Source organism: Fictibacillus sp. EA-CB0309, from assembly GCF_055814265.1.
Map to the genome: position 1 here is coordinate 1 of NZ_CP169271.1, position 50000 is coordinate 50000.

General features: G+C 41.3%; 41 protein-coding genes, 4 tRNA genes, 3 rRNA genes, 7 pseudogenes and 2 riboswitches (1 of these 57 running past the window's edge). Of the genes and pseudogenes, 7 read left to right on the forward strand and 48 right to left on the reverse strand.

Features of this window, described 5'->3' with window-relative positions; all coding sequences use genetic code 11:
- Nucleotides 1–4: 4 nt before the first annotated feature.
- From rrf to ACEWFH_RS00160, 32 genes are all read right to left on the reverse strand, one after another.
- Nucleotides 5–119, reverse strand: a 5S ribosomal RNA gene (gene rrf, locus ACEWFH_RS00005).
- Nucleotides 120–209: 90 nt separating this feature from the next.
- A 23S ribosomal RNA gene (locus tag ACEWFH_RS00010) occupies nucleotides 210–3140 on the reverse strand.
- Nucleotides 3141–3273: 133 nt separating this feature from the next.
- Nucleotides 3274–3349: transfer RNA gene (locus ACEWFH_RS00015), tRNA-Ala, on the reverse strand.
- A gap of 24 nt (nucleotides 3350–3373) precedes the next feature.
- A tRNA-Ile gene (locus tag ACEWFH_RS00020) sits at nucleotides 3374–3450 on the reverse strand.
- Nucleotides 3451–3538: 88 nt separating this feature from the next.
- Nucleotides 3539–5087 (reverse strand): 16S ribosomal RNA (locus ACEWFH_RS00025).
- Together the 16S, 23S and 5S rRNA genes with 2 tRNA genes alongside form the textbook arrangement of a ribosomal RNA operon.
- A 310-nt stretch (nucleotides 5088–5397) precedes the next feature.
- On the reverse strand, nucleotides 5398–6831 hold the full coding sequence (locus ACEWFH_RS00030; protein WP_473725691.1) for a nicotinate phosphoribosyltransferase: 1434 nt from the start codon (nucleotides 6829–6831) through the stop codon (nucleotides 5398–5400).
- 104 nt (nucleotides 6832–6935) lie between these two features.
- Nucleotides 6936–8213 carry a VWA domain-containing protein gene (locus tag ACEWFH_RS00035; protein WP_473725692.1) on the reverse strand — a complete coding sequence of 426 codons (1278 nt, stop codon included), beginning with the start codon at nucleotides 8211–8213 and terminating at the stop codon, nucleotides 6936–6938.
- Between the two features lie 87 nt (nucleotides 8214–8300).
- Nucleotides 8301–8504 (reverse strand): hypothetical protein, encoded by a 204-nt coding sequence (locus tag ACEWFH_RS00040; protein ID WP_473725693.1) that lies wholly within the window; start codon nucleotides 8502–8504, stop codon nucleotides 8301–8303.
- An 18-nt stretch (nucleotides 8505–8522) separates the two neighbouring features.
- The gene (locus ACEWFH_RS00045) at nucleotides 8523–9803 is read right to left on the reverse strand and encodes a transglutaminase domain-containing protein (RefSeq protein ID WP_473725694.1); all 1281 of its coding nucleotides are present in this window, start codon (nucleotides 9801–9803) and stop codon (nucleotides 8523–8525) included.
- 138 nt (nucleotides 9804–9941) lie between these two features.
- A complete protein-coding gene (locus ACEWFH_RS00050) occupies nucleotides 9942–10196 on the reverse strand; it encodes a hypothetical protein (RefSeq protein ID WP_473725695.1) in 255 nt (84 codons plus the stop codon).
- 70 nt (nucleotides 10197–10266) lie between these two features.
- Complete coding sequence (locus ACEWFH_RS00055; RefSeq protein WP_473725696.1) at nucleotides 10267–10458, reverse strand: hypothetical protein; 192 nt, start codon at nucleotides 10456–10458, stop codon at nucleotides 10267–10269.
- A 107-nt stretch (nucleotides 10459–10565) separates the two neighbouring features.
- Nucleotides 10566–11570 (reverse strand): VWA domain-containing protein, encoded by a 1005-nt coding sequence (locus tag ACEWFH_RS00060; protein ID WP_473725697.1) that lies wholly within the window; start codon nucleotides 11568–11570, stop codon nucleotides 10566–10568.
- 30 nt (nucleotides 11571–11600) lie between these two features.
- Nucleotides 11601–12008 carry an RDD family protein gene (locus ACEWFH_RS00065; RefSeq protein ID WP_473725698.1) on the reverse strand — a complete coding sequence of 136 codons (408 nt, stop codon included), beginning with the start codon at nucleotides 12006–12008 and terminating at the stop codon, nucleotides 11601–11603.
- Nucleotides 12009–12029: 21 nt separating this feature from the next.
- Nucleotides 12030–12308, reverse strand: a complete 279-nt coding sequence (locus tag ACEWFH_RS00070; RefSeq protein WP_473725699.1) for a hypothetical protein — start codon at nucleotides 12306–12308, stop codon at nucleotides 12030–12032.
- 108 nt (nucleotides 12309–12416) lie between these two features.
- Complete coding sequence (locus tag ACEWFH_RS00075; protein WP_473725700.1) at nucleotides 12417–13241, reverse strand: hypothetical protein; 825 nt, start codon at nucleotides 13239–13241, stop codon at nucleotides 12417–12419.
- A 191-nt stretch (nucleotides 13242–13432) separates the two neighbouring features.
- Nucleotides 13433–13636 carry a hypothetical protein gene (locus ACEWFH_RS00080; RefSeq protein ID WP_473725701.1) on the reverse strand — a complete coding sequence of 68 codons (204 nt, stop codon included), beginning with the start codon at nucleotides 13634–13636 and terminating at the stop codon, nucleotides 13433–13435.
- A gap of 11 nt (nucleotides 13637–13647) precedes the next feature.
- On the reverse strand, nucleotides 13648–14361 hold the full coding sequence (locus ACEWFH_RS00085; RefSeq protein WP_473725702.1) for a pilus assembly protein TadG-related protein: 714 nt from the start codon (nucleotides 14359–14361) through the stop codon (nucleotides 13648–13650).
- Nucleotides 14354–14746 (reverse strand): TadE/TadG family type IV pilus assembly protein, encoded by a 393-nt coding sequence (locus tag ACEWFH_RS00090; protein ID WP_473725703.1) that lies wholly within the window; start codon nucleotides 14744–14746, stop codon nucleotides 14354–14356. Before ACEWFH_RS00090 ends, ACEWFH_RS00085 begins: the two co-directional genes overlap by 8 nt.
- Before the next feature lie 22 nt (nucleotides 14747–14768).
- The gene (locus ACEWFH_RS00095) at nucleotides 14769–14987 is read right to left on the reverse strand and encodes a hypothetical protein (protein ID WP_473725704.1); all 219 of its coding nucleotides are present in this window, start codon (nucleotides 14985–14987) and stop codon (nucleotides 14769–14771) included.
- A 32-nt stretch (nucleotides 14988–15019) separates the two neighbouring features.
- Nucleotides 15020–15772 (reverse strand): type II secretion system F family protein, encoded by a 753-nt coding sequence (locus tag ACEWFH_RS00100; protein ID WP_473725705.1) that lies wholly within the window; start codon nucleotides 15770–15772, stop codon nucleotides 15020–15022.
- Between the two features lie 188 nt (nucleotides 15773–15960).
- Nucleotides 15961–16893: a type II secretion system F family protein gene (locus ACEWFH_RS00105; protein ID WP_473725706.1), complete on the reverse strand. Its 933-nt coding sequence runs from the start codon at nucleotides 16891–16893 to the stop codon at nucleotides 15961–15963.
- Nucleotides 16890–18227: a CpaF family protein gene (locus ACEWFH_RS00110; protein ID WP_473725707.1), complete on the reverse strand. Its 1338-nt coding sequence runs from the start codon at nucleotides 18225–18227 to the stop codon at nucleotides 16890–16892. Before ACEWFH_RS00110 ends, ACEWFH_RS00105 begins: the two co-directional genes overlap by 4 nt.
- A gap of 49 nt (nucleotides 18228–18276) precedes the next feature.
- Complete coding sequence (locus tag ACEWFH_RS00115) at nucleotides 18277–19353, reverse strand: CpaE/TadZ family protein (RefSeq protein ID WP_473725708.1); 1077 nt, start codon at nucleotides 19351–19353, stop codon at nucleotides 18277–18279.
- Nucleotides 19354–19377: 24 nt separating this feature from the next.
- Nucleotides 19378–20130, reverse strand: a complete 753-nt coding sequence (gene cpaB, locus ACEWFH_RS00120) for a Flp pilus assembly protein CpaB (RefSeq protein ID WP_473725709.1) — start codon at nucleotides 20128–20130, stop codon at nucleotides 19378–19380.
- 408 nt (nucleotides 20131–20538) lie between these two features.
- A complete protein-coding gene (locus tag ACEWFH_RS00125) occupies nucleotides 20539–21066 on the reverse strand; it encodes a hypothetical protein (protein WP_473725710.1) in 528 nt (175 codons plus the stop codon).
- A gap of 120 nt (nucleotides 21067–21186) precedes the next feature.
- A complete protein-coding gene (locus ACEWFH_RS00130; RefSeq protein ID WP_473725711.1) occupies nucleotides 21187–21933 on the reverse strand; it encodes a prepilin peptidase in 747 nt (248 codons plus the stop codon).
- Between the two features lie 162 nt (nucleotides 21934–22095).
- Nucleotides 22096–23394, reverse strand: a complete 1299-nt coding sequence (locus tag ACEWFH_RS00135; RefSeq protein WP_473725712.1) for an NCS2 family permease — start codon at nucleotides 23392–23394, stop codon at nucleotides 22096–22098.
- A 120-nt stretch (nucleotides 23395–23514) separates the two neighbouring features.
- A riboswitch (purine riboswitch) is annotated at nucleotides 23515–23616 on the reverse strand.
- Nucleotides 23617–23717: 101 nt separating this feature from the next.
- On the reverse strand, nucleotides 23718–25274 hold the full coding sequence (guaA, locus tag ACEWFH_RS00140) for a glutamine-hydrolyzing GMP synthase (protein ID WP_473725713.1): 1557 nt from the start codon (nucleotides 25272–25274) through the stop codon (nucleotides 23718–23720).
- Nucleotides 25275–25410: 136 nt separating this feature from the next.
- Nucleotides 25411–25512: riboswitch (purine riboswitch) on the reverse strand.
- Nucleotides 25513–25552: 40 nt separating this feature from the next.
- Nucleotides 25553–27754: a DUF4129 domain-containing transglutaminase family protein gene (locus ACEWFH_RS00145; RefSeq protein ID WP_473725714.1), complete on the reverse strand. Its 2202-nt coding sequence runs from the start codon at nucleotides 27752–27754 to the stop codon at nucleotides 25553–25555.
- Nucleotides 27755–27805: 51 nt separating this feature from the next.
- Nucleotides 27806–28939: a DUF58 domain-containing protein gene (locus tag ACEWFH_RS00150; RefSeq protein ID WP_473725715.1), complete on the reverse strand. Its 1134-nt coding sequence runs from the start codon at nucleotides 28937–28939 to the stop codon at nucleotides 27806–27808.
- A 70-nt stretch (nucleotides 28940–29009) separates the two neighbouring features.
- Nucleotides 29010–29984 (reverse strand): AAA family ATPase, encoded by a 975-nt coding sequence (locus ACEWFH_RS00155; RefSeq protein ID WP_473725716.1) that lies wholly within the window; start codon nucleotides 29982–29984, stop codon nucleotides 29010–29012.
- 643 nt (nucleotides 29985–30627) lie between these two features.
- Nucleotides 30628–31335, reverse strand: a complete 708-nt coding sequence (locus ACEWFH_RS00160; protein ID WP_473725717.1) for a hypothetical protein — start codon at nucleotides 31333–31335, stop codon at nucleotides 30628–30630.
- A gap of 336 nt (nucleotides 31336–31671) precedes the next feature.
- On the opposite strand from ACEWFH_RS00160, the pseudogene ACEWFH_RS00165 reads away from it, so the two are divergent.
- The 3 pseudogenes from ACEWFH_RS00165 to arr all read left to right on the forward strand — a co-directional run bounded on the left by ACEWFH_RS00165 (nucleotide 31672) and on the right by arr (nucleotide 34153).
- A pseudogene (locus tag ACEWFH_RS00165) lies at nucleotides 31672–32198 on the forward strand (ECF transporter S component).
- 145 nt (nucleotides 32199–32343) lie between these two features.
- Nucleotides 32344–33524, forward strand: a pseudogene (locus ACEWFH_RS00170) (DUF4317 domain-containing protein).
- A 213-nt stretch (nucleotides 33525–33737) separates the two neighbouring features.
- Nucleotides 33738–34153 (forward strand): annotated as a pseudogene (arr, locus tag ACEWFH_RS00175) (NAD(+)--rifampin ADP-ribosyltransferase).
- A 146-nt stretch (nucleotides 34154–34299) separates the two neighbouring features.
- Here arr and groL read toward each other — a convergent pair.
- Complete coding sequence (gene groL, locus ACEWFH_RS00180; RefSeq protein WP_473725718.1) at nucleotides 34300–35937, reverse strand: chaperonin GroEL; 1638 nt, start codon at nucleotides 35935–35937, stop codon at nucleotides 34300–34302.
- 94 nt (nucleotides 35938–36031) lie between these two features.
- Nucleotides 36032–36316 carry a co-chaperone GroES gene (groES, locus tag ACEWFH_RS00185; RefSeq protein WP_066242572.1) on the reverse strand — a complete coding sequence of 95 codons (285 nt, stop codon included), beginning with the start codon at nucleotides 36314–36316 and terminating at the stop codon, nucleotides 36032–36034.
- 248 nt (nucleotides 36317–36564) lie between these two features.
- On the opposite strand from groES, the pseudogene ACEWFH_RS00190 reads away from it, so the two are divergent.
- Nucleotides 36565–37277, forward strand: a pseudogene (locus ACEWFH_RS00190) (lysostaphin resistance A-like protein).
- Nucleotides 37274–37477, forward strand: a complete 204-nt coding sequence (locus ACEWFH_RS00195; RefSeq protein ID WP_473725719.1) for a YdiK family protein — start codon at nucleotides 37274–37276, stop codon at nucleotides 37475–37477. The pseudogene ACEWFH_RS00190 and the gene ACEWFH_RS00195 overlap by 4 nt, the downstream one beginning before the upstream one ends.
- A 419-nt stretch (nucleotides 37478–37896) precedes the next feature.
- Here ACEWFH_RS00195 and tatC read toward each other — a convergent pair whose 3' ends face one another.
- From tatC to moaC, 4 genes and pseudogenes are all read right to left on the reverse strand, one after another.
- Nucleotides 37897–38661, reverse strand: coding sequence for a twin-arginine translocase subunit TatC (tatC, locus tag ACEWFH_RS00200; protein WP_473725720.1), 765 nt, complete (start codon nucleotides 38659–38661; stop codon nucleotides 37897–37899).
- Nucleotides 38662–38690: 29 nt separating this feature from the next.
- Nucleotides 38691–38873, reverse strand: a complete 183-nt coding sequence (locus tag ACEWFH_RS00205) for a twin-arginine translocase TatA/TatE family subunit (RefSeq protein ID WP_473725721.1) — start codon at nucleotides 38871–38873, stop codon at nucleotides 38691–38693.
- A gap of 18 nt (nucleotides 38874–38891) precedes the next feature.
- Entirely contained in the window at nucleotides 38892–39527 is a 636-nt protein-coding gene (locus tag ACEWFH_RS00210; protein ID WP_473725722.1) for a redox-sensing transcriptional repressor Rex, read from the reverse strand.
- Between the two features lie 45 nt (nucleotides 39528–39572).
- Nucleotides 39573–40075: pseudogene (moaC, locus tag ACEWFH_RS00215) on the reverse strand (cyclic pyranopterin monophosphate synthase MoaC).
- Between the two features lie 387 nt (nucleotides 40076–40462).
- Between moaC and ACEWFH_RS00220 the strand changes: the two are divergent.
- Nucleotides 40463–42402, forward strand: a pseudogene (locus tag ACEWFH_RS00220) (ABC-F family ATP-binding cassette domain-containing protein).
- Nucleotides 42403–42708: 306 nt separating this feature from the next.
- Here the strand turns inward: ACEWFH_RS00220 and tsaD are convergent.
- The 10 genes and pseudogenes from tsaD to ACEWFH_RS00270 all read right to left on the reverse strand — a co-directional run bounded on the left by tsaD (nucleotide 42709) and on the right by ACEWFH_RS00270 (nucleotide 49659).
- Nucleotides 42709–43725 carry a tRNA (adenosine(37)-N6)-threonylcarbamoyltransferase complex transferase subunit TsaD gene (gene tsaD, locus ACEWFH_RS00225; RefSeq protein ID WP_473725723.1) on the reverse strand — a complete coding sequence of 339 codons (1017 nt, stop codon included), beginning with the start codon at nucleotides 43723–43725 and terminating at the stop codon, nucleotides 42709–42711.
- The gene (rimI, locus tag ACEWFH_RS00230) at nucleotides 43722–44171 is read right to left on the reverse strand and encodes a ribosomal protein S18-alanine N-acetyltransferase (protein ID WP_473725724.1); all 450 of its coding nucleotides are present in this window, start codon (nucleotides 44169–44171) and stop codon (nucleotides 43722–43724) included. Before rimI ends, tsaD begins: the two co-directional genes overlap by 4 nt.
- Before the next feature lie 9 nt (nucleotides 44172–44180).
- Nucleotides 44181–44875, reverse strand: a pseudogene (gene tsaB / locus ACEWFH_RS00235) (tRNA (adenosine(37)-N6)-threonylcarbamoyltransferase complex dimerization subunit type 1 TsaB).
- Nucleotides 44875–45327: a tRNA (adenosine(37)-N6)-threonylcarbamoyltransferase complex ATPase subunit type 1 TsaE gene (gene tsaE, locus ACEWFH_RS00240; RefSeq protein WP_473725725.1), complete on the reverse strand. Its 453-nt coding sequence runs from the start codon at nucleotides 45325–45327 to the stop codon at nucleotides 44875–44877. Before tsaE ends, tsaB begins: the two are co-directional and overlap by 1 nt.
- Before the next feature lie 9 nt (nucleotides 45328–45336).
- Nucleotides 45337–46335: a thiamine-phosphate kinase gene (gene thiL / locus ACEWFH_RS00245; RefSeq protein ID WP_473725726.1), complete on the reverse strand. Its 999-nt coding sequence runs from the start codon at nucleotides 46333–46335 to the stop codon at nucleotides 45337–45339.
- Nucleotides 46332–46490, reverse strand: coding sequence for a hypothetical protein (locus ACEWFH_RS00250; RefSeq protein WP_473725727.1), 159 nt, complete (start codon nucleotides 46488–46490; stop codon nucleotides 46332–46334). Before ACEWFH_RS00250 ends, thiL begins: the two co-directional genes overlap by 4 nt.
- A 195-nt stretch (nucleotides 46491–46685) precedes the next feature.
- A tRNA-Asp gene (locus ACEWFH_RS00255) sits at nucleotides 46686–46761 on the reverse strand.
- A 45-nt stretch (nucleotides 46762–46806) separates the two neighbouring features.
- A tRNA-Met gene (locus ACEWFH_RS00260) sits at nucleotides 46807–46883 on the reverse strand.
- A gap of 147 nt (nucleotides 46884–47030) precedes the next feature.
- Nucleotides 47031–48401, reverse strand: a complete 1371-nt coding sequence (locus ACEWFH_RS00265) for an amino acid permease (protein ID WP_473725728.1) — start codon at nucleotides 48399–48401, stop codon at nucleotides 47031–47033.
- A gap of 109 nt (nucleotides 48402–48510) precedes the next feature.
- On the reverse strand, nucleotides 48511–49659 hold the full coding sequence (locus tag ACEWFH_RS00270; RefSeq protein ID WP_473725729.1) for a trans-sulfuration enzyme family protein: 1149 nt from the start codon (nucleotides 49657–49659) through the stop codon (nucleotides 48511–48513).
- A gap of 213 nt (nucleotides 49660–49872) precedes the next feature.
- Here ACEWFH_RS00270 and ACEWFH_RS00275 point away from each other — a divergent pair, with 213 nt between their 5' ends.
- Nucleotides 49873–50000: the 5' portion of a hypothetical protein gene (locus ACEWFH_RS00275; protein ID WP_473725730.1), read on the forward strand. The gene runs 55 nt beyond the window's last position; 128 of the gene's 183 nt are visible here — the first part of the coding sequence; it begins with the start codon at nucleotides 49873–49875; its stop codon lies off the right edge, out of view.

Consider the following 50000-nt stretch of genomic DNA (forward strand, 5'->3'; position numbering starts at 1 on the left):
CTTTGCCTAGCGACGTCCTACTCTAACAGGGGAGACCCCCAACTACCATCGGCGCTGAAGAGCTTAACTTCCGTGTTCGGTATGGGAACGGGTGTGACCTCTTCGCCATCATCACTAGACCTAACCATGACTTTCACCATGATCTTATTAAGTTTGAGAGTATGTTCTCTCAAAACTAGATACGACGTTTCCAAACGTTTATGCATTTTAAGGATAAGCCCTCGACCGATTAGTATCTGTCAGCTCCACGTGTCACCACGCTTCCACACCAGACCTATCAACCTCATCATCTCTAAGGGGTCTTACTCACTTAACGTGATGGGAAATCTCATCTTGAGGGGGCTTCATGCTTAGATGCTTTCAGCACTTATCCCGTCCACACGTAGCTACCCAGCTATGCCCCTGGCGGAACAACTGGTACACCAGCGGTGTGTCCATCCCGGTCCTCTCGTACTAAGGACAGCTCCTCTCAAATTTCCTGCGCCCGCGACGGATAGGGACCGAACTGTCTCACGACGTTCTGAACCCAGCTCGCGTACCGCTTTAATGGGCGAACAGCCCAACCCTTGGGACCTACTTCAGCCCCAGGATGCGATGAGCCGACATCGAGGTGCCAAACCTCCCCGTCGATGTGGACTCTTGGGGGAGATAAGCCTGTTATCCCCAGGGTAGCTTTTATCCGTTGAGCGATGGCCCTTCCATGCGGAACCACCGGATCACTAAGCCCGACTTTCGTCCCTGCTCGACTTGTAGGTCTCGCAGTCAAGCTCCCTTGTGCCTTTACACTCTACGAATGATTTCCAACCATTCTGAGGGAACCTTTGGGCGCCTCCGTTACTGTTTAGGAGGCGACCGCCCCAGTCAAACTGCCCGCCTGACACTGTCTCCGAACCGGATCACGGTTCAAGGTTAGAATTTCAATACAGCCAGGGTAGTATCCCACCGACGCCTCCACCGAAGCTGGCGCTCCGGCTTCTCAGGCTCCTACCTATCCTGTACAAGCTGTACCAAAATCCAATATCAAGCTGCAGTAAAGCTCCATGGGGTCTTTCCGTCCTGTCGCGGGTAACCTGCATCTTCACAGGTACTATAATTTCACCGGGTCTCTCGTTGAGACAGTATCCAAGTCGTTACACCTTTCGTGCGGGTCGGAACTTACCCGACAAGGAATTTCGCTACCTTAGGACCGTTATAGTTACGGCCGCCGTTTACTGGGGCTTCAATTCAGAGCTTCTCCGTAAGGATAACCCCTCCTCTTAACCTTCCAGCACCGGGCAGGTGTCAGCCCCTATACTTCACCTTGCGGTTTCGCAGAGACCTGTGTTTTTGCTAAACAGTCGCTTGGATCTATTCACTGCGGCTCTCTCGGGCGATAAACCCTATCAGAGCACCCCTTCTCCCGAAGTTACGGGGTCATTTTGCCGAGTTCCTTAACGAGAGTTCTCCCGATCATCTTAGGATTCTCTCCTCGCCTACCTGTGTCGGTTTGCGGTACGGGCACCTCTTTCCTCACTAGAGGCTTTTCTTGGCAGTGTAGGATCAGGACTTCGGTACTAAAATTTCCCTCGCCATCACAGCTCAGCCTTCACGTTGGGCGGATTTGCCTACCCAACAGCCTAACTGCTTAGACGCACTATTCCATCAGTGCGCTCACCCTACCTTACTGCGTCCCCCATTGTTCAAACGGAAAGGAGGTGGTACAGGAATATCAACCTGTTATCCATCGCCTACGCTTTTCAGCCTCGGCTTAGGCCCCGACTAACCCTGAGCGGACGAGCCTTCCTCAGGAAACCTTAGGCTTTCGATGGACAAGATTCTCACTTGTCTTTCGCTACTCATACCGGCATTCTCACTTCAAAGCGCTCCACCAGTCCTTCCGGTCTGACTTCGCTGCACTTCGAACGCTCCCCTACCCCTGTACCATACGGTACAAGCCATAGCTTCGGTGATACGTTTAGCCCCGTTACATTTTCGGCGCAGAGTCACTCGACCAGTGAGCTATTACGCACTCTTTAAATGGTGGCTGCTTCTAAGCCAACATCCTGGTTGTCTGGGCAACTCCACATCCTTTGCCACTTAACGTATACTTTGGGACCTTAGCTGATGGTCTGGGCTGTTTCCTTTTGACTACGGATCTTATCACTCGCAGTCTGACTCCCGCGGATAATTCTCTGGCATTCGGAGTTTGACTGAATTCGGTAACCCTGTGGGGGCCCTAGTCCAATCAGTGCTCTACCTCCAGGAATCTTGCCGCGAGGCTAGCCCTAAAGCTATTTCGGGGAGAACCAGCTATCTCCGTGTTCGATTGGCATTTCACCCCTACCCACACCTCATCCCCGCACTTTTCAACGTGCGTGGGTTCGGGCCTCCATTCAGTGTTACCTGAACTTCACCCTGGACATGGGTAGATCACACGGTTTCGGGTCTACGACCACGTACTATGTCGCCCTATTCAGACTCGCTTTCGCTGCGGCTCCGTCTTATCAACTTAACCTTGCACGGATCGTAACTCGCCGGTTCATTCTACAAAAGGCACGCCGTCACCCGTTAATGGGCTCCGACTACTTGTAGGCACACGGTTTCAGGATCTATTTCACTCCCCTTCCGGGGTGCTTTTCACCTTTCCCTCACGGTACTGGTTCACTATCGGTCACTAGGGAGTATTTAGCCTTGGGAGATGGTCCTCCCGGATTCCGACGGGGTTTCACGTGTCCCGCCGTACTCAGGATCCACTCAGGAGAGAACGAAGTTTCAGCTACAGGGCTGTTACCTTCTTTGGCTGGCCTTTCCAGACCGCTTCACCTACTTCGTTCCTTTGTAACTCCATGTAGAGTGTCCTACAACCCCAGAGGGCAAGCCCTCTGGTTTGGGCTGATTCCGTTTCGCTCGCCGCTACTCAGGAAATCGCATTTGCTTTCTCTTCCTCCGGGTACTTAGATGTTTCAGTTCCCCGGGTCTGCCTTCTCATACCCTATGTATTCAGATATGGATACCATCCCATTACGGATGGTGGGTTCCCCCATTCGGAAATCCCCGGATCAATGCTTACTTACAGCTCCCCGAGGCATATCGGTGTTCGTCCCGTCCTTCTTCGGCTCCTAGTGCCAAGGCATCCACCGTGCGCCCTTTCTAGCTTAACCTTATATGATGTTTACACATCAAAGATTCTTGCTTGGCGCAGATAAATATCTATCTGCCTTGCATATTGTTTGGATGTCGATATCTAGTTTTCAAAGAACACAATTTAAAAATGCATCATCGTAAGATGTGCAATGGTGGAGCTTAGCGGGGTCGAACCGCTGACCTCCTGCGTGCAAGGCAGGCGCTCTCCCAGCTGAGCTAAAGCCCCATAATGGGAATTAAATTATGAAAATGGTGGGCCTAAATGGACTCGAACCATCGACCTCACGCTTATCAGGCGTGCGCTCTAACCAGCTGAGCTATAGGCCCCTAAAGGAAGTTAAGTTCCTTCAAAACTGAACAAAAGAAGAATAGGTGTACTTACGAAACAGTCGAAGCTGTTTCATAATCTCCATAGAAAGGAGGTGATCCAGCCGCACCTTCCGATACGGCTACCTTGTTACGACTTCACCCCAATCATCTGTCCCACCTTCGGCGGCTGGCTCCCAAAAGGGTTACCCCACCGACTTCGGGTGTTACAAACTCTCGTGGTGTGACGGGCGGTGTGTACAAGGCCCGGGAACGTATTCACCGCGGCATGCTGATCCGCGATTACTAGCAATTCCGGCTTCATGTAGGCGAGTTGCAGCCTACAATCCGAACTGAGAATGACTTTTTGGGATTGGCTTGGCCTCGCGGCTTCGCAACCCTTTGTATCATCCATTGTAGCACGTGTGTAGCCCAGGTCATAAGGGGCATGATGATTTGACGTCATCCCCACCTTCCTCCGGTTTGTCACCGGCAGTCACCTTAGAGTGCCCAACTGAATGCTGGCAACTAAGGTCAAGGGTTGCGCTCGTTGCGGGACTTAACCCAACATCTCACGACACGAGCTGACGACAACCATGCACCACCTGTCACTTTGTCCCCCGAAGGGGAAAGCTCTATCTCTAGAGTGGTCAAAGGATGTCAAGACCTGGTAAGGTTCTTCGCGTTGCTTCGAATTAAACCACATGCTCCACTGCTTGTGCGGGCCCCCGTCAATTCCTTTGAGTTTCAACCTTGCGGTCGTACTCCCCAGGCGGAGTGCTTAATGTGTTAACTTCAGCACTGAGGGTGGAACCCCCAACACCTAGCACTCATCGTTTACGGCGTGGACTACCAGGGTATCTAATCCTGTTTGCTCCCCACGCTTTCGCGCCTCAGCGTCAGTTACAGGCCAAAAAGCCGCCTTCGCCACTGGTGTTCCTCCACATCTCTACGCATTTCACCGCTACACGTGGAATTCCACTTTTCTCTCCTGCACTCAAGTCTCCCAGTTTCCAATGACCCTCCACGGTTGAGCCGTGGGCTTTCACATCAGACTTAAGAGACCGCCTGCGCGCGCTTTACGCCCAATAATTCCGGATAACGCTTGCCACCTACGTATTACCGCGGCTGCTGGCACGTAGTTAGCCGTGGCTTTCTGGTTAGGTACCGTCAAGGTACGAGCAGTTACTCTCGTACTTGTTCTTCTCTAACAACAGAGCTTTACGACCCGAAGGCCTTCATCGCTCACGCGGCGTTGCTCGGTCAGGCTTTCGCCCATTGCCGAAGATTCCCTACTGCTGCCTCCCGTAGGAGTCTGGGCCGTGTCTCAGTCCCAGTGTGGCCGATCACCCTCTCAGGTCGGCTACGCATCGTCGCCTTGGTGAGCCGTTACCTCACCAACTAGCTAATGCGCCGCGGGCTCATCTGTAAGTGTCAGCCGAAACCGACTTTCAAAAAAGAAACATGCGTTTCTTCTTATTATCCGGTATTAGCCCCGGTTTCCCGGAGTTATCCCCGTCTTACAGGCAGATTACCCACGTGTTACTCACCCGTCCGCCGCTAAATCAGAGAAGCAAGCTCCTCTTCATCCGCTCGACTTGCATGTATTAGGCACGCCGCCAGCGTTCATCCTGAGCCAGGATCAAACTCTCCATAAAAGTGTTTGTCTTGCTCGATTTTAAAACTGACGGAATTAATTTAATTCCTTACCTATTTCTTTTGTTCAGTTTTCAAAGAACTTTTATTACTTTATTGCGTCACTCTCTTAAAGCAGCGACAAAAACTATCTTACCACATATCTTCTTGCGAAGCAACAACTTTTTTTAAAAGTTTATGTTTGTTTTTGACGAACGTTATGTAAGAAAAGCAACAACGTTTATTACTATATCAGCGATAGCGCCTACCGTCAACGCTTTTTTAAAGATTTTATTAAAAAACCGCTTTTCATGTCGAAAAGAGGCTCTTTACCTATAAGGAATACTTCTCTAAAAGGTCGTTTTTCGTCTTCCATACCTCTACTGATAGATCAACAAAATACTCTTGTGGGTTCAATCTCCTTAAATGCTGAGGCCAGAACAATTGAAGCTGCTCTTGATGATAACGACGGATTTCTTCTAGTTTAGGAAGCTTATAAACAAGCTTTCCTTCTATATAAACAGGCTGAAGCAGTTCTTCTGCTGTAAAGGAAGACACGACCTTGCTTTTATAAGTATGCACCGGATCGAAAAGCTTAATATCTTTTTCAGGAAGCACTTCATCATTCATTGCGATGTAATCCGCTTCAGCTTTACCTTTTGCGTTAATGATACGGTATACCTTTTTATAGCCAGGTGTCGTGATTTTCTCTACATTAGATGAAATCTTAATCGTAGGGACATACTCACCATCTTCATATTTTGCTACGACTTTATAAACTCCGCCAAGTGCAGGCTGGTCGGCTGCTGTAATCAGCTGCGTTCCAACTCCCCATGATGTAATTTGAGCACCTTGTGCCTTTAAGTCTGTAATAACATCATCATCTAAGTCATTACTCGCTACGATTACTACATCAGTAAGTCCCGCTTTATCTAACATTTTGCGTGCTTGAATAGATAGGTAGGCTAAATCACCGCTGTCCAATCGGATGCCTTTTAGCGATTTTCCCGCTTCCTTCATCTTTAAGCCGACCTTTATGGCGTTAGGTACTCCGCTTTTTAAAGTATTGTACGTATCCACCAGCAGAATACTTTGATTCGGGAGAGCATCTGCAAAACGCTCAAAAGCTTCCTCTTCAGTATCGTGGTCTTGAACCCAAGCATGCGCATGAGTTCCTTTTGTAGGAATTCCAAAGAGCTTCCCGGCACGCATGTTGGATGTCGCATCAAAGCCAGCAATGTACGCTGCACGTGCACCCCAGATTGCCGCATCTGCTTCCTGCGCACGACGCGTTCCGAATTCCATCAGCTGATCATCGGGAGTAACGTATCGAATGCGGGCCGCTTTCGTAGCAATCAGAGTTTGGTAGTTCATGAAGTTTAGAAGGGCTGTCTCTAAAAGATGAGCTTCAAACACACGGCACTTGATGCGGATTAACGGCTCGTTAGGAAAAACAACCGTTCCTTCCTTTACGGAAAATAACTCTCCTGTAAAGTTGAAGTTTTTTAACTCCTCCAAGAAACCTTCCTCATATTGCTCTTCTTGCGTTCTCAAATAATCAATGTCCTCTTCAGTAAAATGAAGATGCTCCAAATACCGAATGATCCGCTCAAGTCCCGCGAACACGGCATACCCGCTCTTAAATGGATTTTTACGGAAAAAGGCTTCAAATACTCGAATGTTATTATGCGTTCCATTTTTCCAATGGGCGTACATCATATTAATCTGATACTTGTCAGTATGTAATGCTAGATCTTCATAGCTCATGTCTGAATCCCGCCTTTCTCTTGTTTCATTTTTCTCTAATTGTGCAGTTGTTAAACATAATAAAACCCGGCAACTTAATACCGGGCATTTTCACAATTTACTTTCTACTGAGTTCTAGCTTCCTCAGCATAATCTTGAATCAGTTTGACTACACGATCTCTTTCTGCTTTGAGCGCTGCATTTTTTGTATCGTGTTTTTCTTTTGCGTATTCCATAAGCTCTTCATTTCTTTCTCGAATCAGATCATCAAGCTTGTTAATTTCTTCATCTGTAAGTTTTTTCTGATTTCTCAAATTCAACTTAACATCTTGTAAAAGAGACTGTTCATCTTGAACGCAATCAATAACGGTTTTTGTATAAATTTTTCCGAGGTCCATAAATTTACGGGAGCTACTCCAGTTAATATCATTAATATCCATGGAAGAGTCCCAGTTAATTCGTGTATTGTGCATCGCCTTCGACCAGTTCGACTCCACTTCATTAAATAGCTCTTTTTGAGAAGAAACCGATTGGAATTCTCCACCACCTGCTTCTGCTACAGCCTTCAGTTGCTGTTGACCTTCGTTATCTACATCAAATCCAATGATGTTTACTTCTGCTTGAATGTTAGATTCATGCAGTTTTTTCGCCGCTTCTACCGCATTTCCGTCACAAGTCTCGATTCCATCACTCACAATATAAACCACGTTATTTCCTTCTTTGCCTTGAAGGTCTTTTTCTGCAGCTTCAATAGATGCCGCGAGTGGCGTCCAACCTGTTGGCTTGAATTTAGAAAGAGATTGTTGAAACGCTCCTGATTCGTACGCCCCTAATGGGTACATGACCTCTGTACTTTCACATGAAAGCTTCTTATCCTTATCATCATTGCTTCCTTTATGTCCGTAAACACGGAGCATCACGTTTGCGTCCTTTGGCAATCCTTCAGCAAATTTCTTCAGAGCTTCTTTAGCCGCTGTCATCTTGTCCGTTCCTGAAACTTTAGCGGCCATACTTCCGCTTGCATCTAAAAGAATAGCGACGTTAAGCGGACCTTCCTTTGTTTCTTCTTTGCCTTCTACTTTATATTTCTCATATGCTTCTACTTCTTCAAATGTAATATCGAAGTTCTCTAACTCCTGAAAAGCTGGCTGATGATCCGCCGCGAATGCTGCAATGATTCGATTATAGGCATCCTCACTTTTCATATCTTTTGGGAAGTCTTTCGTAAGTTCTTTAATTTGTTTATCTAAAGCATCACCTTCAAGGTTCTTTACCTTTTCGTGATGCGCACCAGCACCTCGAGCAACCATCTCTTCTGGGTCAGTCGGCGCTTTTTCAACTGTCTCTTTTTTAGGCTCTTTTTCTTTGGTTCCGTATCGGATGCTGTTTTTTCGGATGAGCATGCGGTTAATAGAAGAACGACAAATAAAATAAGCGTTAGCATAAAACTTGCAGACCTGTACATTTCTCTCCTTTTCCTCAATGAATGATTAAGCACCCATCTCTTTTTCTCTAATCTTCTGGATATGATTATGCTTCATAGCTGGCAATGCCAGTACGATTGGAATGATAAAGAATGGAAATGATTCTTCTCCTATGAAAAAGAGAAATAGACTTAGCGGCGCGACCAATCCGTAGATTAATAGATATAGAAGTAAATAAACTCGTCTCCATCGCTTTTCTTTATTAGACATTTCATCGCACCTCGTTTTTTAAAACTCAATCTCTTTTTTCGTATGTGTTTTCTGAAACTCAGTTGGCTTTGGATCAAAGTATTCCATCGTGAACTTTGGAACGAACTTGTTGTTCTGCAGGTAACCCGATCCCCATGTTGGGTCCATCGTTAACCAGCGCCCATCCACTTTCACCTCTACCCATGCATGATTTTGACCAGCATATCCCGTAACCATCTGTGCTTCCATCCCACTTGCACGCAGTAGCGCTATCGCTAAGTATGCAAAGTCCTGACAAACGCCTTTTTTCTCGTCCAACGTTTTTATTGCGCTATCGTCAAACTCAAATGTACGATTATTTAACTTATCTACGTCATAGCTCACGTTTTTCGCGACATACTCATACACAGCTAGGGCTTTTTCTTTTTCAGTCTTCTTATTCTCCGTCAGTTGCGCTGCTAAATTCTTGATCTCTGGTGCATCCGATTGAATTCCTCTTGAAGGCAGCCTAAATCGCTGATCCTGTGCATTTGTGTTCTCTACCGTAAATCCAGCAACACCGACAAAATATTGCATATACCCATTTGTCGACATAAAATCAGGAGCCATAACGGAAACCTCATACTCACCAGGTCCAAAACGAAGGAAGAACTCACCTTTGAACTCATTGTTTTTAACCGGAATGGCATACATCGCTTTCAAATCACCCTTTGTGGTTTGTACAAAAACAACATCCGTTTTGTTTGCGTCTTTTCCACTAGGATCGATACTTCCTTTGATCGTATATGTTAGATCTGCCTTTTCACCGCTGACTTCAGGGGTCTCCAGGTTAAATCCTTTTTCTTTATATGCCGATGTGTAATTAATTGGTTGATAGGTATCACTTGATAAATTTTTAACGTACAGATTCGCCGCTTCCGAATAAAAATCTGTCATTCCCTCTTTCGGTGTCATGATTTGAACTTCATGAATACCTTCGCCATAATAGAGAGGGATTTTCTTTGTGAATTTCCCATCCTTAACCGGAATCATAATCTTGGTGGATTCACTTTCTTTTTTGAGCTCCACCATAAGCTGTTCCACACTTGAATCCGCAATCTCACCTACCAACTCGAAAGAACCATCTCTTTCCATATACCCATTTATGGAATTATTTAACACTAATTCATGTTTAAAAGCGTTCTTCGTAAAAGCAATATCTCGCTTGATCTCAGGGTTCACGTTTTCCACATCAAATGAGGCAATATCGTAATAATAGTCTTCAGCCGTATCACTCGGCACACTCACCTTAACGGAGTAATTACCTTTTCCGTTAAACAACTGGACCTTCTGTTCAAACTTACCTTCTTTTATAGGAGCGTAATAACTGAATTCGCCCCATTCGGTCCATCCTCATCACTCCTCAACTTGATCCATACATGGTCAGACTTAAAGCCGCTGTACTTTTTCGCTTTTCCCTTAATGAAGACCGTTGAGTTTGCCGTAAACTCTTTGTATTTGGGGCTGGATAACGACGCCTCCACTTCTTCTGCATACGGGTGTGAGTTCTAGCTTTTCTAACTTTCCCTCTTTGTTTGCTTCTTCAGCCAGCGTTGTATACTTGTCCTTTTTCTCTTCTTGTCCATGTTTGGCAGGAGTATTTTGATCTGCGCTGCACGCGGTTAGTACCGAAACCATGAAGATCAGAAGAAAACTCGTAATCTTGTTTTTCATTTCGTTACTCTCCTATGTTTTTATTCAAAAAGAAAGAGATGGGTTTCCATCTCTAAATTGTTCGTTTAATTTAATCAAGATTACCTTGCTCTTCATTACGTTTGTTTTCAATCGTTTCCTGCAATGCATCTCGGTTATCTTCTATTTCGTTTTGCAGGGTTTTAAATGTGTCGTCGTCATAATCTAAGAGTGTGTTATATCGATCATTAATTAGTTTTTCCACTTCAAAACCGTTTTCAACTTTCTTTAGTTCACTTAACACTCTTACTCCCTTATTAAGCCGCTCTTTTTCTTCAACGATCTTATTAAAAACATCACTATGTTTATTTTGAACTTCTATAAACTTTTCACTGGCAATGTTTTGAGCTTCTATAAAGTTTTCACTACCCCATGTTTGCCATTCCAGCCACAGTTTATTTTTTCTCCAAGCAGATATTTTTCAAAATCAGCTTCAGAGTCAACAGATTGGTACTTGCCACCACCTGCTTGAGCTATTTTTTTCAAAGACTGTTGTCCTTCACCATTAACATCGAATCCAATTACATTAACTTGAGCTTTTTGTGGAGATTCAGCAATTGATTTTGCTGCAGCAGCTGGATTTCCGTCACAAGTCTCTACTCCATCACTCACGACATAAATTAAATTCTCAGCTTTATCACTGCTTTGGCTCTCTAAATCTTTTTGCGCAGCTTGAATTGCACCAGCAATCGGTGTCCATCCTGTAGGTTTAAATTGATCTAAGCTATTTTGGAAATTGCCTTCGTTATATCTATTAAGTTCATATACAACTTCTGTGCTTTCACACGAAACTTTTTTGTCACTGTCAGCATTGCTTCCTTTTTGGCCGTAAACTCGCAACATTACATTAGATCCTTGTGGTAACTTACTTGCATAATTACGAACGGCTTTCTTCGCAATTTCCATTTTGGTTTCCCCACCAATTTCCGCAGCCATACTCCCACTAGAATCTAGTAAAATAGCAACGTTTAAAGTTTTCCCATTACTTGGTTTATCACTCCCAGGGACCTCTATTGTTGTATTAAGATTTTTGTAATAATCATAGTCTTCCTTGTAATCCTCTGCCAAGTAATGAATAACAGCATCATAAGCTTCTTGGGTACTTAGCTTATTAGGAATCTTTTTAAAAGCTTCTTTCATCGCCTCTTCTGAGTAATTGGCATCGGCTAGCTTACCAGGGCCTTCAAGCATCATATCTTCTGGATCTGTTGCCGCTTTAGGAAATTCAGCTTTTTCTTCTTTTTCCTCTTTCTTTTTTGGAGGATCTTCATTCTTCGAAGCAGTTGAATCGGAACATGCTGTTATTAGAAATAAAGATGAAAAAATAATAATCCCTAGTGTAAAGAACCTTTTCATATATGCCTCCTTTTAATGCAGTTTAGAGATTTACGGTTTTTCGGTTGTTACATACGTTCCGGCTACAAAATCATGTATAGCTCTTTTATCTTCTCTAACGATAATCATAAAAATTGTTACAATATATAATGTTAAAAAACTAATCGTATACAGAATTTGAGTAACAGGCATCCGAAGTATAGTGTTTTTAAAGCCGAGTTTTCCTCCATCAACTCGCACGATTCTTATGCCAGCAACCCGCTTTCCAACTGTGTAACCATTCCAATAATAAGGAACAAGAATATAGTAAGCCATTACATACAGCCATATAGCGATTCTGGATAGATTGTCATCATCAAAAATAGGCCCTATAATAAGTCCAATAACAGCCCCTACTGCAGCGTCTATGATAGCTGCACCTAAACGTCTCCAAAATCCAGCAGGTTGGTGTAATTTCATGGTGTCACTTCCCCTTTAGTTTCACTTCAAAATATTTACTAATAAGAATAAAATCGGAATTATAATAACCGTATAGAGAAGTGTTTTTAAAGTAAACTTATTTCCGGTTGCCATTCTCATTCTATAAGCAATTAAGAATACTAATCCTCCACCAAATAATATTGCTAATACAATTACGAATATCATTTTTTGTGATTCAACAGTTACAGGCAGGTGCTGATCTACATAATAAATACCTATTCCTGATATAACCATAGATATAATTGAAAGTTTCAGGAATTTATTCCACACTTTATCCATTAAATATCACCCTTATTTTATTTAGTAATCCAGTTATTTTTTCTTTTGACCAGTTATTTGGATGCGCTTCAGAATTATTCCAATAGATAATATCTTTAATTCTATTATTTATTGGATCTCCAACTTTTGATTCAAATACTCTGGAATATATCCAGGTGCATTATACAAAACCACACCAATAGGAGAAAGTATTGCCGAACCGACACCGCCAATTACAATATTCATAGGATCAAAGTTTTCAAAACCACCTTTCATCCACTCTCCTATTGCGTAGCCAGGTCCGCCAATCATACCGGATATACCTGCCCATTTAGCAAACTGCCCAAAGCTTTTCGTTGTTAAAGCCGCCTTCATTTTCCCCGCGATAGGACCACCAATAGCTGCAAGAGCGCCATTTAATGGAACATTTACTGCCAGTTCACCCCAATTAATACTATCTCCTTGGAGGAGAGCTAGAAAAGTACCATCAAAAAAGGTAACTCCTGCTCCAATACCAAAATTTATAGCAAAGGCTTTCCAGCTAACATAAAAACTTCCTAATACTGTTCTACTTGTAGCACTCGCCCATCGACCAAACCGCATTGCATTTCTTCCAATAAAGCTACCGAATCTTTTGGCTCCTTGCCCTAACCAGCTAGCGAATGTCCGCATTCCTCTCCCAACATAACGCATACCTTGACCTATCCAGCCGCCAAAGGTCCGCATTCCGTTTAAGGCTGCAGTTAAACCTCTAGCCAATCCAACACGTAGCATTCCGGCCATAGCACCAACAGCACCTATGCTGTATAACCAAGCACCCAAGGCACCAAGGGCTGCTCCACCAAATGCCCAAGCTAGAACTCCCCATCCAAACGCATCCGTACCACCATATTTCCAGAAATAAAAAGCACCTGCGACAATGGCTCCGATAATAGCACCTATTAACAATGCCACACCTACAAATGGCAGCAGTACAAACGCTGCAACAGCAACGGCAACAACTGCTAATACGGCAAGTATTGTATAAATGAGGTCTTTTGTCCAATCATCGAGAGAATTCCACCAATCACCAACACTTTCAATTCCTTTTGCTGCCCAGTCGATAGCATCCCCTAGAGCTTTAATAACAGGTTTAAAGAACTTTTCTATTTTTTTAAAGTATCCTTTAATCCATCCCCGAAATCAAACGGCAAGAAATCCCAAAAGCTTCCCGTGTCTTTTGCTTGTATTTCGGTAGGCTTTATTTGACTTTTATCATAATCAAGACCCCCAGCAGAAGCAGGGGAAACACTTACGAATGAGAATAATAAACATAGAATAATAGCAAATAACGATAGTTTCCGGCTCATTTTGTCTCCCCTTAATCACAGCTAATATCAATCCCTTTTGGTGTAGCAATGTTTACTGCGGCTTCTGCTCTTACTTTATTTTCATCACCTGAAAACAAATTCTCGTCAACCGTAACAAATTCGGCCTTTTTCTTTACCTTCACAAAAACTTTAAATTCCCCTTCATACGGAAACTCTACTTCTATGTCATCCTCTGCACCATTAAGTTTTGCATAATGACGTGCTGCCTCTTCAATTTGAGGGAAGGCATCCTCTATAGATCCACAACTAATCTTATTGATCTCATCTTGTTCCAATAAATATTTTAAAGCCTCATTCAAATCAAGAGAATCAAGGTCTACAATACTCCCATTAATCCAATTTTCCACTCCAGGCGGCATCTCTTTTCCAAAGAGAGCATCACCTATACCAGGCAGCGGAGTAGAAATACCTTCATCTTCTGGAGGTTCAGCATCATCGCTTCCTTCTTCTTCAGCTTCTTGTTCGCTTTTAAGCTTCTCTAGGCGATCTTTAATTTGCTTTTTGAGCTCTTTATCATAAATTTGTTTCGCTTCATCAGCCGCAGCAAGTGCAGCGGAGTCAGCTGAAGTTTGACCCACCCTTTTTGCAGCAAATGTAGTAAAGAAATCAAAAAAGATGAAACTGATGAAAATGGCTGCCATAAGCAAACCCATAACTACTAAAAGGGTACTTCCTTTTTCATTTTTTAAGTAGTTATTATTCATCAGTTTCATCCTCCTCCATTGGCATGGTTGCATCGGCTTTCAAGTCATAATCAATCTTTCCTAAAAAGGGAACAGATACAGTTGGAACTTTTGCAACTACTGTAACCGTTACATTTTTTCCATAACTAGAATTTCCAGTCGAACTTGAAACACTTTGAAGATCTAATCCGTAAGCCGAGCTTTCTACAGCTGCTTCAAAATCCCCCTCGACCGATGCCACTCGTGCACCATCTCTAGCTGCTGCTTCTGAAACAACTACGGCATAGGCAACTAAAGCAACTTGCCAAATAAATAACAAAGCGAATATGATCATAGGGAACACAGCTAAAAACTCTATTAGCTGCGACCCTCTTTCATTTTTAATGTATTTTTTTAAATGTCTCATAGTTCATCCCCAGAGACTAGGTTTAACCGCCAATCCCATTAATCAATTTAATTAATTGGTTTTTAACTGCTGAACCTACAGACGTGTCACCCTTAAAAGCAGTAGCAATCGCTGCCATAATGGCTAGCACTAACATACCTAGTGCAATCCACTCTAACGCTTGTGCACCTCTTTCATTTTGAACTCTTCCTGTAACGTTCTCCCATGCACTAACTGTTTTTACGTATAATTTTGTAAACATTTAAATCTCTCCCTATTTGTATTTTTTATTATTTAAAAGAAGCTATCTAATCCAAATGCCCCTGGATTGTAAATAATATTTAAAAGCAAAAGACCAATAATTAAGAAAAACACAGCTGGGGCAACAAAAAATGTTGTTACAAGTGTAATTTGAGGACTTGCTTTTGCTGCTTTTTCCTTCGCCTTGAATCCCCTCATAGCTCTCAAATCATCTGCTTGAATACGAAATGTTTGAGAAACAGGGACTCCTAGCACCGACCCTTGGATAAGCGAATTAACAAGCATTTCAAGTTCTTTTGAAGAATTACGAGAAATTAGATTTTGATAAGCTAGTTTTCTAGTAACTCCTAAATCGATTTCATAATTAAAACGTTCTATCTCTTCACTTAACGGGCCATCCATTTGATTGGTAACCTGTTTTAATGCTCCGTCCAGACTGACACCTGCTTGAAGAGTAACGCTAACAGTATCAAGAAAATCTGGCATAGAAACGCTGATTAACTCTTGTCTTTCTTTAGCTTTCATCCGTAACCAAAGCTGTGGCCCTAGAAAGCCGCCTATCGGGAAAATCATTAACACCAATAATGAAAACGGCATGCCTAGGATAGAATAGATCGAGCTAAAAAATAGAGCACCTAGTCCAAGAATAAAACGCATGCCATAAAATTGACCTAAAGTAAGGCCTAAAGGGTTTCCAGCTCTTGTTAAAAATAGAGCATCCTGTTCTTTATTCGCAAAAAATGGATATTTTTCGGCGGTAGGTTCAGCATATTCTGCAGCTCTCAAAAGTGGGCTGATCATACTTTCTCTTAAACTGCGTTTTTTTCTTTTTTCTTTTCTCTTAGGTGTAGGTGCTTTATTAAGTTTTCTTTTTTTACAATGTACAAATACAAATAGATAAATCCGATTAATAAGAATAATAAAATGAAAAATGTCATTAATACTGAGAATAAACCTAATATTTGACCCATAGCTTACACCCTAATCCTAGTAATCTTCTTAATAAGCAAGAAAGCGATAAACTGCATCCCTAGAAAAACTGCTAACAGAATTAAACCAAACGGTGTAAAAAGTGGATTGAGGAAACCTGGAATAAATAGGTTCATCATCATAGCCATCATAATGGGCATTACAGGCAAAATATATGAAATGAATTTCGCCTCAGCAGTAACAGTATCTATTTCTTTACTCACTCGGGCCCGCTCTTCTAAAGTCTGAGCCATTAAACTTAAAACTTCCGCTAAGTTGCCCCCAACCTTTCTCTGAATGAGTAAAGTAGAAACAAAGATATGAAGGTCTTTACTATCAAAACGGTCTCTCAATCTCAGCATGACTTCTTCAAAATCATCACCAAGACTGAGCTGCTGATCTATCTTTTTAAATTCAGGTCCTGCCGGCGCTTTGACTTCATGTGCAATCATTTCAATACCTTGAGGAATGGTTAAACCTGCTTTAACAGAGTTACTCATCATTCGACATATATTTGGAAGCTGTTTATTGAAGTTTTCACTTCTCTTATTTTGCCTGGACTTCAATAAAAATTTCGAACCCAGCCAAATAATAAAATACGAAATTGAAGCATCCAGCGGAAACACTAAACTAAATATAAAGTGATTAACGAACCATAGGATAAAAAAGAGCATGATACATATTCCCGCGTACTCGGATGCCTTCAATGGAATGTGAGCCTGAACTAGTTTTCTTGATAGTTCTTCTGCAAGCTCAGATGAATCGTATTTATCACCTATACCAACAATAAAACTGCTCCGTTCTTTCTTCTTTTCTTTTACAAACCATGTTTCTACATGTTTTTTCACTTGTTTGTTGGCAGAACTTCTTTTTATAAAATAAATAGCAAGGAAAAAAGAAAAAATCGCTAAACTTAATGTTGTCCATGCGAGGATCATTCTGCACCCTCCTTATGGAAGATGTTCTCATCAATAGATATCCCGAATGTTTTCATTCGTTTAAAAGCTTCAGGAATATAACCTGTGGGTGAAAAATGACCAATTACTTCACCTTTTGAATTTACACCTTCTTGTATAAATTTAAATATTTCAAGGACCTTAATTTCTCCATCTTCTTCTTTAATTTCAGCAATACTAACAATCTTACGCTTCCCGTCAATCTGCCGGTTTGTTTGGACGATTAAATCTAATGCACCAACAAAATAGCTCCTGATAACATCAACGGTCAGCGGTAAGCCAGACATGATAACCATTGCTTCTAATCTTCCCAAAGCGTCTTTTGGTGTATTTGCATGGACTGTTGTTAAAGATCCTTCATGACCTGTATTCATAGCTTGAAGCATGTCTATCGCTTCCGAACCACGCACCTCACCAACAATGATACGATCTGGTCTCATACGAAGAGCATTTCGTACTAGTTGGCGAATCGTTATTTCACCTTTTCCTTCCATGTTTTCCGGTCTTGCTTCCATTTTTACAAGGTTGTCATGATGGAAACGTAATTCTGCCATGTCTTCAATGGTAATGATGCGTTCACCTTGCGGAATAGAACCTGATAAAACATTTAATAGCGTAGTCTTACCACTTCCTGTACCACCAGAAACGAGAATATTACATTTGGCTTTAACAGCAGCTTGCAAAAACTCACCCATACTCTCAGAGAATGTCTCGAACCCCTGAAGGTTTTGAAGAGTAAACGGAATTTTATTAAATTTACGGATCGACATTACTGAACCTTCGAGACTGACGGGTGGGATAACCGCATTTACACGGCTTCCATCATGAAGCCTGGCATCTACCATGGGAGAACTTTCGTCAATTCTTCTTCCAAGTGGAGCTATGATTCGATCAATAATATGTCGAATATGCTTTTCATCTTTAAAACGTATTGGTGTCTTCTCTAACCGCCCTTTTCTTTCAATAAACACCTCATGCGGTCCATTAACCATAATTTCTGTTATAGAATTATCCTCTAATAACGCTTCTAACGGACCATATCCGACTGATTCATTAATAATCTGCGTAACAATCTGATCCATTTCATACTGAGGAATAATAACACGTTCTTCTTGAATCATTTGGGTAACCAATCGCTCAATTGTTTGCTTTCGTTCTTGTGCTGGCAGAATTGTTATGGATTCGAGGTTGGCTTCCTTAATAATTCGAGCTTTATAATGCCTGACAAGCTGGTCTAGTTGACTATCATTTACATCCCAATCATGATTAGGAACCAGAGGTGATTTTGCAGTAATTTCTTTTATCCAAGAACCCATTTTGTATCACCTCACTTCTCTATACTAGTAACAAATTTTTTAATATCTTTTAAAGCTTTAGAAGAGTACTTTTCTTTTTTGTAGTAAAGAAGGGCTTGCCGATATTAACATGCGGCTGAAGATTAAAAAAGTCTGCGCGAATTTCACTTGCAATTGGTCTTGAAACCATATCATCAATATCTTTCTTTGATAATTCATTTTTGGCGTGGACTCTATTCAACAGGATAGAAACGTTATTTCTTAACCCCAGCTGGAAACGCACAAAAGAATCTTCCGTGTTTTTATAGCCTCTTAATCCCATACTATCTGGTGTAAGTACGTAATAAATATGATCAGCTTCTCCTAACGAGGTATAGGTTATATGATTAAAGTACGAAGGAATATCAAGCAGGACATAATCGTAGTGTTCCTTACAAATACGAATTAGTTTTATGATAAGTTCAGTTGTTACCTCTTCTGCTTTAGCCAAATCTTGGGGACCTAGTACAATAACATTTCCAGTACGTTCATCTTTGTAAGCAATGTTTTCAATGTGCCTGATATTCATTTCTTCAATAACAGGCTGAAGATCATAATAGGATCTTTTATGATCAATACCTAGCATTGTATCTAGTCCACCAAATTGGGCATTTAAATCTATTATAGCTACTTTACTGTCACCAAAAATCTGGAGTCCTTGACCAACTGCTGCTGAAAGTAATGTTTTTCCGCTTCCACCTTTACTGCTATAAAAAGCATACGCTTTACCAGAGCTTTCTTTTTTATCTAGGGATTGAAGCAAGCTAATTTTTTCTTTTGCAGCATCAAGCACTTTTTGAACACGTTGCTCTTCATCAGGAAGTATAATTACATCTGAAGCATCTGCCAGCATCCATTTTCGACCTAGTTCAAATGATTTTTCATTTAATAAACCAATAACAATTAACTTATTCTGATTTTTAAAGGATTCAAAAGATTTAAGAGATTGGTGGTCAATGAAAAGGATAGAGTACTGATTGATCTCTAGGTTTGTCCCACTCCACTCGCCAATAACATCTACCTGCAGTTTATTTTCTTCAATGATTGGTATAAGAATATTGGTATAAGATTCATTCTTAGTAACGATTAAAACTTTATATCCATTCATGCAACTTACTTCCCTTCTACGATACTAGTTTGCTTTGGGCTTAGCTTGAGGTGCTGGATTCTCCTTAGGAGCAGCCGGTGCTGCTGGTGGTGGTGCCGGTTCAGCAGGCTTGGTGGCTGGTGCAGCTTCATCCTTCTTATCTTTTGCACTATCCTCTTCTAATTCATTAACTCTCAAAATTCTTATTTGCTGTGCAGTATTTTGGTAATGAATTAGTTTTTCAGCGTCCTCTATAGAAAGGGAAACTTTTATGACATTAATTGTTTTATTTTTATCAACTTCAATGTCATCATCTACTTCAACTACATTAATACCTTTCAATGCTCTTTTAGTTGTCATTGCATTTTTTTCTTCCATTGAAACAATAATGTCTACACGGTCACCTTCAGTAACATTTTCATCTATCAAAACATTTTCAGTAGGGTTAAGCCAAACGACTCTATGTCCTTTTGAAATGTCAATCTTGGAACGCAAGACGTTTTTCGTTAAAATGTCACCACCCTTCATATCTGTTAGAACAACCTGGTTTTTCAAGTCACTCTCAGACTGTATAAAGTTTGAAACAGCTGTATTTTTAGGAATTTCAACCCATTTTATCTTGGAGGAAGTGATTGCTTCATTCGATTTAATATCTCCTTCTAACGAAGCTACTTTGGTAGTTTCTGTAAGTTCCTGCTGAGCTTTTCTTATTTCATTTAAAACAACGCCAGCAGTAACCACTGCTAATATAAATGCTACAACTAAAAATATTAGTGCCTTACGTTTTGCATCGATCATTGTTCCTTAACCTCCAATAATTAAAAGAAAAAAATTGTACAAAAATGAAATTTAAAATAGAATCATGCCAAAACTATCACAAAATTTCCAAGAGCGTCAACCCCTCTAAATCCTTGGCTCATAAAGGTTTATAGGACTTATCCACAACCTTCTTACTACCCCTTCCATTCTTCGACCTTTTTCGACAACCCCACCAAATAACTATACTAGGAATATAAGCATATTTAAAATACATAAATAACCATTAATGCTAAATTTTAATTTCCACCCAAATGACAATTCAAAACCTAAAAAGCCGTATTCAAAGGATTTTGATGCTTTTGGACTAATCTTTACTTACTAGGAAAAAGAATTAAATATAAAAAACCATCTAAACACTTGTTTAAATGGTTTTTATGCTTCATTTTTTTAGTTCCCCCAACCATTTCCACGAATAATCAGGGTGCCAAGTATCATAATTAGCATTTTTAATTTCCTTTTTTCACCAGGTTTTACAATAATTGTTTTTGTAACATGTGTAAAAACCTTTTTGCCTTTCTTATTTTTAATCGTAATTTCAACCTTTCCATTGTATGTATATTGTTTGTTAAAATTTGCTACAAAAATATTATAAGAAGTGGACCATTTGAGTTTCTGAGGAATAACAACTACCTCTAAGTTGTCATAAGACTCGTTATTATGGTCCCCTCTGTTTTCATATCTTTCTTGTAGTGTTTCAAAGGCATTTTCCTTCATGTGTTCATCCATGCTATCTACAATTTTAATAACGCCATTTACAAAAAGTAAACATGTTGCCATACAGCCAATAGCCCAATAAAAACCTGTTCTAGTTCTACCTAGTTTTTTGTGATGGTTAAATGAGGTAATTGCTAGAATAAGTCCAAATGCAAATGCTCCTAAGTTGAACCAGAACACACCTGTTAGTTCAGTCCCCATTGTTTTTTCCTCTCTTCTAAATTTTCATCTGTAACTCAACCATTTTTGGTAATTACCCGTTATAGACTTACTCCTCTTACGCTCAAACCCCAATGAAGTTCCAAAATAAAAAGGTTAGGATCAAAAAATCAACCCCAACAACTCCACACTATAATAAAACGTCACCAACGCTCCAACAGCTAAATAGGGTCCAAATGGAATAGCGGTCTTTCGGTTATATTTCTTCGTCACTAACCCTACGATTGCAACTAACACCCCTACAATCGATGCCACCATCAACGTCAAATACGCTCCCTGAAACCCAAGCACCAGCCCTAGTACACCCATCAACTTGATGTCTCCGCCGCCGATTCCACCTTTAGAAAGAATAGCTAGCAACAAAAGAAACAAAAACCCGAGCAGACTTCCCGCTACAGCATCCACCCAGCCTCTGTATTCAAATATCACTTGTAACGCAATGAGCCACACAAAATACACGATCAGCACTTTGTCAGAAATAATGAAGTACAACAAGTCTGAAACCGTAATAGTCGCGCACAACAAAACAAGTGAGCATGCTAGCAACAGCTCTACCGAAAAACCGTATTTTATGTAAGAGAAGCTGTAGAGAGCACCCGTACCAAACTCTACCATCGTATATAAAAGAGGAATCCGCTTCTGACATGTCTTGCATTTGCCACGTGCTGCAAGAAAAGAAACAATCGGAAACAGCTCATACCAGTGAAGCTGTCTCTCGCAGTGATCGCACTGTGAGCGTTCTACACCAATTACCTTCATTCCCTTTGGCAATCGATATCCGATAACGCCACCAAATGAAGCTAGTACTGCACCTAATATAAAAAACCAAACGCCCCACACGATTTCCATTTCCCCACTTCTCCTTATGGCTCATTCTGCACACTATTATAATGAAGAAACTTATTTTTTGCACCCTTCTTCCTTAAAGTTATTGGCTGCCTGTTTCATTTGTTTTCCTCCACATACAAAAAAGGAATGCCCGAAAACGGACATTCCTACAAATGAAATTAACTATTCGACTAAGAATACGAAGTAACTGATAAAGACGATGAAGAGTACCCACATGATTGGGTGAACTTCTTTTACACGTCCTTTTACTGTCATTGTTAGTGGGTACATAACAAATCCTAGTGCGATACCTGTTGCGATGCTGTACGTTAGCGGCATTGCGATTAGTGTTAAGAATGCTGGTACTGCAATCTCAAGACGATCCCACTTAATTTTGCTTAATACAGAAACCATCAAAACACCGACGATTATAAGTGCTGGTGCTGTTACAGATGGTGTTACGACAACTAATAATGGCGAGAAGAAAAGAGCTAATAAGAACAATCCACCTGTTACAACTGAAGTGAATCCAGTACGTCCACCTGCTGCTACACCTGAAGCTGACTCGATGTAAGCTGTTGTTGACGATGTTCCAAGGATCGCACCAACTGCGATCGCTGATGAATCGGCAAGAAGTGCTTTACCTGCACGAGGCAGTTTGTTATCTTTCATGATTCCCGCTTGTGATGCAACCGCCATTAACGTTCCTGCTGTATCAAAGAAATCAACGATAAAAAACGTTAATACAACGATCATCATGTCGATCGTAAAGATTTGATCAAAGTGAGAGAAAGCTTGTCCAAATGTCGGTGCAAGGCTTGGAATCGCACCAACAATTTTGTCTGGCTTGTCGATTAGTCCAGCAAAAATACCAACTACTGCTGTAATGACCATTCCATAGAAGATTCCTCCACGGATGTTTCGGATCATCATTAAAATCGTTACGATGAAACCGAAGATCGCGAGTAGCGTTGGACCAGTCGTTAAATCACCTAGAGAAACTAGTGTAGCTTTATTAGGTGCGATAATTCCTGCATTTTTCAAACCGATAAATGCGATGAACAAACCGATACCGGATGCTGCAGCAAATTTAAGATCTTGCGGAATGGCGTTTATAATTGTTTCGCGAATTTTAAATAATGTAATAAAAATAAAAATAATACCAGACATCAATACCCCAGCAAGAGCTGTTTGCCACGGGATATCCATTACTAAAACTACTGAGTAAGCAAAGAATGCGTTAAGTCCCATACCTGGCGCGAGTGCGATCGGATACTTCGCTACGATTCCCATGAACAGTGTACCGAGAGCCGCTGCAAGTGCTGTAGCTGTGAACACCGCACCTTTATCCATGCCCGCGTCACCAAGAACCATCGGGTTTACGAATAAAATGTAAGCCATCGCAAGGAAAGTCGTTAACCCTGCTGTTGCTTCTTTTTTATAAGAAGTGTCGAACTCCTTAAAGCCAAAATACTTTTCCATCTATATATCCCCCTATACTCGATCTACGTATAAAAACAAAAAGACCCAAGGGACTTGCCCTTGGGTCTGAATACGTAAAGAGTTAATGAAACATACATAAGCCAAAAATGGCGCATGCGATATGTTTCAAAAATCCTTCGTAGTCAGACCATTTACGGCAGTCTGGTAGAAACTTTCGGGCCATATCCCCGAATTTATACGTAGGAAATACATTAAGTTTTTAATTACTACTTGAGTATAGGTCGAACTTTGTCGTACGTCAAGCATTTTTACGAATGATTTTATACTTTTTCGCAATAATCGTTCGTGTTTTTGTTTTCAATCTACTCCCACTCGATCGTTGCAGGTGGTTTTGATGTAATATCATAAACGACGCGGTTGATGTGATCGACTTCGTTAACGATACGTGTAGAGATTTTCTCTAAAACGTCCCATGGAATACGAGCCCAGTCAGAAGTCATTCCGTCAATCGACGTAACCGCACGGATACCGATCGTGTAATCGTACGTACGTGCATCACCCATAACACCTACACTGCGGATGTCAGGAAGTACCGTGAAATATTGCCACACGTCACGATCTAATCCAGCGTTCAAAATTTCTTCGCGAAGGATTGCATCTGATTCACGAACGATTTCGAGCTTCTCTTCTGTAATCGCACCAAGAACACGGATTCCTAGACCTGGTCCTGGGAACGGCTGACGCCAAACGATGTGCTCAGGAATACCAAGCTCTGTACCTACTTTACGAACCTCGTCTTTAAATAGTGTGTTAAGAGGTTCGATCAGTTTGAACTGCATGTCTTCAGGAAGTCCGCCAACGTTATGGTGAGACTTAATCGTTTGAGCCGTCGCTGTACCGCTCTCTACGATATCTGTGTAAAGCGTTCCTTGTGCAAGGAATTCAATGCCTTGAAGGTTAGATGCTTCTTCATCAAATACATAGATAAATTCGTTACCGATGATCTTACGTTTTTTCTCAGGATCAGAAACACCTTCAAGTTTGCTTAAGAAACGGTCTTTTGCATCCACTTTAATGATGTTAATGTTGAAGCCTTCGCTGAACGTTTTCATAACTTGATCTGCTTCATCTTTACGAAGAAGTCCATGATCGACGAAGATACATGTCAGCTGATCACCGATTGCTTTATGAACAAGAACCGCTACAACAGAAGAGTCTACTCCACCTGACATGGCGCAGATTACTTTTTTGTCGCCAACAACGTCACGGATCTTTTGAATTTCGTCTTCAATCCAGTTTTCCATCGTCCAGTTGCCTTCACATTCACAAACGGACTTTACGAAGTTATCTAAGAACTCAATACCGTACTCTGAATGACGCACTTCCGGGTGGAATTGAACGCCGTAAAGCTGACGTGAAACATCACTCATGGCCGCTACAGGGCAAGAAAGACTTGTTGCATCTGTTACGAAACCTTCTGGTGGCGCTACAACTAAGTCACTATGGCTCATCCATACGACTTGTTGTTCTGGAAGGTTTTCATAAAGCTTGTTTGTGTTCGTAATATTAATGGAAGCTTTTCCGTATTCACGGTGGCTCGCGCGCTCTACTTTACCGCCAAAGTGGTGGCTCATCAGCTGCATACCATAACAGATACCAAGCACTGGGATATCCAAATCAAAAATAGCTGGATCACAAGCTGGTGCTCCTTCTGCATAAACAGAGTTAGGTCCACCAGAGAAAATGATTCCTTTTGGGTTCATTTTCTTTATCTCTTCCGCTGTTGTCGTGTGCGGATGCAATTCACTATATACTCCTAAGTCACGGATACGACGTGCAATCAACTGATTGTATTGTCCACCGAAATCTAACACAACGATCATTTCGCTCATTACGTGCAAATCATTCGTTACACTCATGTACTCACCCCATCTATTATTCTCAGCTATAGTATCCGTCAGCTTGTCTAACTTTACACTTTCTTTATAAACAAAAAGAAATTCCACCCTTGTTTTCCACATACAAAAACAAAGGCAGAATTCCTTAAAATGTAGCTATAAAGAATCCTGCCTTCATAGTCAGGTCGTTATCGGCAACCCGGTAGAGACTCTCGAACCTTATTATCGAGGATATACGAAGGAGAATAATATCTGACGCTATAATCTTAAAGACATTCTAACAATGCCTGTTATAGCGGTCAAGGGCGGATTCTTTTAATTAAATTTTCCCACAATTCTCTATGAAAATCATTCCACAAATCTGTTCGTTTATTTGGACTGAATTGAACGCCTTCATACGCTTTTGCCAAGATCCTCATGTCTTTCGTATCAAGCTCCCGGTCCACATAAAGAGCGTATTCTCTAAGTGTATAAGCAGGCTTTCTTTTGATTCCATATACGCGTAAAAGCCAAAGCAATCGTTCAAACGCATCTTCAAACGTTTCAGAGCCTTTTTTGCGTTTATAACGCCAAATCGTATACTGACGAAGCCATTTTCTGCGGAACAGGAAGGCTAGTCCAGCGATAAGCACAATAGCAACTAGTAATATGGCTGTTCCAAATCCTACTGATTTTAAAGTTAAACCAGCGTTTGTGTTTTTATTAGCAGCAGCATCCTTATCTTGCGTAACATCTTTTTCAGGCTTTTTCGGCTGATCAGGAACAGCTGCAGCTGGTGCAGAGCTCTGACGATCTTCCTCTGGTTGGAACGGGTTATCAAATCCGCGGGTCGGCTCGAATGGCACCCATCCGATTCCTGAAAAATACACTTCTACCCACGAGTGGGCGTTAGCGTTTGTTACGGTATATTCGCGAAGACCATCATTCAATGCCTCAAATGTTCCTGGTGTAAAACCTTTCACCCAGCGTGCTGGGATGCCAACTGATCGAAGCATGACAACCATGGATGAAGAAAAGTTATCACAGTATCCTTTTTTCGTATCAAAAAGGAACTGATCCACGTAATCTTCCTCACCTTTTGGCACTGCTACTTCAATCGTGTTATAGCCATAACCATTTTTCGCAAAATATCCTTCGACCGTTTTGACTTTATCATAAATGGTTGGTTGATTGGCTGTTACGTTTTTCGCAAGATCCTTAACCCTTTGCGGCAGAGATTCTGGCAGCTGCAAGTAGTTTGCCGTGATATGCTCTGGATATTGATTTGTTGATGCTTTTAGCTCTTCTTCTTTTAGGACGGGCAGCTGATAATCCATCTCATAAGCCGAAAGCTTTTCTTCTTTTCCCTCTCGAAACGTAGAAATTTTACCACTCACACCATCTAACTGAAAGTTCGTTTCTGAACCACCTTTAATGCTTTTCAGCTTTCCAGGAATCATAAGAAAAGAGTATTCTTTTCCTTTTTCAGCTTCGATTCGTGCTTTATGATCCTCCATCTGCAGTCCATCTTCCCAGATTCGTGTGTAATTCGTATCAGCATCTGGAAATTCAGGTTCTACTGCTACAGCCTGAGTTGGAATCTTATTCTCCCACCCTTTTCCGGTGTAGAATTCTTTCGTTTCAATTCTCCAATAATGTCTTCCGTTATCGAACGTTTTAAAAATTGGCGTATAGTCAAATTGGAAAGGACCTCCGAGCTGACTGTCATTTTCTCCATAACCAATTTTTGAGATTCCCGAACCGTTTCCTAATCCCTCTCCCTCTCCGTCTCCTTTACCTGACATGTTCTGAATGAACGGAACAGGATCTGGCCAAATCGGTGACGCCTTTGGTGCAACATATCCTAGAAGTGATGACAAGGCGATGACTCCTGAGAGAGGTGCGACCCAAAGAATAGGAAACTTTCCTTTCAGAAGCGAAAAGCCTTGCGTTTCAATAATCTTCATCATTCTTAAGATACCGATCAAAATCAAGCCTATAAACACGGTACGGATGATTGCGAATTTCGCATCATATACCGTAAACGTATCGAGAATGGAAATATAGATCACGGTAATTAAGAAGAACAAAAAGATGCGGCGCGTTTGGACGAGCCAATAATGCATCAAATAACTCACGAGCCACAACAGTACAAAAAACAACAAACTGCGGGTCAGTGACGTCATATCGTTCCAGTTTCGATCCGAAAAAAGGCCCAAGTTGTATTGAATATCCTCAATTAAAAATGGAACCCACTTAAAGGATAAAAACACATCAAAAAAGTAAAGAGAATGAAGCGCGTATAACATCGCTCCAAATTTCACGGGAAAAGAGATCCAGAATGGAAGCTGAAAATACGTCACGATAAACAAAAACAACGTGTACATCACAAAGATTTGGATATCGTTCGTTGTTGTAATTTCTTTAAGCGGTCTTAACCATTCCCATAAAAGAAGAAATCCTAATCCGTAAAGAACTAAAACATGCAGATTTGAAGCCTTTTGCTGATTAGATTGAGGCATACATGCCACCTGCCTTCAGCGATTCGTTAAAATCAGACCCTATGATTGGTGTTACTGGCACACCAAACTGTCTGATTCTTGAAATATACGTGAGATCTTGACTGTTAAGCTTCTGATCGAGCGCCAAGTAAAGAAAATAACGTTGGTTTGCTGTCTCGCTGCTAAGAGCTCCAAAGTTTTCATGGTGTATTCAGAAAGGTTTGGCGAAATAATGAGCGCCGTTTTCCCTTCCATATGTCCTACCATGTATTCCTGCTTTAGTCGTTCTTCAAAATGGTCCGTGACATTTGCTTTCACTTTAGCAAGCTCGTGAAAAATCCTCCACTCTTGTTCAACCCCAATGTTCATCGGGATTTCTTTTCCTTGTAAAGGATGGTATCCAATTGAACCGCCCTTAGAGATCGAAAAATGAACAAGTGACGCAGCAAGTGACACACCTCGTTCAAACAGCCAATCGTTTGCGTCATAACTTTTTTCACAATGATCTAAAACGATCACAAAATCATCATTCCGCTGCTGCTCGAACACTTTTGTCAGCAGCTTGTTCGACCTTGCACTCGCCTTCCAATGCAGCCAGTTCATTCTGTCACCTGCTACATAGTCACGAACACTTACAGTAGACGTATAATCCGTAAACGAACGCTTACCAACCTTTTTCATGCCGGTTTGAAGCATCTTACCTGTTTCCCACCGCTCAATGTCTTGATATTGAGGGTATACAAAGATTTGATCTTTAACGGAAACCGTTGTGCTTTTTAAAACAAAGCCAAAGATATCCCCGGTGCTCACTTGAATGTGGTCAAACTTAAACAACCCGCGTGGTGCCGGATTAATCGTGTACGAATACTCCAAATGTTTACGGAACAAAGGAAACAGCAGGATGCGGGACTGAATTTGATGCGTATTGCCTTCGTATCGTGTTTCACGCAGCAAAACCTCTGGCAGAACATCTTCTAACACAACATAAAACAGCGGCAAATTGCTGCGCCGTTTGACGACGATCGTCACTTCCACTTCTTCTCCTGCCATCAGTTTGCTTTTAGAGATATAGCGCTCAATCTTCAGCCTCTGAATCGGATAGAACGCCATTGTAATGGAATAAAGAACGAGAGGGAGCACGCTGTAAAATAGAAACCAGCTGACGAATCCTCCCTGAAACATGGCAAAAGAAAACGTAACAAGCAATAAGAATATGATCCCTGAAAACCCTATCGGTGTTTTATAACGCTCCCAAATTTTTTGAGAAATGCTTTCATTACGCGTGTTGTTCCTTATGGATGGGTGCAGGAACGCGTGACAAAAGATCTTTAATCACTTCTTGGGCAGTTATACCTTCAAAACGGGCTTCAGGTTTTAACAGCACACGGTGTACAAGGACGAACGGTGCTAAATATTTCACATCATCAGGGATTACAAAATCGCGGTTCATGAGAAGTGCAAACGCCTGCGCTGCTTTTAATAAAGCGAGTGAACCACGCGGACTTACTCCTAGAGCAATTGATTTATGATTACGGGTGCGGTTGATCAAATCGACGATATATCGCTTGATCGAATCCGATACATAAATATTCTTGACCGCCGTTTTCAATTCCGTGATCTCTTCCGGTGAGATGGCTGGTTTAAGGAGATGGATCGGGTGTTCGTTTCCGATCACGTTCAATACATTGAACTCTTCTTCTGGTGTTGGGTAACCCATCGTAAGCTTCATTAAGAATCGGTCAAGCTGCGCTTCAGGAAGCGGATAGGTTCCTTCATACTCAATCGGATTTTGTGTAGCCATTACTAAAAATGGATCTGGCAAAATGTGAGTTTGGCCGTCTACGGTCATGCTCATTTCTTCCATGGATTCTAAAAGTGCGGACTGTGTTTTAGGAGAAGTACGGTTGATCTCATCCGCTAAGATCACGTTTCCGACTAATGGACCTGGTCTAAATTCAAAGCTCATATCTTTTTGGTTATATATTGAAACCCCCGTCATGTCCGACGGTAAAAGGTCAGGTGTAAACTGGATACGGTTAAACGTAAGGCCAAGGGATTTTGCGATGGAACGAACCATCATCGTCTTCCCAACTCCTGGTACATCTTCAAGTAATACATGGCCCCCTGCTAATAACGAAACGAGTGTTAACTCAGTAACCTGCTTCTTACCTACCATAACTTTTTCTACGTTTGCGATTACTTCTCTAAGCTGAGGATGATATTCGTATGTCTTTTCATTTCTAGCGTTCATGATAGACTCCCCTCTAACATTTCTGTCTCTATATTAGATATTTTTTCTTCCTTTAATAATTCGCATCACAGAAGCGATACTCCTTGTTTTTTTACAAAAAAAGAGAAAATTCGGGATATTGTAATCATGAATCGAATTTCGAACAAACGTAAAATCAAAAAACCCTTAGTGGAATCACTCTATTCTCTGATTTTTACTAAAAATCATTATGAGGGATATCAAAAAAATCTTCGTTAATGAAACAAAAGGGTTCATAGCAGAAATCACCTGCTAATGAACCCTTTTAACATAAAAAATTGTCGATAACGAACGCAGAATTTGTAGATATTTCTCGGGAAATGGCTTATTTTTGTGAAGCATAAGTATTTTTTACTTACGTATCGGGTAGCGATATACATGTCTATATTTAATTACATAAAATCTTATAACCCTGTAGTTTAGAAGAATCATATCGCATGACGCTATATGAGCGATATACATTTTAATCATCGTGTAGCTATCCATTTCGTCTTGATCGCCTTGAGCTATGATATTCTCCCATATCTTATGTCACTTTTATAAAAGGCATATCGAAAATATATGAAGCTAAACTGCTTACTCGTAATTCATATCGCCATGCGATACGCCTTATTTACATAAACCTTTACTTTCGGAATAAGGAGAATAATCCTCCCCATTTTTCTCTAGGTTTTTGTATCGCATCTTCTAGTCGCTTATTAAAATCATTTTGTGAACGCCACTCTCTTGTCTGTTCTTCCCTCATATTTTGTATTTCTTTTTGTAGAAGTTCACTTTTTTGTTGTTCTTGTTCGAGTAATGTTTCGTAATGCTCTTTTTGCTGTCTCGATAAAGTTTCAATCTTAGCATTGGTTTTCTGTGCTGCATTTCCAACAGTCGAACTGATTACATGATGATCTTGCTGGAGTCTGGATACTGTTAGTTTAAGCTGTGACATATCATTTGTAAGTTGGACGTTCATTTCACGTGTAGCTGCCAGTTCATTAGCTAACACCATTAAGACCTCTCTTAACTGATTTGGGTCTTGAGGTAGATTTTTGTATGTATCGGGTAGCGCTACGTCTGTTTCATTGGTTTCTTGTAACCTTTCATTTTGGTCACGTACAATATCTTTCGCTGTATCGTCTAATGGCTTATCTGTATCGCGTAACGATATAAGCGCTTCAATGTCAGATTGAACAAAGATACGGCGATCTCCATCCTTCAAAAACTCGTATCCGTTCCGTTCTAAGATTTGGCCATACTTCCGAACTGTGGGAGTGGCGATCCCCACTTCTTCTGCCACTTCCTTGGAAGAGAACGCTCGTTCATTCACTTGTATATCACGTCGCATATCGGGCCTCCTTTTTCATACATATCTATTTGCTGGTTGTATCGCCCTGCGATACAACTCAAAATAAGCGGTTAAGCAGTCTACTATAGAAGTTCGAAGTTAACAGGATCAATACGTCTATGTTACTTAGAGTTCTTCATTTTTATCTGTGCCCCTTCCTTAAACGTCATAATAAATATTTTTTATTTAAAACTACTCCAAAAATAGCTATTTTCTTAACAGTAAGAGACAGATATAATAGATAAGTGGGAAATTTCCATCGATATGGATGACTAGACTAAAAACACTTCTCTTAAAGCGGTGTTGATAACTATAAAAAACGAAAGAGGTAATGATGTGAATACAACATACTCATCAATAGAATCGACTAAAACAAAGACATTAGTCATTAATGCACTTTTCGTTGCATTGACTCTTGTTGCAACGATGTTCATCAACATAAAGCTTCCCATTGCAGGAAACGGCGGCCTTATCCACCTAGGAAACATCCCCTATTTGTAGCAGCGTTCGTTTTCGGCAGAAGAACAGGCGCTATTGCTGGTGCTTTCGGAATGGGATTATTCGATTTACTTTCTGGTTGGACGGTTTGGGCTCCATTTACTTTCATCATCGTTGGAGCAATGGGTTATGTAGCTGGTCTTATCTCTGAAAAAGTTCCTGGTAAACGAGTGATTGTCTATTCCATGGCTGTTTGTGTTGCCATGCTAATTAAAGTGGTAGGCTATTATTTTGCAGAAGTGGTCCTCTATAGCAACTGGATTCAGCCGTTCGGATCAATTCCAGGAAACATCTTGCAAGTTGGTATCGCTGGAATCATTGTTGTGCCTCTTGTAGCACGAATTAAGAAAAGAATTTTATTTTAGAAAGAATTCATTGCACCCTGTAAAGTAGTACTTAAGAAAAGACTACTTTAACAGGGTGTTTTTTGTTGTTACACTTTGTTTAGATGAAATGACCTTACCTCAATCGAAAGATTACTACTTTTTAATTCTTAGGAGTGTATAAAGCATGAATAAAAAAGATATCTCTCAAATACGAAAACAGTTTAAAAAAGAGAATGATCTATTGAAAATCTCCAGCATATTTAATGTGTATATCACGAAAGAATCAAGCGAGATCTATCATCACGTGAGTCAGCCTTTCGAAATGCTAGATGCCGAGCAACAAGAGCTCTTCTTTAATAACTTTAAAAAATTGCTTGGTGGAAATCTTGATGAAAAGCTCTTTGAACTAAAATTCAAAAGGGATGCTGAAAATAACAGCCAGCTCATCCTGCATCAAGGACTTCTCGCAAGCGATACAGAAGACTGGAAAGAGCGCATGCTACAAATGGTAGGAAAAATGCTCTTAAACCGACAGTATGAAAAGGACATTGTGATTACATTCATTAAGGGAGAATACTATAAGCCGACGAAGCGCAAAAATGATGAGGCTGAGATCAGCGAACGAGATGCCGTCTACTCATTCCCTTTATTCTGTGCAGCATAAACAATACACAAGAACCGAAGAAAGAGCTGCTTTTTGATTATGTTGAAAAAGAGTTTAAGTATAATTTCGTGGTGGATCCTGTTATTAACCTAAATGCACCGATCGGAGGATTTCTCTTCCCTTGTTTCAGTGATAATGCAGCAGATGTGAACCATATTCTGTACTCAGCAGGAAAAGTTCATGAGCCTGATTATGAATTCATCGTTGACGTTCTAAATGGCGAAGAAATCATGACGGCAAAAGACGATAAGATTGTGTTTGAAGAAATTATTAAAGACGTGACAAGGGATCAATTAAATACATCCACTCTCTCCAATGTGTATGAAGAGATTAACCGAATGATTGAAGAGAACGAAGAGGAAGAACATCCGCGATTAGACTCCAAGGACGTTGAGCGCGTTTTAAAGGCGAGCGGTGTTGAAGATATTAGTGTGGAAAAGGTAGAATCCGCTTTCCAAAAAGTCATTGATGATGATAAATATGAGATAAAAGCAAGCAGCGTTGTACCGAAATTCAACTCGAAGTCTATTAAAATTGATACGAAGGTAGCTAAAATCTCGATTAGTCCGCAAGATTTAAGGTACGTGAAACAAGTACAGCTTAGCGGTAAATGTTACCTCATGATCGAAGTGGAAGAAGATACGGTGATTGAAGGGTTTACGATGATTCCGGAGGCTTTTGGGGAGAAGGTTGAGAAATAAATAATTAGAGATAGAAAAAGCTTCTCACGAGTTAAAACTTGTGAGAAGCCTTTTTATTTTAAAAAATGCTAATTTAAACGCAAATAATAGTCGAATACATTCTCTCTACTTTCATTATACTACTAATAATAAGATATTTATAGACTACACTTTCCAACGTTCCTGCCCTAAACTGTTACATACAAGTCTAAAAATAATAAGAGGTGTATCGGTATGAAAGACAAAAAAGATGTCTTAGATAAGGGTCCTTTCTTTCATGGCACTAAAGCAGAACTCAAAATTGGAGATCTTTTAAAACCGCAATACTTATCAAATTACCAAGACAAAAAATCGAACTATATCTATTTCACTGCAACATTAGATGCGGCTAAATGGGGTGCTGAATTAGCAACTTCAACATCAAAAGAGAGAATTTACCTTGTAGAACCTTTAGGTGATTATGAAAATGACCCGAACTTGACCGATAAAAAATTCCTGGAAACCCAACTCGTTCGTATAGATCTAAATCTCCCTTGAAAATAATTGCAGAGTTAGGTTCCTGGGAAAGACATTCGGATGAGCAAATAAATCATATGCTTACATCATTGAAAAAATTACGTGAACAAGGCAAAGATGTAATATACGATTAATTTTTCAATATTGTTTATTAGCTATATATAAACCTAATCACAAAAAAGCCTCTCTTAAACTCATAAGTTTAAGAGAGGCTTTAAAAATCTAGTTAAAACTTTTGGTATGGTTATTCAATCAAACCGTACCAAGGGCTTTAGCTTTATTACATCATGCCGCCCATTCCACCCATACCCATTCCGGACATGTCAGGCATTCCGCCGCCAGTGTTTTCTTCTGGCTTATCCGCGATTACTGCTTCTGTTGTTAAGAACATTGCAGATACGGATGCTGCGTTTTGTAGAGCTGAACGTGTAACTTTAGTTGGGTCAACGATTCCTGATTCAAACATGTTTACCCACTCGCCAGTTGCTGCGTTAAATCCGATTCCGATTTCTTCGTTCTTCAAGCGCTCAACCACTACAGATCCTTCAAGGCCTGCGTTGTGTGCGATTTGACGAACTGGCTCTTCTAGTGCACGAAGTACTAGTTTCACACCTGTTAGCTCGTCGCCAGTCGCTTCTACTTGAGAGATTGCTTTTAGCACGTTAACTAGAGCTGTACCACCACCGGATACGATACCCTCTTCAACTGCTGCACGCGTAGAGTTTAGTGCGTCTTCGATACGAAGTTTGCGCTCTTTCAGCTCAGTTTCTGTTGCTGCACCAACTTTGATTACCGCAACTCCACCAGCTAATTTTGCTAAGCGCTCTTGTAGTTTTTCTTTATCAAACTCAGAAGTTGTTTCTTCGAGTTGTGCTTTGATTTGGTTAACACGAGCTGCAATCTTAGAAGAATCTCCTGCACCTTCAACGATTGTTGTGTTTTCTTTTGTAACCACAACTTTAGAAGCTGTACCAAGCTGCGTGATGTTCGCAGTCTTCAGGTCAAGACCTAGCTCTTCTGTGATCACTTCACCGCCAGTTAATACTGCGATGTCTTCTAGCATTGCTTTACGACGGTCACCGAATCCAGGAGCTTTTACAGCTACTGCATTGAATGTTCCGCGAAGCTTGTTAACTACTAATGTAGCAAGTGCTTCACCTTCAACATCTTCAGCAATCAACAATAGAGATTTCCCTTGCTGTACCACTTGCTCAAGTACTGGAAGGATTTCTTGGATGTTCGTAATCTTCTTATCTGTGATAAGGATGTACGGGTTCTCAAGCTCTGCTTCCATCTTGTCAGAGTTTGTTACCATGTATGGAGATGCATATCCGCGGTCAAACTGCATACCTTCAACCACTTCAAGCTCTGTAGTGAATCCTTTTGATTCTTCGATCGTGATAACGCCGTCGTTTCCAACGCGCTCCATCGCTTCAGCAATCAATTGTCCTACTTCTTCGTCAGCTGCAGAGATTGCCGCAACTTGTGCGATAGACTCTTTGCCTTCGATTGGTTTAGAGATCGCTTTTAGTTCTTGAACAGCAGCTGCTGTCGCTTTTTCGATCCCTTTACGAAGTACCATTGGGTTTGCTCCGCTTGTTACGTTCTTTAATCCTTCACGAATCATCGCTTGAGCAAGAACTGTCGCAGTTGTTGTTCCGTCTCCTGCTACGTCGTTCGTTTTGCTCGCAACTTCAGCTACAAGCTTAGCACCCATGTTTTCGAATGCATCTTCAAGCTCGATTTCTTTTGCAATTGTAACACCATCGTTCGTGATTAGAGGAGAACCGAATTTCTTCTCAAGCACAACGTTGCGTCCTTTTGGTCCAAGTGTTACTTTTACAGCGTTCGCTAATGCATCAACACCACGAAGCATTGAGCGGCGTGCGTCTTCACTAAATTTAATATCTTTAGCCATGTAAAAACCCTCCCATTAATTTTAAAAGTTAGTGACTTACATATGCTTTATTTATGTAGCTTCAAATCATTGAAGCTTCCAAGTTACCTAACGATTAGCCTACGATCGCTAATACGTCAGACTCACGAAGAATCAAGTATTCTTTACCTTGGTACTTTACTTCTGTACCAGCGTATTTTGAGAAAATAATCGTGTTTCCTTCAGAAACTTCTAGAGAGATACGCTCGCCGTTATCCGTCACACGGCCCGTACCTACAGCAACAACTTTTCCTTCTTGAGGCTTTTCTTTTGCTGAATCTGGCAATACAATGCCGCTTGCAGTTTTTTCTTCACCTTCTACAAGCTCAATAATAATACGGTCACCTAATGGCTTTAACAAGTGAAACACCCTCCTTAAATAGTTAAAAGAATTTCTTATTAGCACTCTTAGTTAGTGAGTGCTAACTCCATTTCTAATAATAAATAAAACTAAAAAATTTTGCAAGCGGGAAATCTAAATTTAAATCTAAATTCTTCTCAAATTCGATATCCTCGCGAGCCCTGCCTATTCTATGTTAAAATGGGTAAGCATATAAAGAGGTATTAGATGTAATTATTTTTAGGGCTGTACGTAAAGGAGAAGGTCATTTGAAGAAAAAATATTGGTGGATCATCTTCATATATATCGCTATGCAATTCTCGGGTTACATAGGAGTTCCTCTATTAAACGAACTGGGTGTTCCTGAAAAACAACTATTTGGAATGTGGGGAACGATCAGTTTCATCGCCGCTCTCATTATCATCCTTTACATGCTGATTCCTGAAATGAAAAGCAGGCACAGGGACTCTGAGCGAGTATCGAGAGGGTCTGCTGTCCTATGGTCGATCATCGGAATTTTATGGCGTATGCGGCTCAAATTATCGCCAGCATGATCGAAATGAATCTTTTCGGCATACAGCCTGGATCTGAAAATACGAAGAATCTTGTTGAAATCGTGAAAAACGTAAAATACTTTATGATTGTAACGGCCATCGTTGGGCCAATACTAGAAGAGATCATCTTCCGAAAGATCATTTTCGGCTCTCTTCATAAACGCTTTAATTTCTTTATTTCTGCTTTGATCAGTTCTCTAATCTTCGCTGCTGTTCATGCGGACTTTACACACTTATTAATCTATACGGCAATGGGCTTCACGTTCGCGTACCTTTATGTTCGCACGAAGCGCCTCATTGTTCCGATCGCGGCACACGTTGCCATGAATACACTCGTTCTGATCGTTCAAGTATTCTTTGCTGATGAGATTCAGAAGATGGAAAAGCAGCTAGAAACAGCGCAATTGATTATTGGAGGACTATTATGAAGACATCACCACTGTTTATGGCATTTTTATATTTAGGGATCGGACTTGTCTTTACGTATCTTGCTGTTCATTATGCAAGTGAATACGGCATGACGAGCTTCTGGACGATCATTACAATGGTCGTAGCAACCTTTGATTACGCCAATGCCATCCGCTATTTTGCGTTAAACAACCACTTAAAGAGAAAACGAAAGAAATAATAGTGAAAACTGCCCCTTGATGGAGGCAGTTTTTTTGTTTGCTTTGGTGTTTTTGTGGAGGTAGCGGGTGGCGAATTTTTAAATTGGACAGATTGTTCGCTGAAATGGACAGATTATGTTGGAGATTGGACAGATTATGCGGCCAATCGGACAGATTAATCTTCGAATCCGACAGATTATCGTCACTAGCACCAAAACTAAGGCAGTTTTGGTGCTTCGGAAGCACCTGGGTAGCCTGCAAAAACCTCCTAGTAAGCCATACTGTCGACTTTTACAAAAATACTGTCCACTTTCGATGAAATACTGTCCACTTTTACACAATTACTGTCCACTTCCCCATTTTTACTGTCCACTCCCACTCTCACCCCATACTCCAACCACACAAAAAAGAGGATTCCTCACGTGGAGTCATCCTCTTTTTAATCATGATAAGCGGCTTCTGCCTCTGCTTCTCGTTCCTTCACGAGAGCTTCAACTTCCGCTTTCATTCTCTTTTTATAAGCAGCTCTAGATATTATGATACTAATTTCATATAAGAGTATGAGCGGGAACGTAACCATCAGGTGAGATAGCAGCTCTGGCGGTGTGATCAAACCAGCGACTACTAAAATCCCGAAGTATGCTACCTTTCGGATGCTCTTTAAAAAATCAGGTGTTACGATTCCGAGCCTTGTTAAAAACATGATTAATACCGGGAATTGAAACAAAAGTCCGAATGGCAGTGTGATATTGAAAAGGAATGAGAAGTATTCCTGAATTCCGTATTCTCCTTCAACACTTAAGGCAGTAGCGACATTTCCCATAAAGCTTACGACGAACGGAAAAAGAATAAAGTACGAAAATGCGAGTCCCGTTAAGAAGAGCACAAACGCAATTGGGATGTACATGAGCGTTACTTTTCTTTCGTTCTCATAAAGCCCAGGGCTGATGAATGCCCAAAGCTGGTACAACACCACTGGTGCGGATAGGACGAGGCCGATGAAGAAGGCAAACGTCATGTACACATTCAGTGGATCGGTTAGATGAAAAGCGTTCATCTGAATGTTCTTTGCAATTGGGTCACTTTGCAGATACACGATCACGGGCTTGGCTAAAAAGAATCCGGCGATCAAAAATACCAAGAAAGCTAGAATCGCCCACATGATACGCTTTCTTAACTCGCCAATGTGACCGTATAGCGACATATTTTTTCAGAGGTCATAGAAAAACATCCTTACTTCTTCAGTTGTTCGCTTTCCTTTTTGTTGTCATCTTCTTCGTCCATCATGCCTTTTGTAGCATTCTTGAACTCGCGAAGCGTTTTACCTGCAGCTTTTCCTAGCTCAGGCAGCTTTTTTAGCCCAAACATAACGAGCGCTGCAAGTCCGATTACTGCGATACTTCCTGGTCCTAACATAACGATTTCCTCCTTGGTCTAAGAATAGTTTTTCATAAAATAAACAAGCGATTGCAATTCGACGGCTAAATCAATATGATGCACACGAATTTTCGGTGAAACGGTTAATCGAGCTGGTGTAAAGTTCAGTATCCCGGTTACACCACCGCGCTCGAGCTGATTCGCAATCGGCTGAGCCGCTCCTACGGGTACGGTGAGAATCGCAACATCTATGCCCCGCTTTTGCAGTTCTTGTTCGATATCTTCCGTGTGATAGATTGGAACTCCTGCGATCTCTGTGCCGATTTTAGCTGAATCTACATCAAATGCGACTTCTATTTTTGTATTGTTATTTTTGGTGAAATTGTAGTGCAAAAAGGCAGTACCTAAGTTACCTACTCCGATTAATGCCACTGTTGTTGTTTCGTCTTGGTTCAACGTTTTCGCAAAAAACGACAGCAGATAATTAACATTGTAGCCATAACCCTTTTTACCTAATGCGCCAAAGTAGGAAAAATCTCTGCGGATCGTTGCAGAATCTACTTTAACCGCTTCACTTAATTCAGCTGAAGACACCCTTTGTTTACCGGAAGATGATAAGTTTTTCAAAAAACGATAATACAAGGGCAGCCGTTTCGCTGTTGCATGTGGTATTTTTAACTGTTCTTGGTTCATATATGGAGCCCTCCATGTGTAGAAAGCTTATCTTTTCCTATTGTATCATACTTTGTCAGGGCTTGAGGAACGTAGAAAGTCGCCATTCTTTCCTCCTGTTTTGGACACAAGGTATGTAGGACCGATGACCATTCCCTTATCTGCCGCTTTACACATGTCATAGACGGTAAGAGCTGTAGCAGAAGCGGCTGTTAAAGCTTCCATCTCAACGCCAGTGCTTCCTTTTGTCTTCACTTCAGCTTGTATATTTAATTTATAGTTATGGTCGGCCAATTCATCCCATTGAAAGGATAGATCTACACCTGTAAGTGATAGTGGGTGACACATCGGAATCCAGTCAGAGGTCTTTTGGCAGCCATGATTCCAGCAACCTGCGCTACAGCTAGAACGTCCCCTTTTTTAAATCCGTTTTCTTTAATCTTAAGGAAGACTTCTTCAGAAACGGTTACCCCGCTTACCGCTACCGCTGTTCGGTGAGATGTTTCTTTTTCCGAAATATCGACCATTCGAGCACGGCCTTCTTCGTTAAAATGGGTAAACTCAGTCATAAAACCCCTCCTCATGATGAATATACACGAAACCGCTTTTATTGTCGTTATGATTTTACTTGTAATTATTGCAAAATGTTGAACATTCCCTTTGTTGGCGCGAATCTCCAAACTACGCTAAACTACTAAGTAGACAGGGTTATATATTTTAAAAAGGCTGTTTGCGTAATCATGGTTGTACTTGAAAGTAATTGATTTCCGCTCCAGGTTGCTCCCTTTCCGCGGGGCGGGCGGTGAGCCTCTTAGCGCTTTGCGCTATTAAGAGTCTCACCTGTCCCACTCGTCCCGCAGGAGTCTCGCACCTTGCGCTCTAATCAATTTATCAATGATGCAAGCACAACAATCTTTTATAATAAACCACCCGTTTTCCATAGAGGTGAATTCACAATGATTATTTTACAAGTTCAAGACGTCACCAAATCATTTGGCGCGGACGTTATTTTATCGAATATAAAACTAGAAGTTCAAACAGGTGAGCGCATTGCTTTAGTTGGAAGAAACGGTGCTGGTAAGTCTACGCTGCTTCGTGTGATTACCGGTGAGTATTCTTATGATTCTGGTCATATCATGATTCCAAAAGACGTTAAGACCGGATATCTTGCACAAGATGCGGGGCTGGATTCTGATGAATCAATCTGGAACGAGATGCTCTCTGTGTTTGAAGACCTTCGTAAAAAAGAAAAGAAACTGCGTGAGATGGAAGCGCGTATGGGCGATCCTGAAGTCATCGGAAATGAAGCCGAATACGAACGCCTCCTCAAAGACTACGACGCACTGCAAGTCACGTTTAAAGATGAAGGCGGCTATCAATATGAAGCGGAGATTCGCACCGTGCTGCACGGCTTTCAATTTGCCGATTTTGATCGAGACACAAAGATTAATACACTGAGCGGTGGCCAAAAACACGTCTCGCACTGGCAAAACTTTTATTAACCAAACCGGATCTACTTATTCTCGATGAGCCGACGAACCACTTGGACATCAAAACACTAACGTGGCTTGAGCAATATTTGCAGAGTTATCCTGGGGGAATCTTGATTGTGTCCCATGACCGTTATTTCCTCGATAAGATTGTAACGACCGTATATGAAGTTTCGAGAAAACGATCATTCCGCTTTACAGGAAACTATTCTAGCTATCTCGAGCAAAAAGCAGAGCGATACGCTCAAGAGATGAAAGAGTTTGAGAAGCAGCAAGATCAAGTGGCAAAGTTAGAAGATTTTATTCAGCGTAACATCGTGCGTGCCTCTACCACAAAACGGGCACAGAGCCGTCGTAAGCAGCTTGAGAAGATGGAGCTGAAAGAACGTCCTGCTGGTGCAGAAAAGTCTGCTTCCTTCGCGTTTGATATTGAAAGACAAAGCGGTAACGACGTGCTGAAGCTTGAGAATGTGAGTACGGGCTATGAAGATGGCTCACCGTTATTTAAAAATGTGGAATTAGCGGTTAACCGCCAGGATAGTGTCGCGATTGTCGGACCGAACGGAATCGGCAAATCGACTCTACTCAAAGTCATTCGAAAAAAATTGTCGCTCATATCGGGCGATATACGCTATGGTAGCGGGTTGAAGATCTCTCACTATGATCAAGAACAGGCGGATCTTCATTCACGCAAAACACTACTAAACGAGCTGTGGGATGACTATCCGGAAAAAACGGAAAAAGAGATCCGTTCCATACTCGGACAGTTCCTGTTTAGCGGTGACGATGTGCTGAAGCTTGTGACGGAGTTAAGCGGTGGTCAGAAAGCACGGCTTGCACTCGCAAAGCTCATGATGGAAAAAGGGAACCTCCTTCTTCTCGACGAGCCAACGAACCATTTGGATTTGGATAGCAAAGAAATACTCGAACAAGCACTGATCTCTTATCCAGGTACCATCCTCTTCGTGTCTCATGACCGTTATTTTATAAACCGGATCGCAACGAAGGTCGTTGAACTCGCACCAACCGGTATAACCGAATATTTGGGTGACTACGATTATTACACGGAGAAAAAGAACGAGATGAAAGCCCGGGAAGAAATCGCAGAGCGACAGAAAGCAGAAAATCCTGTTAGTACGCCTTCATCAGGACAAGCGAATTCGGCCAAAAACTCAATTGATAAAGAAGCGAAAAAACAAGACCGTAAACGCCAGCGCCGCATTGAAGAAATTGAAGGTCTATTAGAAGGACTCGAAAGCAAGATTTCCTATGCTGAAGGCGAGCTTTGTAAGCCTGAAGTGTTCCAAGACTACGAGAAAACACAAGAGTTCCAATCGCAGCTGGATACGTTGAACGAAGAAATGGAAACCTTAATGGAAGAATGGGAAGAATTGCAGAATGCTTAATGTATAAGCTGGCATCCTTACAGAATTGTGAGGCGTGTCAGCTTTTTTGTTTATCCACAGATCGACTTGTGGATTTTTAGTTAAAATGCGACTTATCCACTTTATCCACACGAACATGTGTATACATTGTGTGAATTGTGTATAACACAAACCCTTTATTTCAAATGTTTCAAAACCTCTGTCCACATTATCCACAAACCTGTGTATAACTTTTCCACAAAAAAGAAGGAGTTTTGTGTCGAATCTCGTCTACTTCGGTCGACAAATAAAAAAGCTCTTTCCCCATTAGGAAAAGAGCCCACCACTTTATTGCGCTTCTAAATTTAGACCTGGCACACCGTTTAATGCCATATCTCCTCGCGTACCCTTCTGATAAGCAACACTGCCCGCAGCTGCAATCATAGCCGCATTATCTGTGCATAAGTGCAATGGCGGAATCACTAAGTCGTAATGTGTTCCTTCAAACCGCTTCTCTAACGTTTGACGAAGCCCTTTGTTCGCTGCTACTCCTCCAGCTAGCAAAACTTGCTTCACGTTATATTGCTCGGCAGCACGGTACGTCTTTTCCACAAGTACATCCACAACACTTGCTTGAAAGCTTGCTGCTAAGTCTTCAGGTTTAATTACTTCACCACGCTGCGTTGCATTGTGAACGGTGTTGATCACCGCAGACTTCAACCCGCTAAAGCTAAAATCAAGTGAGTCCGGTTCTAGCCATGCTCTAGGCAGGTCAATATTCGGTTCTCCCTCTTGCGCGAGCTTATCGATATGAGGACCGCCTGGGTACGGCATGTTCAACGTTCGCGCCACTTTGTCATACGCTTCCCCTGCGGCATCGTCCCTTGTTTCACCGATCACTTTAAACGTTCCGTGCTTCTCCATTAAAACAAGCTCGGTATGTCCCCCAGAAACGATTAGGGACAACAATGGAAAAGTCATCTCTTTTACAAGTCGGTTTGCATAGATGTGTCCTGCAATATGATGTACAGGAACGAGCGGCAGGCCGTGTGCAAAGGCAAATGCTTTAGCAGCATTAACACCAATCAACAGTGCGCCGACAAGCCCAGGTCCTTCTGTTACAGCGACGGCAGTTAAATCAGAAGGCTCAAGTTTTGCCTGATTTAACGCTTCTTCAATCACGATCGTAATTTGTTCTACATGATGGCGTGACGCCACCTCAGGAACAACACCGCCGAACCGTTTATGACTCTCGATCTGAGACGCGACAACGTTTGCTAAGAGCTCTGTGCCGTTCTTCAAAATGGCTACCGCTGTTTCGTCACAGCTTGTTTCTATCGCTAATATCATCTCATTCTTTATCATAATTCCACCCACATTACTAAAGCATCTTCACCATTATCGCTGTAATAGTTTTTCCTGATACCGCCTGCTTCAAATCCTAGCTTTTTATATAAATTCTGCGCAACATGATTACTTACGCGTGCTTCTAGCGTCATCGTTACAGCCCCTTGTGTTTTGGCAAGTTTAATGGCTTCTTTCATGAGCATTTCGCCAAGCTTTCTCCCTCTGTACGAAGGCAGAATCGCTATATTCGTGACATGTGCTTCGTCCATAACGAGCCAGATTCCGCAATAACCGATCGGCTGAAAGGAGTCTTCAATCACGAGGTAATACGCGAATTGGTTCTCAACAATTTCTCTGTAAAAAGCTTCTCTGGACCATGGTACGGCAAAAGACGCTTGCTCAATACCAAGGATATCATCTATATCGCTTACTTTTGCCAATCTAAATGTATAAGCCTCTCCCATCAGTTATCCCTACTTCCCCTGTGACTTCAGCCAGTTCACTTCTGCTTCTGCCAACTGAAGATAGCTTGGAGTAAACGAATGGATATCATCCGGTTCTCTCAACATTCCGATACGGCCTAGTTCACTCGGCCGCGGATTGTGATCCGATAAAGTCCCAATTACCGCTTGATCCCCTAACACTTCTTTTATCGTATCCTGGTGCAACGGAAGATCGTTTCCTACAAATAAAATTCTCTTATCCAATGTTTGCAGCTTCTCCAACCATTCACTTAATAAAATGATTCGGTCTTCCCAAAGATTTTGAAACTCTCCTGAATCATCTTGTCCGTAAAGCCCTGTAAATAATTGAGTACGGCGCGCATCAAATAGGGGCACCACAAACCCGTCAAAATATTTTCCGCTTTGAGCAAGTACTTCGAGACTCGAGATTCCGACAAGATCTTTTTTCAGCGTCCAAGCGAGTGTCTTTGCGATTGTTACTCCGATGCGGACACCTGTGTAGGAACCTGGGCCTTTGGCAACCACAATTCGATCCAGCTCAGCAGGTTTTACCCCAGTTTCTTTAAGCACTTCTTCAATCGCAGGCATCACTCGTATTGAATGATTCTTTTTAAGTTTGTAATATACTCACCGAGCACTTTTCCTTCATCCAATACAGAGATCCCCATCACAAGATTGGATGTATCTATTGCAAGTACTTTCATTACATAATCTCCTTAACGCGTTCTTCGTATCTGTTCCCTAGAGGTGTTACTTGTATCTCGCGCTCATCATCGCCTTTATGCGAGATAACCAGCTCCAGTCTTTCCTCTGGCAAATATTCTTCTATAAAGACTGCCCATTCTACCACACAGACCCCGTCACCTGAAAAATACTCTTCAAAGCCTAGATCTTCATCAGAGTCTTCTAAACGGTACACGTCCATATGATAAAGCGGCAATCGACCGTTGTATTCTTTAATGATGGTAAAAGTAGGAGAATTCACTGTGCGCGTAATTCCGAGTCCTTTTGCGAGGCCTTTTGTAAAAGTCGTCTTCCCAGCTCCAAGATCTCCAGCCAAAGTAAGCACATCTCCTTTTTTAAGAATAGAGCCCAGTTTTTCCGCAAAAGACATCGTTTCTTCCGCTGACTTCGTTTTGTAATGATATGTACGCATGACTTCTCCTTACCTTTCCCTAAAATGATTAAAACCTTTTTTCGTGAGAAGTTCTGTCTCCTCATTCTTTTTATGCAGATAAACTGCTGTCTTACCAGCTTCTCCAACTTTCCCAATTTCATATAAAGGAAGGGAATGTTGTTGGAACGCAGCCGCTAGTTTAGCAAAGTCTTCTTCTGATGCAGATCCAACGAGCACATAATCTTCTCCGCCAAATAACTGATGGTTAAGCCTTTCGCTCTCTCTTAATTCAGCTAGAGTTGTACCTACTGGAATCTTGTCTTTTTGGATATGAATGGAGACGTTACTCGCTTCAGCAATCTCGTTTAGTTCACTCGCAATTCCATCACTAACATCATTCAAGGAGATTCGAAAACCGCTCTTAGCGAGAATTCTCCCTTGCTGAATATGAGGAAGAGGCATTTGATGCTGTTGAATCCACTTCTTTTCGTTATCTGTAAAAGCAGAATGCCTTGTTTTCTCGAGTAATAAGTGGAGCCCAGCCGCAGATTCTCCGGTTGTGCCTGTTAAAAATACGGAGTCACCCGGCTTTGCATTGCTTCGTAAAAGATGTCTTCCTTTTTCTACTTTTCCAATAACCGTCACTGTTAATACTAAAGGTCCTTTTGTAGAAACCGTGTCTCCACCAATGAGATCCATATTGAACGTCTTCGCTAGTTCTGCCATTCCTTTATAGATCTCTTGCAGCTCTTCTTCCTTCCAGTCTGGAGAAATAGCAATTGAAACTAAATAGAACTGAGGAATACCGCCCATCGCCGCAATATCACTTACGTTCACGGCAAGTGCTTTGAAACCTGCCTGATAAGGTGATAATGTATCTCTCGTAAAATGAACGCCTTCCACCATCGTATCGACACAAACCACTTGATCCATTTTTTTGTTCACAGACCAAAGAGCGGCGTCATCACCAATGCCTGCCACTAACTCTGTTTGAAAGCAGTGCTGAGGTGTGATGCTTTTAATCCAGTCAAATTCATCTTTAATCATGGATATGCCCCTCTCTGGTTTAACCTTTGTTGTTCTTGGAAGTGGTTGATTTCCGTTACAGGTGCTCGCTTTCCGCAGGGCAGACGGTGAGCCACATTCGTACGTTTTACTTTTAAGTGTCTCACCTGCCCGCCTGTCCCGCAGGAGTCTCTCACCTTTCACTTCAATCAACTTGTCAATGATGAAAATTAAAAACAATCAAAAACAGCATCTTTAAAGATATTAGCCAAATCAAATTATAAAAAAGCCTTAGGATCATAATAAAACTCCTAAGGTGACAGTAGTATATTTTTAGTTTAACTTACTTTTAGACATAAAAAAACACGAAACCTTGTTTCGTTTTTTAAAAGTGGCGGACCCGACCGGGGTCGAACCGGCGATCTCCTGCGTGACAGGCAGGCATGTTAACCACTACACCACGGGTCCAGCTTGTATGTAATTGATGTAGTTAAAAGTACATGAAATAAAAATTGGTTGCGGGGACAGGATTTGAACCTGCGACCTTCGGGTTATGAGCCCGACGAGCTACCAGACTGCTCCACCCCGCGACGTTATAAAATGTTGTTTTTTGGTTTTAGATAACAACTGTTTCGGACATTTATTAATATATCACGTTTATTAGTATGATGCAAGTGTTTTAAAAATATTAGGCACCGGAAATTTTATTTTTTTCCAGTGCCTGCTGTTTAAGTCGCTTAATTGTTGTTTTCCGGGCGTTTGTTAAACCCTTTTGCATAATAGATAACCGTTAGTAATATTAACCAGAACGGCCCAACAATCAAAGCGATTCGCGTATCTGGGAAGTATGCCATGATCCCCACTACGAAAATAAGAATGGCTAGTGCGATGTATGATCCATATGGAAAGAACGGCACTTTAAATTTCAACGTTTTCTTTTCTTCTTCACTTAAGCTTTTACGGAACTTAAGTTGCGACACAAGGATAATGGACCATGTCCAGATCGCTCCGAATGTTGAAATACTTGTTACCCAAACGAATACTTTTTCAGGAACTAAGTAGTTCAGAACTACTCCAATTAAAAGTGCTGCAGCAGAAACTAGAACAGCTACAGACGGTACACCTGTTTTACTAACTTTATGAAGACCTGCTGGTGCTTGTTTTTGTTCAGCCAGGTTAAACAGCATACGTCCTGTACTGAATATCCCACTGTTACAGCTTGATAATGCAGCTGTTAAAACAACAAAGTTAATGATACCAGCAGCTTGTCCGATACCGATTTTTTCAAATGTAAGAACAAACGGACTTCCTTGCGTTCCGATTTGATCCCACGGATAGATAGACATGATAACAAACAATGCTCCTACGTAAAAGATCAGGATACGCCAGAAAACAGAGTTAACAGCCCTAGCTAGAGATTTTTCAGGATTCTTTACCTCTCCTGCCGTTACACCGATCATCTCAATTCCTAAGAATGCAAACATAACCATCTGCATGGACATAAGGATTCCCTGTATACCGTTTGGAGCAAATCCGCCATTTTCCCAAAGGTTACTGATTCCTGTCGCAACGCCACCGTTACCAAAACCAAATAAAATCATGCCTAAACCTGTAACAATCATCAATACGATGGCAACGATCTTGATTAAAGCAAACCAAAATTCAAATTCTCCATACGCTTTGATAGCTAATAAGTTAATGCTCGCCATAATGACCAGTGCAGATAGGGCCCAGATCCAAACGGGTACATCTGGATACCACATCTTCATATAAATACCTACGGCTGTAATTTCCGCCATACATGTTACGATCCATAAGAACCAATAATTCCAGCCGGTTAAATAACCAGCAAGTGGTCCAATATAGTTTTTTGCATATCGGCTAAAAGATCCGGCAACAGGTTGATGAATCGCCATCTCTCCTAGTGCTCGCATAATGATAAACATTACGGCTCCACCTAATGCATAAGCAAGTAAGATTGCTGGCCCCGCCATTTCAATCGCTGAAGCTGACCCTAAAAATAAGCCAACCCCAATAGCAGCTCCGAGTGACATAAGTGTAATATGTCTTTCCTCGAGCCCACGATGTAATTCTTGTTTCGGCTTCATTTTTATGCCTCCCTTGATGTGTATGATGAAGCGCTTTCACTCGGATATCATATCACAATTCGACAAAGAGAGACAATTCGTTTTTATTACAATTTAAAGCCCTAATGCACTAAACTACTACGGCTTTATTGGCAGCTTCTTTAAAGACCGCACAAATATCATCAACATTTTCAATACCAACTGAAATGCGGATCACATTTTTATTAATTCCTAACTTTTCACATGTCTCTCTTGGTAACGAACGGTGAGACGTTCCTAATGGATAGGATACGGTTGTTTCAACACCAGCTAAGGTTGGAACGATATGGACCCAGTCCAAAGATTTGAAGAACGTATGCACATCACTTTGTTCATCGAGTTCGATTGTAACAATGGATGAATTTCCGGTCTCACTCACGTACTCAGGATAGTATACTTGCTTAATTCCAGCTGTTTCTTTTAGCTGACGCGCTAATTCGGTTGCGTTAGAGATATGACGCTCCATACGCACGCTTAACGTCTTTAATCCTCTTGAAGCCAGCCAAGCATCAAACGGCCCTAGGTTGCATCCAAGATGAATCATTTTCGCTTGTGCTTTTGCAACGAGATCTTCCCTGCCCACAACAACTCCAGCCGTAACATCACTATGCCCGTTCAGATATTTGGTTGCACTGTGAACAACAAGATCGACACCCTTCGTGAATGGCTGTAAAACATAAGGCGTTGCAAAAGTATTGTCAATCATCGATGTAAGATTATGTTTTTTTGCAATTGCAACAAGTGCTTCAAGATCTTCTACACGAAGCAATGGATTGGTTATGGATTCTGAATAGAGCAGTTTTGTGTTTGACCGGATGTTTTTTTCAATTTCAGCGGCGTCTTTAAAGGAAACAAATGTTGTCTCGATTCCAAAGCTTTTCAGGTCATCGGAAAGAAGCTGATAGGTTCCTCCATAAAGGTCATCACATGCTATGATATGATCACCGTTTTGAGCAACAGACAAGATACCAACTAAAATGGCTGACATACCAGATGAAGTGACTACACCCGCAGGAGCCTGTTCGAGCTGAGCCACGCCATTCGCAAAATCGTTCTGATTGGGATTGTTCATTCTCGTATATAAATAGTCGTTCTTTCCTCTAAAATAATCCTCTAAATCATCTAAATCTTTAAAAGAAAAAGCCGATGTCTGGTAGATCGGATTGATCTTACTTACCGACTTTACACCGTTATGACCACTAGCATGTACACTGGAAGTATCAAAATGAACGTTTTTCATTATATATGGCCTCCCCATTGTTTTTAACTCCTAGTTTAGCATAAAACTTGTTGGAAATACGGTGTGGGGATTTGCTTGTAGTGAGAGAATTTAAGGTATAATGGCTGATGGATGGTGTCGAAAGTTGTTTAAAATTTTTTATCCGTGAAATTATCGGTCTTATACGTGAATATATTTTACATTACCGTGGATAAGATCAGGATTACCTCGTAATTGTTTGTGGAGCATCGCTTAACGCCTCATCTGGCACAGCTAGAATCAACTGCCGGACTGGTATTTGGTTCATTTTTGCTGATTTTAGTTGAAGAATATACGAAAAAGAAGATGGATGGGGCCATCTT

Bases quoted from the DNA above. Each gene is read 5' to 3' on its own strand.
- tsaE (WP_473725725.1), bottom strand. From the start codon at position 45,327: ATGCGTACATATCATTACAAAACGAAGTCAGCGGAAGAAACGATGTCT.
- ACEWFH_RS00050 (WP_473725695.1), bottom strand. From the start codon at position 10,196: ATGAAAAACAAGATTACGAGTTTTCTTCTGATCTTCATGGTTTCGGTA.
- ACEWFH_RS00270 (WP_473725729.1), bottom strand. From the start codon at position 49,659: ATGAAAAACGTTCATTTTGATACTTCCAGTGTACATGCTAGTGGTCAT.
- ACEWFH_RS00205 (WP_473725721.1), bottom strand. From the start codon at position 38,873: ATGTTAGGACCAGGAAGTATCGCAGTAATCGGACTTGCAGCGCTCGTT.
- ACEWFH_RS00125 (WP_473725710.1), bottom strand. From the start codon at position 21,066: ATGGGGACTGAACTAACAGGTGTGTTCTGGTTCAACTTAGGAGCATTT.
- ACEWFH_RS00085 (WP_473725702.1), bottom strand. From the start codon at position 14,361: ATGAATAATAACTACTTAAAAAATGAAAAAGGAAGTACCCTTTTAGTA.
- ACEWFH_RS00195 (WP_473725719.1), top strand. From the start codon at position 37,274: ATGAAGACATCACCACTGTTTATGGCATTTTTATATTTAGGGATCGGA.
- ACEWFH_RS00130 (WP_473725711.1), bottom strand. From the start codon at position 21,933: ATGGAAATCGTGTGGGGCGTTTGGTTTTTTATATTAGGTGCAGTACTA.
- tatC (WP_473725720.1), bottom strand. From the start codon at position 38,661: ATGTCGCTATACGGTCACATTGGCGAGTTAAGAAAGCGTATCATGTGG.
- ACEWFH_RS00060 (WP_473725697.1), bottom strand. From the start codon at position 11,570: ATGAAAAGGTTCTTTACACTAGGGATTATTATTTTTTCATCTTTATTT.
- ACEWFH_RS00105 (WP_473725706.1), bottom strand. From the start codon at position 16,893: ATGATCCTCGCATGGACAACATTAAGTTTAGCGATTTTTTCTTTTTTC.
- ACEWFH_RS00155 (WP_473725716.1), bottom strand. From the start codon at position 29,984: ATGAACGCTAGAAATGAAAAGACATACGAATATCATCCTCAGCTTAGA.
- cpaB (WP_473725709.1), bottom strand. From the start codon at position 20,130: ATGATCGATGCAAAACGTAAGGCACTAATATTTTTAGTTGTAGCATTT.
- ACEWFH_RS00030 (WP_473725691.1), bottom strand. From the start codon at position 6,831: ATGAGCTATGAAGATCTAGCATTACATACTGACAAGTATCAGATTAAT.
- ACEWFH_RS00065 (WP_473725698.1), bottom strand. From the start codon at position 12,008: ATGAAATTACACCAACCTGCTGGATTTTGGAGACGTTTAGGTGCAGCT.
- groL (WP_473725718.1), bottom strand. From the start codon at position 35,937: ATGGCTAAAGATATTAAATTTAGTGAAGACGCACGCCGCTCAATGCTT.
- ACEWFH_RS00035 (WP_473725692.1), bottom strand. From the start codon at position 8,213: ATGCTCATCCGAAAAAACAGCATCCGATACGGAACCAAAGAAAAAGAG.
- rimI (WP_473725724.1), bottom strand. From the start codon at position 44,171: ATGGGAGAGGCTTATACATTTAGATTGGCAAAAGTAAGCGATATAGAT.
- thiL (WP_473725726.1), bottom strand. From the start codon at position 46,335: ATGATTAAAGATGAATTTGACTGGATTAAAAGCATCACACCTCAGCAC.
- guaA (WP_473725713.1), bottom strand. From the start codon at position 25,274: ATGAGTGTAACGAATGATTTGCACGTAATGAGCGAAATGATCGTTGTG.
- ACEWFH_RS00080 (WP_473725701.1), bottom strand. From the start codon at position 13,636: ATGAGCCGGAAACTATCGTTATTTGCTATTATTCTATGTTTATTATTC.
- tsaD (WP_473725723.1), bottom strand. From the start codon at position 43,725: ATGATAAAGAATGAGATGATATTAGCGATAGAAACAAGCTGTGACGAA.
- ACEWFH_RS00145 (WP_473725714.1), bottom strand. From the start codon at position 27,754: ATGCCTCAATCTAATCAGCAAAAGGCTTCAAATCTGCATGTTTTAGTT.
- ACEWFH_RS00135 (WP_473725712.1), bottom strand. From the start codon at position 23,394: ATGGAAAAGTATTTTGGCTTTAAGGAGTTCGACACTTCTTATAAAAAA.
- ACEWFH_RS00265 (WP_473725728.1), bottom strand. From the start codon at position 48,401: ATGAAGCCGAAACAAGAATTACATCGTGGGCTCGAGGAAAGACATATT.
- ACEWFH_RS00210 (WP_473725722.1), bottom strand. From the start codon at position 39,527: ATGAACCAAGAACAGTTAAAAATACCACATGCAACAGCGAAACGGCTG.
- ACEWFH_RS00090 (WP_473725703.1), bottom strand. From the start codon at position 14,746: ATGAGACATTTAAAAAAATACATTAAAAATGAAAGAGGGTCGCAGCTA.
- ACEWFH_RS00070 (WP_473725699.1), bottom strand. From the start codon at position 12,308: ATGGATAAAGTGTGGAATAAATTCCTGAAACTTTCAATTATATCTATG.
- ACEWFH_RS00040 (WP_473725693.1), bottom strand. From the start codon at position 8,504: ATGTCTAATAAAGAAAAGCGATGGAGACGAGTTTATTTACTTCTATAT.
- ACEWFH_RS00110 (WP_473725707.1), bottom strand. From the start codon at position 18,227: ATGGGTTCTTGGATAAAAGAAATTACTGCAAAATCACCTCTGGTTCCT.
- ACEWFH_RS00115 (WP_473725708.1), bottom strand. From the start codon at position 19,353: ATGAATGGATATAAAGTTTTAATCGTTACTAAGAATGAATCTTATACC.
- ACEWFH_RS00095 (WP_473725704.1), bottom strand. From the start codon at position 14,987: ATGTTTACAAAATTATACGTAAAAACAGTTAGTGCATGGGAGAACGTT.
- ACEWFH_RS00160 (WP_473725717.1), bottom strand. From the start codon at position 31,335: ATGCGACGTGATATACAAGTGAATGAACGAGCGTTCTCTTCCAAGGAA.